Source organism: Desulfuromonas sp. (assembly GCF_002868845.1).
Lineage (GTDB): Bacteria > Desulfobacterota > Desulfuromonadia > Desulfuromonadales > BM501 > BM501.
Map to the genome: position 1 here is coordinate 56,324 of NZ_PKUB01000006.1, position 57,671 is coordinate 113,994.

At 63.6% G+C, this 57,671-nt stretch carries 49 protein-coding genes and 1 pseudogene (2 of these 50 running past the window's edge); 45 read left to right on the forward strand and 5 right to left on the reverse strand.

The features are described 5' to 3' along the window. The 34 genes and pseudogenes from C0617_RS01520 to C0617_RS01685 all read left to right on the forward strand — a co-directional run. Positions 1-1,515, forward strand: partial view of a DNA translocase FtsK gene (locus C0617_RS01520; RefSeq protein ID WP_291315254.1) — the 3' portion only. Its footprint begins 786 nt before the window's first position; 1,515 of the gene's 2,301 nt are visible here — the last part of the coding sequence; the start codon falls outside the window, past its left edge; the stop codon is at positions 1,513-1,515. 60 nt (positions 1,516-1,575) lie between these two features. Then, positions 1,576-3,267, forward strand: a complete 1,692-nt coding sequence (locus tag C0617_RS01525; protein ID WP_291315255.1) for an ABC-ATPase domain-containing protein — start codon at positions 1,576-1,578, stop codon at positions 3,265-3,267. A 180-nt stretch (positions 3,268-3,447) separates the two neighbouring features. Beyond that, the gene (locus tag C0617_RS01530) at positions 3,448-5,064 is read left to right on the forward strand and encodes a DUF748 domain-containing protein (RefSeq protein WP_291315256.1); all 1,617 of its coding nucleotides are present in this window, start codon (positions 3,448-3,450) and stop codon (positions 5,062-5,064) included. Positions 5,065-5,076: 12 nt separating this feature from the next. Next, the gene (locus tag C0617_RS01535; protein ID WP_291315317.1) at positions 5,077-6,990 is read left to right on the forward strand and encodes a DUF748 domain-containing protein; all 1,914 of its coding nucleotides are present in this window, start codon (positions 5,077-5,079) and stop codon (positions 6,988-6,990) included. Positions 6,991-7,050: 60 nt separating this feature from the next. Then, complete coding sequence (locus C0617_RS01540; protein ID WP_291315257.1) at positions 7,051-7,926, forward strand: polyphosphate kinase 2 family protein; 876 nt, start codon at positions 7,051-7,053, stop codon at positions 7,924-7,926. Between the two features lie 113 nt (positions 7,927-8,039). After that, entirely contained in the window at positions 8,040-9,224 is a 1,185-nt protein-coding gene (locus C0617_RS01545; protein ID WP_291315258.1) for a cation:proton antiporter, read from the forward strand. Between the two features lie 183 nt (positions 9,225-9,407). Continuing rightward, the gene (locus tag C0617_RS01550) at positions 9,408-9,824 is read left to right on the forward strand and encodes a DUF4389 domain-containing protein (RefSeq protein WP_291315259.1); all 417 of its coding nucleotides are present in this window, start codon (positions 9,408-9,410) and stop codon (positions 9,822-9,824) included. 170 nt (positions 9,825-9,994) lie between these two features. Then, entirely contained in the window at positions 9,995-10,483 is a 489-nt protein-coding gene (locus tag C0617_RS01555) for a hypothetical protein (protein WP_291315260.1), read from the forward strand. Between the two features lie 55 nt (positions 10,484-10,538). Then, positions 10,539-11,297 (forward strand): nickel pincer cofactor biosynthesis protein LarB, encoded by a 759-nt coding sequence (gene larB / locus C0617_RS01560; RefSeq protein ID WP_291315261.1) that lies wholly within the window; start codon positions 10,539-10,541, stop codon positions 11,295-11,297. Next, positions 11,294-12,475 carry a nickel pincer cofactor biosynthesis protein LarC gene (gene larC, locus C0617_RS01565; RefSeq protein WP_291315262.1) on the forward strand — a complete coding sequence of 394 codons (1,182 nt, stop codon included), beginning with the start codon at positions 11,294-11,296 and terminating at the stop codon, positions 12,473-12,475. The genes larB and larC overlap by 4 nt, the downstream gene beginning before the upstream one ends. Positions 12,476-12,552: 77 nt before the next feature. Next, entirely contained in the window at positions 12,553-13,005 is a 453-nt protein-coding gene (locus C0617_RS01570; RefSeq protein WP_291315263.1) for a phosphatidylglycerophosphatase A, read from the forward strand. Between the two features lie 43 nt (positions 13,006-13,048). Beyond that, on the forward strand, positions 13,049-14,302 hold the full coding sequence (locus tag C0617_RS01575; protein ID WP_291315264.1) for a CinA family nicotinamide mononucleotide deamidase-related protein: 1,254 nt from the start codon (positions 13,049-13,051) through the stop codon (positions 14,300-14,302). An 87-nt stretch (positions 14,303-14,389) separates the two neighbouring features. Then, positions 14,390-16,531, forward strand: coding sequence for an ATP-binding protein (locus C0617_RS01580; RefSeq protein ID WP_291315265.1), 2,142 nt, complete (start codon positions 14,390-14,392; stop codon positions 16,529-16,531). Then, positions 16,528-17,139 carry an RNA 2',3'-cyclic phosphodiesterase gene (gene thpR, locus C0617_RS01585; RefSeq protein ID WP_291315266.1) on the forward strand — a complete coding sequence of 204 codons (612 nt, stop codon included), beginning with the start codon at positions 16,528-16,530 and terminating at the stop codon, positions 17,137-17,139. The genes C0617_RS01580 and thpR overlap by 4 nt, the downstream gene beginning before the upstream one ends. Positions 17,140-17,197: 58 nt before the next feature. Next, entirely contained in the window at positions 17,198-18,211 is a 1,014-nt protein-coding gene (gene recA / locus C0617_RS01590; protein ID WP_291315267.1) for a recombinase RecA, read from the forward strand. Positions 18,212-18,304: 93 nt separating this feature from the next. Then, the gene (locus tag C0617_RS01595) at positions 18,305-19,483 is read left to right on the forward strand and encodes a type IV pilus twitching motility protein PilT (RefSeq protein ID WP_291315268.1); all 1,179 of its coding nucleotides are present in this window, start codon (positions 18,305-18,307) and stop codon (positions 19,481-19,483) included. Further along, the gene (locus C0617_RS01600) at positions 19,470-19,928 is read left to right on the forward strand and encodes a regulatory protein RecX (protein ID WP_291315269.1); all 459 of its coding nucleotides are present in this window, start codon (positions 19,470-19,472) and stop codon (positions 19,926-19,928) included. The genes C0617_RS01595 and C0617_RS01600 overlap by 14 nt, the downstream gene beginning before the upstream one ends. A 15-nt stretch (positions 19,929-19,943) precedes the next feature. Then, on the forward strand, positions 19,944-22,592 hold the full coding sequence (gene alaS, locus C0617_RS01605) for an alanine--tRNA ligase (protein WP_365888835.1): 2,649 nt from the start codon (positions 19,944-19,946) through the stop codon (positions 22,590-22,592). Positions 22,593-22,616: 24 nt separating this feature from the next. Next, a complete protein-coding gene (locus C0617_RS01610; RefSeq protein WP_291315271.1) occupies positions 22,617-23,741 on the forward strand; it encodes a hybrid sensor histidine kinase/response regulator in 1,125 nt (374 codons plus the stop codon). A gap of 108 nt (positions 23,742-23,849) precedes the next feature. After that, the gene (gene hslV / locus C0617_RS01615) at positions 23,850-24,380 is read left to right on the forward strand and encodes an ATP-dependent protease subunit HslV (protein ID WP_291315272.1); all 531 of its coding nucleotides are present in this window, start codon (positions 23,850-23,852) and stop codon (positions 24,378-24,380) included. Further along, the gene (gene hslU, locus C0617_RS01620; protein ID WP_291315273.1) at positions 24,377-25,693 is read left to right on the forward strand and encodes an ATP-dependent protease ATPase subunit HslU; all 1,317 of its coding nucleotides are present in this window, start codon (positions 24,377-24,379) and stop codon (positions 25,691-25,693) included. Before hslV ends, hslU begins: the two co-directional genes overlap by 4 nt. A gap of 92 nt (positions 25,694-25,785) precedes the next feature. Further along, positions 25,786-26,676, forward strand: coding sequence for an acetylglutamate kinase (argB, locus tag C0617_RS01625; RefSeq protein WP_291315274.1), 891 nt, complete (start codon positions 25,786-25,788; stop codon positions 26,674-26,676). Then, on the forward strand, positions 26,673-27,866 hold the full coding sequence (locus tag C0617_RS01630; RefSeq protein ID WP_291315275.1) for an acetylornithine transaminase: 1,194 nt from the start codon (positions 26,673-26,675) through the stop codon (positions 27,864-27,866). Before argB ends, C0617_RS01630 begins: the two co-directional genes overlap by 4 nt. Before the next feature lie 90 nt (positions 27,867-27,956). Then, positions 27,957-28,874 carry an ornithine carbamoyltransferase gene (argF, locus tag C0617_RS01635; RefSeq protein WP_291315276.1) on the forward strand — a complete coding sequence of 306 codons (918 nt, stop codon included), beginning with the start codon at positions 27,957-27,959 and terminating at the stop codon, positions 28,872-28,874. Between the two features lie 18 nt (positions 28,875-28,892). Continuing rightward, the gene (locus C0617_RS01640; protein ID WP_291315277.1) at positions 28,893-29,495 is read left to right on the forward strand and encodes an RDD family protein; all 603 of its coding nucleotides are present in this window, start codon (positions 28,893-28,895) and stop codon (positions 29,493-29,495) included. 85 nt (positions 29,496-29,580) lie between these two features. Continuing rightward, positions 29,581-30,780: an argininosuccinate synthase gene (locus tag C0617_RS01645; RefSeq protein WP_291315318.1), complete on the forward strand. Its 1,200-nt coding sequence runs from the start codon at positions 29,581-29,583 to the stop codon at positions 30,778-30,780. A gap of 169 nt (positions 30,781-30,949) precedes the next feature. Then, a complete protein-coding gene (locus C0617_RS01650) occupies positions 30,950-31,447 on the forward strand; it encodes an NUDIX hydrolase (RefSeq protein ID WP_291315278.1) in 498 nt (165 codons plus the stop codon). A gap of 4 nt (positions 31,448-31,451) precedes the next feature. Further along, positions 31,452-32,627, forward strand: a complete 1,176-nt coding sequence (locus C0617_RS01655) for a hypothetical protein (protein WP_291315279.1) — start codon at positions 31,452-31,454, stop codon at positions 32,625-32,627. A gap of 206 nt (positions 32,628-32,833) precedes the next feature. Further along, positions 32,834-33,929 (forward strand): argininosuccinate lyase (gene argH / locus C0617_RS01660; protein ID WP_291315280.1); only part of this gene is annotated, 1,096 nt, incomplete at its 3' end. A gap of 1 nt (position 33,930) precedes the next feature. Beyond that, a pseudogene (locus C0617_RS01665) lies at positions 33,931-34,222 on the forward strand (argininosuccinate lyase); the annotation flags it as partial. A gap of 45 nt (positions 34,223-34,267) precedes the next feature. Continuing rightward, complete coding sequence (locus tag C0617_RS01670) at positions 34,268-35,044, forward strand: lipoprotein (protein WP_291315281.1); 777 nt, start codon at positions 34,268-34,270, stop codon at positions 35,042-35,044. A 117-nt stretch (positions 35,045-35,161) separates the two neighbouring features. Further along, positions 35,162-36,037, forward strand: coding sequence for a 4-hydroxy-tetrahydrodipicolinate synthase (dapA, locus tag C0617_RS01675; RefSeq protein ID WP_291315282.1), 876 nt, complete (start codon positions 35,162-35,164; stop codon positions 36,035-36,037). Positions 36,038-36,215: 178 nt separating this feature from the next. Further along, on the forward strand, positions 36,216-37,019 hold the full coding sequence (gene dapB, locus C0617_RS01680; RefSeq protein ID WP_291315283.1) for a 4-hydroxy-tetrahydrodipicolinate reductase: 804 nt from the start codon (positions 36,216-36,218) through the stop codon (positions 37,017-37,019). Positions 37,020-37,174: 155 nt separating this feature from the next. Beyond that, a complete protein-coding gene (locus tag C0617_RS01685) occupies positions 37,175-38,410 on the forward strand; it encodes an LL-diaminopimelate aminotransferase (RefSeq protein WP_291315284.1) in 1,236 nt (411 codons plus the stop codon). An 82-nt stretch (positions 38,411-38,492) separates the two neighbouring features. Here the strand turns inward: C0617_RS01685 and C0617_RS01690 are convergent, their stop codons facing one another. Both C0617_RS01690 and C0617_RS01695 read right to left on the reverse strand, forming a co-directional pair. Further along, positions 38,493-42,494: a hypothetical protein gene (locus C0617_RS01690; RefSeq protein ID WP_291315285.1), complete on the reverse strand. Its 4,002-nt coding sequence runs from the start codon at positions 42,492-42,494 to the stop codon at positions 38,493-38,495. Between the two features lie 307 nt (positions 42,495-42,801). After that, positions 42,802-43,626: an XRE family transcriptional regulator gene (locus tag C0617_RS01695; RefSeq protein WP_291315286.1), complete on the reverse strand. Its 825-nt coding sequence runs from the start codon at positions 43,624-43,626 to the stop codon at positions 42,802-42,804. A gap of 313 nt (positions 43,627-43,939) precedes the next feature. On the opposite strand from C0617_RS01695, the gene C0617_RS01700 reads away from it, so the two are divergent. The 3 genes from C0617_RS01700 to C0617_RS01710 all read left to right on the forward strand — a co-directional run bounded on the left by C0617_RS01700 (position 43,940) and on the right by C0617_RS01710 (position 46,403). Next, positions 43,940-44,635, forward strand: a complete 696-nt coding sequence (locus C0617_RS01700; RefSeq protein ID WP_291315287.1) for a transposase — start codon at positions 43,940-43,942, stop codon at positions 44,633-44,635. A 30-nt stretch (positions 44,636-44,665) separates the two neighbouring features. After that, complete coding sequence (locus C0617_RS01705) at positions 44,666-45,304, forward strand: HAD family hydrolase (protein WP_291315288.1); 639 nt, start codon at positions 44,666-44,668, stop codon at positions 45,302-45,304. 136 nt (positions 45,305-45,440) lie between these two features. Then, a complete protein-coding gene (locus tag C0617_RS01710; protein WP_291315289.1) occupies positions 45,441-46,403 on the forward strand; it encodes a tRNA-dihydrouridine synthase family protein in 963 nt (320 codons plus the stop codon). 217 nt (positions 46,404-46,620) lie between these two features. On the opposite strand, the gene C0617_RS01715 is transcribed toward C0617_RS01710, so the two are convergent. Both C0617_RS01715 and C0617_RS01720 read right to left on the reverse strand, forming a co-directional pair. Then, the gene (locus C0617_RS01715; RefSeq protein ID WP_291315290.1) at positions 46,621-48,114 is read right to left on the reverse strand and encodes a cache domain-containing protein; all 1,494 of its coding nucleotides are present in this window, start codon (positions 48,112-48,114) and stop codon (positions 46,621-46,623) included. Between the two features lie 262 nt (positions 48,115-48,376). Beyond that, positions 48,377-48,838 carry a hypothetical protein gene (locus C0617_RS01720; RefSeq protein ID WP_291315291.1) on the reverse strand — a complete coding sequence of 154 codons (462 nt, stop codon included), beginning with the start codon at positions 48,836-48,838 and terminating at the stop codon, positions 48,377-48,379. Between the two features lie 508 nt (positions 48,839-49,346). On the opposite strand from C0617_RS01720, the gene C0617_RS01725 reads away from it, so the two are divergent. Both C0617_RS01725 and C0617_RS01730 read left to right on the forward strand, forming a co-directional pair. Next, positions 49,347-50,336, forward strand: coding sequence for a phosphotransferase (locus C0617_RS01725; RefSeq protein WP_291315292.1), 990 nt, complete (start codon positions 49,347-49,349; stop codon positions 50,334-50,336). 455 nt (positions 50,337-50,791) lie between these two features. After that, a complete protein-coding gene (locus C0617_RS01730; RefSeq protein ID WP_291315293.1) occupies positions 50,792-51,034 on the forward strand; it encodes a DUF6868 family protein in 243 nt (80 codons plus the stop codon). Between the two features lie 109 nt (positions 51,035-51,143). On the opposite strand, the gene C0617_RS01735 is transcribed toward C0617_RS01730, so the two are convergent. After that, the gene (locus C0617_RS01735) at positions 51,144-51,494 is read right to left on the reverse strand and encodes a hypothetical protein (RefSeq protein WP_291315294.1); all 351 of its coding nucleotides are present in this window, start codon (positions 51,492-51,494) and stop codon (positions 51,144-51,146) included. A gap of 851 nt (positions 51,495-52,345) precedes the next feature. On the opposite strand from C0617_RS01735, the gene C0617_RS01740 reads away from it, so the two are divergent. The 6 genes from C0617_RS01740 to rsgA form a co-directional block, all read left to right on the forward strand. Further along, entirely contained in the window at positions 52,346-52,621 is a 276-nt protein-coding gene (locus C0617_RS01740; RefSeq protein WP_291315295.1) for an OadG family transporter subunit, read from the forward strand. Between the two features lie 106 nt (positions 52,622-52,727). Further along, entirely contained in the window at positions 52,728-53,810 is a 1,083-nt protein-coding gene (locus tag C0617_RS01745) for a sodium ion-translocating decarboxylase subunit beta (RefSeq protein ID WP_363324408.1), read from the forward strand. 63 nt (positions 53,811-53,873) lie between these two features. Beyond that, the gene (locus C0617_RS01750; protein WP_291315297.1) at positions 53,874-55,682 is read left to right on the forward strand and encodes a biotin/lipoyl-containing protein; all 1,809 of its coding nucleotides are present in this window, start codon (positions 53,874-53,876) and stop codon (positions 55,680-55,682) included. Between the two features lie 158 nt (positions 55,683-55,840). Continuing rightward, complete coding sequence (locus C0617_RS01755; protein ID WP_291315298.1) at positions 55,841-56,713, forward strand: hypothetical protein; 873 nt, start codon at positions 55,841-55,843, stop codon at positions 56,711-56,713. A gap of 212 nt (positions 56,714-56,925) precedes the next feature. Continuing rightward, positions 56,926-57,171, forward strand: a complete 246-nt coding sequence (locus tag C0617_RS01760; protein WP_291315299.1) for a VF530 family protein — start codon at positions 56,926-56,928, stop codon at positions 57,169-57,171. Between the two features lie 52 nt (positions 57,172-57,223). Next, a protein-coding gene (gene rsgA, locus C0617_RS01765) for a ribosome small subunit-dependent GTPase A (RefSeq protein ID WP_291315300.1) crosses the window boundary here: on the forward strand, positions 57,224-57,671 show its 5' end (the start). 512 nt of this gene lie beyond the right edge of the window; 448 of the gene's 960 nt are visible here — the first part of the coding sequence; it begins with the start codon at positions 57,224-57,226; its stop codon lies off the right edge, out of view.

Consider the following 57,671-nt stretch of genomic DNA (forward strand, 5'->3'; position numbering starts at 1 on the left):
CTCTCCCTGCTCGACCACGATGGGGAACCGCCCGTGCCGGTGGACCGGGACGCCCTGACCATGAATGCCCGCATCCTCAGCAAGAAACTGGAGGACTTCGGGGTGCGGGGCGAGGTGGTGGAGGTCAAGCCGGGGCCGGTGGTCACCATGTACGAGTTCTCCCCGGCCCCCGGGGTCAAGGTGAACAAGATCGCCGGCCTCTCCGACGACTTGTCCATGGCGCTGAAGGCCCTCTCCATCCGCATCGTCGCCCCCATCCCCGGGCGCGGGGGGGTCGGCATCGAGATCCCCAACCGCGACCGGCAGACCGTCTACCTCAAGGAGATCTTCGAAACCGGCGAATTCCAGAAGTCGGGTGGCCGGCTGCCCATGGCCCTGGGCAAGGACATCTTCGGCCACACCGTCGTCTCCGACCTGGCGAAGATGCCGCACCTTCTGGTGGCCGGGTCGACCGGCAGCGGCAAGTCGGTCTCCATCAACACCATGGTCCTCTCCCTCCTCTACCGCGCCACCCCCCGGGACGTGCGCGTCATCATGGTCGATCCCAAGATGCTCGAACTCTCCATCTACGAGGGCATCCCCCACCTCCTGCTGCCGGTTGTCACCAACCCCAAGAAGGCGGCCCTGGCCATGGCCTGGGCGGTCCGCGAGATGGAGCGGCGCTACAAGCTGATGGCCGACAAGGGGGTGCGCAACATCGACGGCTACAACAAGAAGGTCGCCAAGGAGGAAAAGGAGAAGGAAAAACTCCGGGCCAAGGGGAAGATGGTGGTCGAAGCGGTTCCGGAACCGATGGAGGACGCGGAGGAACTGCCGCCGGTCCAGATCGAAGAGGGCGAGGAACTCGAGCACGGCCACCTGCCCTACATCGTGGTCATCGTCGACGAACTGGCCGACCTGATGATGGTCGCCGGCCGCGAAATCGAGGAGTCGATCGCCCGCCTCGCGCAGATGGCCCGGGCCGCCGGCATCCATCTCATCCTCGCCACTCAGCGCCCCAGCGTCGACGTCATCACCGGCCTGATCAAGGCCAACTTCCCGACCCGCATCTCCTTCAAGGTCTTCTCGCGCACCGACTCGCGCACCATCCTCGACCAGATGGGTGCCGAAGCCCTGCTCGGCATGGGGGACATGCTCTTTCTGCCGCCGGGCACCGGCGCCCTGACGCGGGTCCACGGCGCCTTCGTCTCCGCGCTCGAGGTGCAGAGGGTCGTCGAGTTCCTCAAAAAGCAGGGCGATCCCGAGTACGACAAGTCGATCCTCGATGCGCCTCCCTCCGGCGAGGGCGTCCCCGGCGACGACGAGGACGGCTACGACGAGAAGTGGGACGAAGCCGTGGCCCTGGTCGCCGACAGGCGCCAGGCCTCCATCTCCATGCTGCAGCGCCACCTGCGCCTCGGCTACAACCGCGCCGCGCGAATGATCGAGAAAATGGAACAGGAGGGCATCGTCGGCCCCTCCGACGGAACCAGCCGGCCCCGCGAGGTGTTCGTCAACCCCGCCCCCCCGCCGTAACAAGGCGCATCGGGAAACTCTCGGGCCAGCCATAACCCTTTCGCCACAAAGGACCGATCGATGGACAGACTCCGCTCCCTCCTCCAGCGCGTCGACGGCCGCGGCTACAAGGCCTACAAGGACCTTCAGGGGACCTACCGCTTCCCACTCTTTTCCCTCAGCATCGACCACGTCCAGGGCGACCCCTTCGCCGCCCCTTCGCGGCTTTCTATCCATGTCCCCGCCGCGACGGCCCTCTTCCCTCCTGAGCTATGGAACTCCGACACCCGCAGGATCGCCCTCGAGGACTATCTCGGCCGGGCGACGGCCGCAGCCATCGGACGACACGTGCGCGGCCGGCGGGGCATCGGCAAGAGCGGCGAGTTCGCCATCTCGACCAGCGGGCAACAGGTCCTGAGGCGCAACGCCGTCCTCGTCTCCGCAGCCGGTGTGGAGGCGCGCCTCACCGTCGGCCTGCCCGCCGCCGGCCGCACCATCCGCGGCCGGGACGCCGAAGAGATGCTGCTGCAAGAGCTTCCGGAGGTGGTGCAGGCCGCCCTCCTCTGGCAAAGCCTCGATGCGGCGGAACTGGAACGACAGGTGAAAAGCGCCGAGGACCAGGACTTCCTGCGGAGCTGGCTCGCCGGGCAAAACCTGGTCGCCTTTGTCGCCGACGGCTCGGCGCTGCCGCGCCGTTCGGGCATCGACGACCGGCCCCTGCCCGACGGCGCCGTTCCCTTTCGCGCCCCCGAGAGCCTGGCCCGCACCGCCGTCCTGCCCAACGGGGGAGCGGTCCGCGGCATGGGCGTCCCTCGGGGGGTCACCCTGATCGTCGGCGGCGGATTCCACGGCAAGTCGACCCTGCTCCACGCCCTGGAGCGGGGGGTTTACAACCACCTCCCCGGCGACGGCCGCGAACGGGTCGCCACCGACCCCACGGCGGTGAAGATCCGCGCCGAGGACGGCCGCGCCATCCACCAGGTCAACATCGGCCCCTTTATCAGCAACCTCCCCTTCGGCCGCGACACAGAGCGTTTCAGCACCGAAAACGCCAGCGGCTCCACCTCCCAGGCCGCGAACATCATGGAGGCCCTGGAGTCGGGCGCCAGGGTGCTGCTCATCGACGAGGACACCTCGGCCACCAACTTCATGATCCGGGACGGGCGCATGCAGCGCCTCGTCACCAAGGACAAGGAGCCGATCACCCCCCTGCTGCACCGGGTGCGCGAACTCAGCGATGCCCACGACGTCTCGACGGTCATCGTCATGGGCGGCTCGGGGGACTACCTCGAGGTCGCCGACACGGTGATCATGCTCGACAGCTACGAGGCCCGGGACGTCACCGCAGAGGCCCGCGAGGTCGCCGGCGAGAAGCGAGTCGTTCGCGAGGTCGAGGGGCTCTCCCCCCTCGACGTCTTCGCCCCCCGCACCCCCGCTCCACGCTCCCTCGACCCCTCCCGGGGGCGACGCGATGTCAAGATCGACGCCCGGGGCCGCGACACCATCCTCTTCGGCGAGCACGTCATCGACCTCTCCGGGGTCGAGCAGCTCGTCGACAGCGGCCAGACCCGCGCCATCGGCCTGCTCATCCACCATTACGCCCGCCATTTCGCCCGGCAGGCCCCCGACCTCGTCGCCGGCCTGCGACTGGCCCTGCATGACGTGGAGACGAAGGGCCTCGACGTCCTCCCCCCCTGGAAGAGCGGCGACCTCGCCCTGCCCCGCCTGCACGAAGTCGCGGCCGCGATCAACCGGATTCGGACCCGCAGGTAGGCGGACGAAGACCTGGCCGGTGGCGCGCCCGCCTCCTCCCCGGGGCCATTTCGGCAGCGCCCTCCCTCACCCTCGAAGTCCGCTCCCGGCCTCACGCAACAATTTACCGCCCCTCCCCCATTGCATCCCCTCCCTTCTGAGGTAACTTTTTAATAAGAACCCGTCGCCTCGGGAGGATCCATGAAAATCGTGAAATGGTTCGGGGGTGGGCTGCTGATACTGGCGGTCCTGGTCCTCGGCTTTGCCGCCTTCGGGCTCCCATCCCTGGTCAAGACCCAGGCTTCCGCCTGGGTCAAGGAGAACACCGGCCGCGAACTGGTCATCGAGCGGCTCGCCGTCAACCCCCTGCGCCTGTCCGTCGAGGCGGACGGGGTGCGCCTTTCCGAAGCCCAGAGCGAGGAGGTCTTCGTCTCCCTGGAGCACCTGCGGGTCAACCTCAGCGCCAAGTCCCTCCTTCAACGCGCCCTGATCCTCAGCGAAGTCCTCCTCGACGGCCCCTCCGTACAGGTCGTCCGCCTGCGGGAAAAGGTCTTCAATTTTTCCGACCTCCTCCCCCCGCCCGGCCCGGAGGAGGACCAGACGGCGAAGGAAGCCGGAGAGCCCTTCCGCTTCTCGGTCAACAACCTGCAGGTCACTGGCGGTGCCGTCACCTACCTCGACCGCACCCTTTCTCCGGAAAAGCGCCACACCGTGCGCAGGCTCAGCCTGGCCGTCCCGTTCTTCGGCAATGTCCCCTATCTCGCCGAGCGATACATCACCCCGGCCTTCAGCGCGATGATCAACGATTCCCCCGTCGCCTTCGGGGGGCGCATGAAGCCCTTTGCGCAAAAGGTGGAAGTCGCGGTGAACGTCGACCTGCAGGACCTCAACCTCCCCTTCTACCTGGCCCACCTCCCGGTGGAATTGCCGGTGAAGCTCAAATCGGGGCGACTGGCCACGGATTTTGAAGTGGTCTACCGGGTCACCGAAACCGAGAGGCCGGAGTTGGAAATCGAGGGAACGGCGACCTTCACCGGCCTGTCGGCTCTCGACCGCACCGGCCAGAAACTGGTTTTCCTGCCCTTTATCCAGATTCCCGTCAAACCCTCCCGGGTGCTGGAAAGGGAACTGCACATGGGAGAGGTGGCCGTCTACGACCTGGAGGTCTACGTCGCCCGCGACGACGCCGGCTCTTGGAACTTCGCCCGTCTGACCGTCCCGGAACAGGACGCGGCGGCCGTCGCCGACAAAGGGGAAGCCCCCCCGCCTTTCCTGGCCACCATGAAAGGGCTGCGCCTTCGCGAGGGCCGACTCTTCTTCGCAGACGCCCAGCCTTCGGGCGGATTCGCCACCAAAGCCCGGGAACTGACCCTGGACGTGGGCCCCCTCGCCACCGCCGGCGGGGAGAAGACACCCTTCGCCCTCTCCCTGGAAACCGAGCGGGGAGAGTCGGCCAAGGCCACCGGGGACTTCTCGCTGCAGCCCGTGTCCCTGACCGCCTCGACCGAGATCCGGGGCGTGCCCCTGGCCGCCTACTACCCCTACATGGAGGCCCTCCTTTCCGCACCGGTGGCAGGGACGGCCGAGGTCCGGGCGAACCTGGCCTTTGACGGCGAAAGCGGGCTAAGGGTGTCGGCCGGGCAACTGGAGGCACGGAACGTCTCGGTCCCCTTCGGCCCGGATGAGGGTTTCGCCCTGGCGCGCCTCGCCGTCGACGGCGCCGCCATCGCCGCCGCGGACAACCGTGTAGCGGTGGAGACCGTCTCCCTGGAAGGAGGGGACCTGCGCTTCTCCCGCAGCCCCGAAGGAGAACTCTAGCCCCTGAGCCTGCTGCGGGAAGAGCGCAAAGGGGAAAAACCGGCGGTTCAAGAGACCGGGGGCGGCCAGCCCTGGGACTACCGGGTCGGCCGGATCGCAGGAGGCGGCTGGCAGATCGCCTTTCGCGACGAGCTCCCCGGGGGGAAACCGGCCTTCAACCTCTCCGGCCTCGAGTTCGCCCTGGAAAACCTTGCCGGGCCACGGCCGGCCGAAAGCCCCTTCCGCTTGGCAGCGACCTACGGCCGCCGCGGGGGCGTCGAACTTTCCGGCCAGGCCGTCCTTGCCGAACCGAAGGTCAAGGGAACGATCCGGCTGAAGGGCCTCCCCCTGCCGGACTTTGCCCCCTATCTGCCGGAGAAGGTGCGGGCCGAGCTGGCCGGAGGCCTGCTCTACGCGACCCTGGAGCTCGACGTCCTGGCCGGCGGGAAGGAACTGCAGGCGACCTTCGGGGGGGATCTTATGGTCCGCGACTTCCTCCTCCTCGACGGCCGCAGGAGGGCCGACCTGCTGCGTTTCGGCACCCTGCAGATCGACGGCGTCCGGGGCACAGCGGCCCCCTTCTCCCTGGAGGTCGCCACCGTAGCCCTCAGCGACTACGCCGCCAAGGTCGCCATCGACGAGGAGGGGCGCGTCAACCTGCAGGACATCGTCGCCGCCGGGGAAGAGCCTGCGCAGGAGACGCCGCCAGGCGAAGAGGCGGCGGCCGGGCCGCCGCCCGAGATCAGCATCGGGGCGATCACCCTGCAGGGAGGCACCGTCGACTTCTCCGACCGCCAGGTTCGCCCCTCCTTCGCCACCACCATGGTCAACCTCGGCGGGAGGGTCAGCGGCCTCAGTTCTGCCCCGGGCACCCTGGCCGAGGTCGACCTGCGTGGCAACTTGGAGAACCAGGCCCCCCTGAGCATCACCGGCCGGATCCACCCCCTCGGAGAGCCGTTCTTCCTCGACCTGAAAGTGAGCTTTCACGGCATCGAACTCACCCCGACGACCCCCTACTCGGGGACCTTCCTCGGCTACACCATCGACAAGGGCAAACTGGACCTGGACCTCGCCTACCGGGTCGAGGAGAAAAACCTCGAGGCGCGCAACAAGGTTTTCCTCGACCAGTTCACCCTCGGAGGGCGGGTGAAGAGCGAGAAGGCAACGGGCCTGCCGGTGAAACTGGCCGTGGCCCTGCTCAAGGACCGCAGGGGAGAGATCCGCCTCGACCTGCCGGTGACCGGGCGCACCGACGACCCCAAATTCAGCATCTTCTCAGTGGTGCTGAAAATCCTCAAAAACCTGCTCGTCAAGGCCGCTACGTCTCCACTCGCCCTGCTGCAGGTCGCTTTCGGCGGCGGGGACTCGGACTTCAGTTCGGTCGTCTTTCCCCCCGGGAGTTCCAACCTCACGCCGCCCGAGGAGGAAAAGCTGCGCCGGTTGGCCACCGCCTTTCAGGACCGTCCAGCCCTGCGCCTGGAGGTCAAGGGTTTCTTCGACCCCGAACGCGACCCCGAAGGATACCGGCGCAACCTCCTGGAGCAGAAAATGCGGCAGGAAAAATTCCTGCACCTGGTGAAGGAGAAGCAGAACCTGCCCGGGCAGACCGCCGCCGACCTCGAGATCGCGCCGGAGGAGCGCTCCGGCTACCTGGAGGCGGTCTACAAGAAGGCCGACTTTCCCAAGCCGCGCGGCTTTTTCGGCATCGCCAAAAAACTCCCCGACGCCGAGATGGAGAAGCTGATCCTCGCCAGCACTCCCGTCGGCCCGGACGAAATGGCCCAGGTTGCCCGCTCCCGGGCGGTGCGGGTGATGAACTTTCTCGTCGCCGAGGGGGGGCTGCCGAAAGAGAGACTGTTCCTGACCCGCCCCCCTGACGCCGCCGCGCCGCCGAAGACGAAGGGTGCCGACCGCAGCCGGGTGGAGCTCGGGGTGTCGGCGAAGTAGGCGGCAAGCCGACCGCCAAGTCGGTTTCCGTGATCATGAAGCGAGCACGAGGAGGCAGTCATGTTCGAGGCCGTGTCCAGTCCCTACCTGGTTCCCTTCGACGGCGCCTTTCGGATCAAAAAGGCTCCCACCGCGCCGCCGCCCAAGGCTCCGGGCAAAAAAGCCTGCAAGGAAGGCCTGCAGGACCTCGTTGATCAACTGGACGAACTGCAGCGCCTCCTCTACGCCCACGACAACCACGCCCTGCTCCTCGTCTTCCAGGCCATGGACGCCGCCGGCAAGGACAGCACCATCCGCGCGGTGATGAGCGGGGTCAACCCGGCCGGGTGCCAGGTCTTCTCCTTCAAGCAGCCCTCGACGGAGGAACTGGACCACGACTTTCTCTGGCGAACGGTTCGCTGCCTGCCCGAAAGGGGCCGCATCGGCATCTTCAACCGCAGTTATTACGAAGAGGTGCTGGTCGTCCGCGTCCACCCCGAGTACCTCGGGGCCCAGAAGCTGCCCGACCGGAACCCCACCGAGACCTTCTGGCAGGAGCGCTGCGCCTCGATCGGCGACCACGAACGACACCTGGCCCTCAACGGCACGGTGGTGGTCAAGTTCTGGCTCAACGTCTCGGAAGAAGAGCAGCGACGACGCTTCCTCTCCCGCCTCGATGAACCCCACAAGCACTGGAAGTTCGCCCCCGCCGACGTGGAGGAGCGCCGTCACTGGAAGGCCTACATGGATGCGTATGAGGCTGTCCTCAACGCCACATCCCGTCCCTGGGCCCCCTGGTACGCCATTCCCGCCGACGACAAGCCCTTTATGCGCCTGTGCGTCGCCGAGATCGTGGTGCAAACCCTCAAGAGTCTGGGCCTCGCCTACCCGAAGATCGGCAAGAGGCAAAGGGACCGCTTCGAGACGATGCGCCTGGAGCTGGAGAAGGAGGGGTAGGAAGGAGCGTCTTCATAGCGCCGTGCCTGTCCGAGCGGGGCCGCTGGCTTTATCGAAGCCCCCTCCCGTCCTTCGCCCCAGCCCAATGGCCCTTCAACGCGCGCGGAATATCCATGAGCACCCCGGCGACCATCCTCACATCAATCGGCCTCATCCTGCTCCTCGGCCTGGCCACCGACGCCCTGGGCAGGTTCAGCCGCCTGCCGCGGGTCACCCTGCTTCTCGTCCTCGGCTTTATCATCGGCCCGGGCGGCTTCGACGTGATCCCCGGCATGGGACAGGTCTGGTTCCCGGTCGTGACCGACATGGCCCTGGTCATGGTCGGATTCCTCCTCGGGGGTCAACTGACCATGCCCTCCCTGAGAGAGCACGGCCGGGAGGTCATGTGGCTCTCGGTGGCCGCCCTCGTAGGGACCTCCGTGTTCATGTCCCTCGGCATGCTTCTGGCGGGGGTCCCGATGGAGATCGCCCTGCTGCTGGCCGGAATCGCCACCGCAACCGCCCCGGCAGCGACAGCCGACGTGGTCCGCGAGACCCGGGCCGACGGCCCCTTCACCCGGGTGCTCCTCGGCATCGTCGCCATCGACGACGCCTGGGGACTCATCCTCTTCAGCCTCATGCTGGCCGCGGCCGGACTTGTCACCGGGCAGGGCGATGTCTTTTCGGCCCTGGGGAGCGGGGCCCTCGATGTCGGCGGCGCTTTGCTTCTCGGACTGGCCCTGGGCATCCCGAGCGCCTACCTCTCGGGACGCATCCGGCCGGGGGAGCCGACCCTGCTGGAGGCGCTTGGAGCGGTCCTGCTCTGCGGCGGGCTGGCCCTGTGGCTGGAGGTCTCCTACCTCCTTGCCGCCCTGGTTTTCGGCGCCACCGTCGCCAACCTGGCGCGGCATCACGAGCGCCCCTTTCACGCCATCGAGGGAATCGAGCAGCCCTTCCTGGTCCTCTTCTTCATCCTCGCCGGCGCCTCCTTCCACCTGGAAAGTCTCCGGGGAATCGGCTCCATCGGCGTCCTCTATATCGGGCTGCGCATCCTCGGCCGCTTCGCCGGCACCCGCGTGGGAGGACGACTGGGAAGGCTTCCGGGAGCCCAACGCCGCTGGATGGGGCTGGCCCTGATGCCCCAGGCCGGGGTCGCTCTCGGCATGGCCCTCGTGGCCGCGGAACGCTACCCGGAGATCGGCCACACCATCCTGCCGGTCGTCATCGGGACCACGGTCTTTTTCGAACTGTTCGGCCCGGTCTGCACCCGGGTCGCCCTCTGCAAGGTCGGCGAGGCCGGCCGGACCCCGTCGCCCTGAAGTTCGACCGACAGGCGCTATGCCGCCCTGGGGTCCGGAACATCCTGACCGCCTCGATCCGCGAGGCCTTCCGGCAGGGGGGAGCGGGGGAAACATTTTTGCGCCAAAGGCCGGGGTGCAAAACCCTCATTTTGCTGTTATCCTTCAATAAAACACCCTGAATACTGACCCAAGGAGGGACCCATGACGGCCGACAATGAAACACCCGAGACTCCAGAAGCCCCCGAACAACAGGACACGACCGGAACGGAAGAGGCCCCCGCGGCCGAAGAGAGCGTCTCGGAAGAGCGCATGGAAGGCGGGGAGGATGGATTGCCGACACGCATGAAAATCTTGTTGCGCCTGCTCTACACGGTGCTCTTTCTGGTGGTCTTCGAAATCCTGCGACTCGTGGTGCAGATCGTGGTCGTGGTCCAGTACGTCATCCTCTTCATTACCCGCAAGCCGAGCGAACCGCTCCGGGGGTTCGGCAACAAGGTGGCGGCCTACACCTACCGCCTGCTGCGCTACATCACACTGAGCGAGAGCGTCCCTCCCTACCCCCTTTCCGCCTTCCCGACCGAGCCCGACCCCCTCGAGGAGGAAGCCCGCTTCGAGTAAGGTCGTCACCGATTGCGAAACCAGGAAGGCCGCCTCAAGGGGTGGCCTTCCCCCCCTTCCTTGGGGCCGCCGAACCGCATCTACCCCCGTTTGACCGGCGCCGGCACCCACCCTGAGGCCAATCGTGCTATAAACATCCTGAAAGACGTCCCCCGTTTCCCGGAGACTCCGTGAACCATCTGCTCGCCGTCGACATGGGCCTGCGCACCGGACTCGCCCTTTACGGCCGCGACGGCCGCCTGATCTGGTACCGTTCCCAGAATTTCGGCAGCGCTCCGCGCCTGCGCCGCGCCGTCCCGGGGATTCTCCGCGACATCCCTGCGCTGACCTGCCTCGTCGTGGAGGGGAGCGGTCCCCTGGCGGAGATCTGGAAGAAGGAAGCGCAACGCTTCGGGATCAGGACCCTGCAACTCGGCGCCGAGGCCTGGCGAAAAGTCTTCCTCCTGCCCCGGGAGCAGCGCACGGGGGCCGAGGCCAAGCGCCATGCCGACGAAGCGGCCCGCCAGGTCATCGCCTGGTCCGGGGCCCCGCGCCCCACCTCCCTGCGCCACGACGCGGCCGAAGCGGTTCTCGTCGGCCTGTGGGGCGTCCTGAAGCTAGGCTGGCTGGAGGAGCCGCCCGACGCCCTGCGCAGCGGGCGGGGCCAAATTAATCTTTGAAAATACCCCGATAATTGATACTCTCTAAAACTCTTTCCTCTTCCCCTGGGACTCCATGGATCCGACCGAGCTGAAAAAACTGCTTTCCGCCCTCCGCGAGGGTCAGCTCTCCGTGGAGGAGGGTGTGGAGAGGCTGCGCACCCTGCCCTTCGAGGACGTCGGGGTGGCCCTCATCGACCACCACCGCGAACTGCGCCAGGGGATTCCCGAAGTGATCCTGGGCCAGGGAAAAACCCTCGGGCAGATTCTGACCATCGTGACCAAAATGGCCGAGCAGGGCAGCAACATCCTGATCACCCGCCTCGACCGCGAGAAGGGCGATGCCCTTCTCGCGCGGTTCCCGGCAGGGGAGTACCACCCCGAGGCGCGCGCCTTCGCCCTGGCGCAGAAGCCGGTGAAGGTCCGCGGCAAGGGCAAGGTGGTCGTGGTCTGCGCCGGCACCTCGGACCTGCCGGTGGCCCGCGAGGCGGCGGTCACAGCAAAGATACTCGGAAACGATGTGGAGGAGATCGTGGACGTCGGCGTGGCCGGCATCCACCGACTGCTGGCCCGGGCCGAGCGACTGCGGGAGGCCGCGGTGGTCATCGTCGTCGCAGGGATGGAAGGGGCCCTGCCCTCGGTGGTCGGGGGGATGGTGGCCGTGCCGGTCATCGCCGTGCCCACCTCGGTAGGCTACGGCGCCGCCTTCGGCGGGGTGGCGGCCCTGCTCGGGATGCTCAACTCCTGCGCCAGCGGAGTCACCGTGGTCAACATCGACAACGGCTTCGGCGCCGCCTTCGCCGCCACCCGCATCAACCGCCTGGGGGAGCGATGAACCTCCTCTACCTCGACACCTTCTCCGGCATCTCCGGGGACATGGTCCTCGGCCTGCTGGTCGATCTCGGAGCGGACCTCTCCGCCATCGAGGCACAGCTGCGGAAGCTGCCGGTCTCCGGCTACCGCATCGACTGCCGGCGCGAGCTGCGCACCGGCATCACGGGAAGCCGGGTAGAGGTCCTCTGCGAGGAGCAGGAGCACCACCGCACCTGGGCGGACATCGACGCCATGCTCGCCGGCAGCGCCCTGGCCCCCCCCGAAAGGGAGCTGGCCCGGCGCATCTTCCGCCGCATCGGCGAGGCCGAGGCAAAAGTTCACGGCGTCCCCCTGGAACGGGTGCACTTCCACGAGGTGGGGGCGCTCGACTCCATCGTCGACGTGGTAGGAGCGGCCGTCGGCCTGTACCTGCTCGGCGCGCCGAAGGTGGTCTGTTCTCCCCTGCCCCTCTCCCGGGGCCGGGTGCGCACCGCCCACGGAGAGTTCCCCCTGCCCGCCCCGGCAACGGTGGAGATCCTGCGGGGCTGCCCGGTCGTGGACGGGGATTCGAATTTCGAGCTTGTCACCCCCACGGGCGCGGCCATCGCCGCCGAGTTCGCCTCCTTCGGACCGATCCCCGCGATGACCGTCGAGCGTGTCGGCTACGGGGTCGGCGGCCGCCACCTGGAGGACCGCCCCAACCTGCTGAGGGGCATACTCGCCGCGGAGACGGACTGGCCGGAAGCGGAACGAGACCGGGTGGCGGTTCTGGAGAGCCACCTCGACGACGCCAACCCCGAATGGCTCGGCGACCTCCTGGAGCGCCTGCTGGGCGCCGGGGCCCTCGATGCCGGCTTCACGGCCCTGCAGATGAAGAAAAACCGGCCCGGGGTGAAGGTCACGGTGGTCGCCCCGCCGGAAAAGGCCGCCCGCCTTTCCCGGCTGCTGCTGAGGGAAAGCAGCGCCAGCGGAGTGCGTGTCCACGAGAGCGCAAGGTTCAAGCTCGGACGCAAGGCGGCGACGGTCGCCACCGCCCTGGGTCAGGCGTCGGTCAAGCTCCTCTACGACGGGGAAGAACTGTTGCGCATCACCCCCGAGTACGAGGACTGCCGCCGTCTCGCCGAGGGGAGCGGCCGCCCCCTGCCGGAGGTCTACCGCCTGGTGGAGCGGGCGGCGCAGGACCTCTTTCAAAACGGCTGACGCGCATCCGGTAGTGGCTGCCTGACGAGGCATGAAAAGCCTTTCCCCTTCACCTTTTTCCGGTTACGGACTTGCATATGCGCCGCTTCGCCCTTTTTCTGTCCAGCAACGCCGGGCTCGGCTACTTCCCCAAAGCCCCGGGAACCGTCGGCACCCTCGCGGGGATTCCCGCCTTCTACCTGCTGGCCGCCTTTCCCGCCCCCCTCTATGCCCTGACCTGGATCGCCCTGCTGTTCCTGGCCGTCTGGGCCGCAGGCGAGGCGGGAAGAGCCTACGGTGTGGTGGACGACGGGCGCATCGTCATCGACGAGTTGGTGGGATACCTGGCGACGGTGGCCTTCCTCCCCTTCTCCTGGCCGGCGGCCCTGCTCGGGTTCGCTTTTTTCCGCTTTTTCGACATCACCAAGATCCCCCCGGCTGCCTGGTTCGACCGAAACCTCAAGAACGGCTTCGGGGTGGTCCTCGACGACGTGGTGGCCGGGGTTTACGGGGCCGTCGCCCTGCGGCTGTGCCTGGCCTTCTTGAACTGACCCTCGGCGCCCCTGCGACCGAGGCTTATCCGGAGTTCTGATCGTGGATGTCAAAATCGCCGTCCTCGCCATCGGGGACGAACTGCTCAGCGGTGAGATGGACGACACCAACACCGCCCGCATCGCCCGGCTCCTCGGAGCCCGAGGTCTGGCCCTGCGCGAATCGCGCACCGTGGGGGACGCCGAGGAAGACATCGCCGAAGCCATGCGACACCTTGCGGAGCGGCACCAGGCGGTGATCGTCACCGGCGGACTCGGCCCCACCGCCGACGACCTGACCGCCCGGGCCGCGGCGCGCGCCTTCGGCCGACGCCTGGCCCTGCACGACGAAGCGCTGCGCCAGATCCGCGAGCACTTCCGGCGCAAAGGACGCCCCATGCACCCCGGCAACGAAAAACAGGCCCTGCTGCCGCAGAAGGTGGCGGCCCTGGTCAACACCCGGGGAACCGCACCCGGTTTCGTGCTCCGTCACGGAGCGACGGACCTCTTCTTCCTTCCCGGCGTCCCTTCGGAAATGACCGTCATGCTGGAGGCCTCGGTCCTGCCCCGCCTGCAGGCTCGCAGCGGAGAAGCCTTCCCCAGGGAGGAGCGAATCCTCCAGGTCTTCGGCATCTCCGAACCGAAGACCGAGGAACTGCTGACAGGGGCCGACCTGCCCGAGGGGGTCAGCATCGCCTTCGGGGTCGAATTCCCCCTCGTCCTGGTCAAGCTTCGGGCGGGTGGGCAGAAGGCCCTCAGCCTGCTGGACCGGGCCGAACTGGAGGCCCGCCAGGCCCTGGGAGACCATGTGGTGGGACCTGGCGGCGAAAGCCTGGCGAAGACCGTCGCCCGCCTCTTTACCGCCCGCAGCCTGACCCTGGCTCTGGCCGAATCGTGCACCGGCGGCCTGGTCGCCAAGCTCCTCACCGACATCCCCGGGGCTTCGACCTTTCTGGAACGGGGTGCTGTCACCTACGCCAACAGCGCCAAACGTGACTGGCTCCAGGTCCCCGAGACCGTCCTCCTCCAACCGGGAGCGGTCAGCGAGGCCTGTGCCCTGGCCATGGCCCGCGGCATCCGAGAAGCCGCCGGCACCGACCTGGGTCTGGCCATCACCGGCATCGCCGGTCCCGGCGGAGGCATGCCGCAGAAACCGGTAGGCACCGTTTTCATCGCCCTGAGTACGGCCCGGGGCGAACAGGCGCGGAGGCATCATTTCGCCGGGAACCGGGAGCAGGTGCGCATCCTGGCAGCCTACACCGCTCTCGACTGGCTGCGCCGCCACCTCGGGGCCCTGCCGGCCGAGCCGAACCCGTAGCGCCCGGCGCGAAAGCTGCCCCGGAAGGATCGAGTTCGCCCCAGCAACGTTCCCGGAGAACCTCGCCGCCGGGAGATAAGGTCGTCGATGGATTGGAACCGATCAAGCAATCGCATCACGAACATGGCGATCCTCGCCGGACTGGGCCTGGCCCTCGTCCTGCTCTTCCTGGCCGCTCTCTACGTTCGCCTGCAGGGGCAAGCCCCCCTCCCCGTCCCTCTCGGTTCTTTCGTTCAGCCCGCTCTCCTGCTCGTCCTCCTCTTCGCGGGGGTCCTGGCGGTCTGTTCCCTGCGCCTGCTGCGCGCGGGGCACCGCCTGGCCGCCGACAAGGACGGCCTGCTGGGAGAGGTCACCCGCCTGCGCGTTGCCCACGCCCGATCCGCACGGCGCTGCCAGCAACTTCTGGACAACGCCGGCGACGCCATCTTCTTTATCGACCCCCAGAGCGGGTCCCTGGATGAAATGAACCGGCAGGCCGAGCAATTGCTCGGTTACGCTGCCGAGGAAATCCGGAACCTGTCACTCTCAGCCCTCTTCCCCGGCCGCCAGAAACGCCGCTACCTGGCCCTGGTGAACAAGGTTCTCGAAGAGGGCTACGGCCAGGCGGGGGACCTCTCTTTCCGGCGCAAGGACGGCCAGGTTTTCATCGGCGCAGTGCACGCCCGCCTTGGGGACCTGGGCGACGCCAAGGTGGTCCACGCGGTCCTGCGGGACGTGACCGCGATAAAACGCACCGAGCAGGAACTGCGCAAAAGGAACCGCGACCTCACCCTGCTCAACCAGATCGCTCACAGCGCCACGGCCGACCGGAGCCTCAAGGGGATGCTCCAGCTAATCCTCGACGAGACGACGGCCAATTTCGAGGCCACCGGCGGGGGCATCTTCCTGTTGCGCCACGAAGGCAACGAACTGGAACTGGCAGTACATACGGGCATCGAGCCCGAGGTCCTTCAGGACCTGCACCAAGCCGTTCCGGGGGAGGGTTTGGTCGGCCGTGTGGTCACCACGGGCCGGCCCCGCTCCTCCACCGATCTGCGCAAAGACAGCCGGGTCCGCTCCACGGTCGCCTGCGCCGCGGGATGGAGGGGGTTCCAGGCCGTCCCCCTGAAGGCCAAGGAGAAACCCGTGGGGGCCCTGTTCCTCTTTACCCGCTCCAAGCGCCTCTTCGTCCGCGAGGACGTCCGCCTCCTGCTGGCCATCGGCAACCAGGTGGGCACCGCCATCGAGGGCGCTCAACTGTTCGACGCCCTCCAGTGGCAGTTCCGCCTCACCCAGGCCAGCAACCGGGAGCTGGAACAGTCGCGTCAGCAGATGAAGAAGAACCTGCAGGTGATGGAGGAGTCCAACCGGGCCCTGGCGCAGTTGGACCGGATGAAAACCAACTTCCTGTCCCTGGCCTCCCACGAACTGCGCACCCCCCTGACCCAGATCCTCTCCGGGACCCAGCTGCTCCAGGAGACCCTCACCCAGGACCTGGGCGACCAGGAACAGAGAGTGCTGGAGGCGATCTCCCAGGGAGGCAAACGCCTGGAAGGAATCATCCAGGACCTGCTCGAGGCGGCCCGCGTCGAGTCCCAGAGCCTCTACCTTGCATACGAGGCAATCACCCTGCCCGCCATCATCGATGAGATCCGCACCGAGTTCCGGCCGGCCCTCGAGCAGCGCAACATCACCTTCAGCCTGGGCGGTTTCCCGTCCCCCATGAAGCTCTTCGGGGATCCCCACCATCTTAAAAAGACCTTTCGGCGCCTGCTCGAAAATGCCGTCAAGTTCACCCCCGAGGGAGGCCGTATCGAAATCGAGGCGGGCCTCAGAAGCCAGGCCGAAGTCTGGCGCAGAGAAGAACAACTGAGGTCCTTTTCCCACTCCTTCTTCAACAGCCCATCCTCCACTCGCTACCTGCAGGTGACGGTCCGCGACACCGGGGTCGGAATCGCCCCCGACGAGCGGCTCAGGGTCTTCGACAAGTTTTACGAGATCGGCGACATCAATCGCCACTCCTCCTCCCAGTCGCGGTTCGAGGGGACCGGCGTCGGTCTGGGCCTGACCCTGGTAAAGGGGATGGTGGAGGCCCACGGAGGCATGGTCTGGGTCGACGGCCCCGGCGGCGGCCAGGCCGAGGACGGAAGCGCCTTTCACGTGCTGCTTCCCCTCGCCCCCGGGCCTCCGGCCGCAATGGCCGTGGAGACGCCCCCCGCCGGCAGCCCCCAGCCGGGAGCACGGGCATGAACCGGGGGGACAAAAGGAGCCCGAAAGGACCCGAGACGACGGCGGAGCAGCGCCGGGTCCGGGCCTTTCTGGCTGTTCCCATTCCGGACGAGGTCCTGCAGGCGACCCAGAGGGTGCGCGCCGAACTCGCCGGAGAACTGCCGGGAGTGCGCTGGGTGCGCCCCGAGGGCATTCACCTGACCCTCAAGTTTTTCGGCAGCATCCCCGAAGAGGAGCTTGATAAGATAGGGGAAATTATGCTATCGGTAGGTACTTTGCACTCCCCCTTCCGGGTCCGGGCGGCCGGGCTTGGCACCTTCCCCTCTCCCGGCCGCCCACGGGTGATCTGGGTGGGCATCGCCGACGGGGAAAGCCTCCCCGCCCTGCACCGGGATCTTGAGGAGGGCCTGGAGCAGATCGGCATCCCCGCAGAGGGGCGCCCTTTCCACCCCCACCTGACCCTCGGGCGGGCCCGGGAGAGGCTGCCGCCCATCGGGGAGATCATCGCGGCGCACCGGCAACTCGCCTGCTGCACGATCCCGGTGGACGAACTGGTCCTGTACGAAAGCCGCCTCGGTTCGGGCGGGGCCCGTTACATTCCCCGCAAAAGATTCGCCCTGGGCGGCTAGCGGGCAAGGAAGCACGAACGTTCATTCACCCATTTATTCCTTCGGGAGGTTAGATATTATGGCGGACAACAACCGCGATCGGGCCATCGACCTGGCCATGAGCCAAATCGAAAAACAGTTAGGCAAGGGCAGCATCATGCGCCTGGGCAAAGACACGGTGCTTCAGGGAATTCAGGCGATCTCCACCGGCGCCCTGAGCCTCGACATCGCTCTCGGCGTCGGGGGCGTCCCCCAGGGCCGCATCATCGAGATCTTCGGCCCCGAGTCCTCGGGCAAGACCACCCTGGCCCTGCACATCGTCGCCGAGGCCCAGAAGACCGGGGGCATTGCCGCCTTCGTCGATGCCGAGCACGCCCTGGATATCAACTACGCCAGGAACCTGGGGGTCAAGACCGACGACCTGCTGGTCTCCCAGCCCGACACCGGGGAGCAAGCCCTGGAGATCGCCGAAACCCTCGTGCGCAGCGGCGCCATCAACGTGCTGGTCGTCGACTCGGTTGCCGCCCTCGTGCCCCGGGCCGAGATCGAGGGGGAGATGGGGGATTCGCACATGGGCCTGCAGGCACGACTCATGTCCCAAGCCCTGCGCAAGCTGACCGCCACCATCAGCAAATCCAACACCGTGGTCATCTTCATCAACCAGATCCGCATGAAGATCGGGGTGATGTTCGGCAACCCGGAAACGACCACCGGCGGCAATGCCCTCAAGTTCTACGCCTCGGTGCGCATGGACATCCGCCGCATCGCCTCCCTCAAGCAGGGTCAGGACGTGATCGGAAACCGCACCCGGGTCAAGGTGGTGAAGAACAAGGTTGCCCCCCCCTTCAAGGAGGCCGAATTCGACATCATGTACGGCGCCGGCATCTCCCGGGAGGGGGACATCCTCGACCTGGGCGCCGGCTCTGAAATCGTGGAGAAGAGCGGTGCCTGGTACTCCTACGAAGGCGAACGCATCGGCCAGGGCCGGGAAAACGCCAAGCAGTTCCTCGCCGAGCACCCCGAAACCGCCCGTTCCATCGAAGAGAAGATCCTCGCCCAGTTCGGCCTCGCGGAGCCGTCCCCAGCCGCCTAGCAGGCGGATGAAAAACAGCCTGTGGACTCACAGGAGGGAATGGTTGAAAAATTCCCGGATGGACTTTTTCAACACCCTGCCAGAGGAAACGACATGGAAATGAGCGACATCCTGGCCCTGGCCCTGAAAGCCCGGGCCTCGGACATCCACCTGAAGGCGGGCCTGCCCCCCATCTACCGCATCGACGGAACCCTGCGCCCGCTGCCCAAGGCCCCGCGGGTCAGTCCGGAGACGACCCGCAACGTCGCCTACTCCATCATGAACGACAAGCAGCGCGCCCGCTTCGAGGATGTCCACGAGGTCGACCTCTCCTACGGCGTGCCCGGGCTGGGCCGCTTCAGGGTCAACGTCTTCTCCCAGCGCGGCTCGGTTTCGCTGGTATTCCGCGCCATCCCCGTCGACACCAAGGACCTGGACGAGCTGAACATCCCTCCGATCCTCAAGAAGCTATCCGTCGAGCCCCGCGGCCTGATCCTGGTCACCGGGGCCACCGGCTCGGGCAAATCGACCACCCTCGCCGCGATGATCGACTACATCAACTCCCACCGCACCGCCCACGTGGTCACCATCGAGGATCCCATCGAGTTTCTCCACCGGGACAAGATGTGCATCATCAATCAGCGTGAAGTCGGCTTCGACACGGAGAGCTTCGACGTGGCGCTGAGGGCCGCCCTGCGCCAGGATCCCGACGTCATCCTGGTGGGCGAAATGCGCGATTTCGAGACCATCGAAACCGCCCTGACCGCCGCCGAGACAGGCCACCTCGTCCTCTCGACCCTGCACACCGTCGACGCCCCCGAGACCATCAACCGCATCGTCTCGGCCTTCCCCCCCTACCAGCAGAGACAGGTGCGCATGCAGCTCGCCTCTGTGCTCAAAGGGATCGTCTCCCAGCGCCTGGTGCCCCGCGCCGACGGCAAGGGCCGGGTGCCGGCAGTGGAGGTGCTGATCTCCACCGCCCGGACCCGGGAGATGATCGACGACAAGGATAAGACCAAGCAGCTGCGCGACACCATCCAGCAGGGGTACGTCTCATACGGCATGCAGACCTTCGACCAGTCCCTGATGGGCCTGCTGAAAAAGAAACTCATCACATTCGAAGAAGCCCTGCGCCAGTGCTCCAACCCCGACGACTTCAAGCTCAAGGTCTCGGGGATCTCCTCCACCTCCGACCTGACCTGGGAAGATTTCGAAAAAGATGGGGAGGGAGAAGGCGAGGCGGAGGCCAAGAAGGACAAGCCCCCGGGCGCGATGGACATTGAACGGTTCTGAAGCCTACGCCTCCGCCCTGCGCCTGCTGACGGGCCGCGGGTACAGCGAGGCGGGTCTCGCCGAACGGCTGCGCCGCAAAGGGTGCGGCGAGGCGGAGATCGCCGCGGCCCTCGAGCGCTGCCGGGAGCTGGGCTACCTGGACGACGCCCGCTACGGCCGGGACCTGGCCGCCAGCCTGCTTCGCGCAGGCCGCGCCGTCGGCCCGCGGCTTCTGGCCGAGCTCAAGCGCCGGGGGCTGCCCGAGGAGACCGCCCGCGCCGCTCTCGAGGAGGCCAGCGGGGAGGTGAACGAAGAGGCCCTTCTGTCCGAGCAGCTAGAGAGGCGCTTTTCCGGCTTTTCCTACCTGGAAGCGGACGAGCGGCAGCGCAGGCGAGTCGTTAATTTTTTCCTGCGCCGGTGCTTTCCCCTGGCGCTGATCCTGTCCACGATAAAGCAAGAGAGGTAGACAAAACAGCTCATGATGACCGGCAACGAAATCCGCGCACGCTTCCTGCGTTTCTTCGAAGAGCGGGGCCACACCGCGGTCCCCTCCTCCTCGCTGATCCCCCACAACGACCCGACCCTTCTCTTCACCAACGCGGGGATGAACCAGTTCAAGGACTGTTTTCTCGGCGCCGAGAAACGCCCTTACGTCCGCGCCACCTCGTCCCAGAAGTGCGTGCGGGCCGGCGGCAAGCACAACGACCTGGAGAACGTCGGCCGCACCGCCCGGCACCACACCTTCTTCGAAATGCTCGGCAACTTCTCCTTCGGCGACTATTTCAAAAGGGAAGCCATCGCCTACGCCTGGGAATTCCTCACCAAGGACATGGGCCTCGACACCGACCGCCTCTACGTTTCGGTCTATACCGATGACGACGAGGCCGCCGACATCTGGCACGAGCAGGAGGGGGTGCCGCGCGAGCGGATTTTCCGCTTCGAAGAGGACAACTTCTGGTCAATGGGCGACACCGGTCCCTGCGGACCCTGCTCGGAGATCTTCTACGACAACGGACCCGAAGTCGGCTGCGACAGCCCCGACTGCACCGTCGGCTGCGACTGCGACCGCTACATGGAGGTCTGGAACAACGTCTTCATGCAGTTCGACCGTCAGCCGGACGGCGAGCTGGTCCCGCTGCCGAAACCGGCGGTCGATACCGGCATGGGCCTCGAGCGGCTGGCCACGGTCATGCAGAAGGTTCAGTCGAACTACGACACCGATCTGATCCGCGACATCATCACTCATATCGAAAAACTCTCGGGCAAAACCTACGGCGACAACGAACACAACGACGTCTCCATGCGGGTCATGGCCGACCACAGCCGGGCCACGGCCTACCTCATCGCCGACGGCGTTCTTCCGAGCAACGAGGGCCGCGGATACGTTTTGCGGCGGATCATGCGCCGCGCGATGCGCCATGCCAAAATGCTCGGCTTCGAAGATCCCGTTCTTCACAAAACGGCCGTCTTCGTTCTCGAATTCATGGCCTCGGCCTACCCGGCGGAGTCCGCTCGAAAGGACTTCGTCGCCAAGGTCGTGGAGAACGAGGAGGAGCGCTTCATCCAGACCCTCGGCAACGGCCTGCGCATCCTCGAGGACGAAGTCGCCAAGCTCAAAAAGGCGGAGCAGACCCTTCTCCCCGGCGATGTGGTCTTCCGCCTCTACGACACCTTCGGCTTCCCCGTCGACCTGACCGCCGACATCGTCGAGGGCGACGGTTTCTCCCTCGACGAGGAAGGCTTCGGGGCCTGCATGGAGGAGCAGCGCCGCAAAGCCCGGCAGCACTGGAAGGGCTCGGGCGAGGAGGCGGTATCCGCCGTCTACCGGAAGCTTCTCGAGGAGGGCCTGCGCAGCGAGTTCACCGGCTACACCTCCCTTTCCGGCGAGGCTCCGGTCGTGGCCCTGCTGCGCGGCGGCGAGAGGGCCTCCATTGCCGGCGAAGGCGAGGACGTGGAGATCATCACCTCCGCCACCCCCTTCTACGGCGAATCGGGGGGCCAGAGCGGCGACCGGGGCGAGATCCGCACCGACGGCGCCGCCGTCGCGGTGAGAGACACCCTCCGGCCCCTGCCGGGAATCGTCGTCCACCGCGGCAAGGTCCTCTCCGGCACCCTCCATGCCGGCCAGAACGCCCGGCTGACCGTTGACGGCGAGGCCCGCCAGGCCACGGCCCTCAACCACACCGCCACCCACGTGCTGCAGGCCGTCCTCGTGGAGGTCCTCGGCGACCACGTCAAGCAGGCGGGCTCCCTGGTCAGCCCCGAGCGACTGCGCTTCGACTTCACCCACTTCTCGGCCCTCTCCCCCGAGGAGCTCGCCACCGTGGAGCGGGAAGTCAACCGCCGCATCCGCGAGAACCGTTCCGTGGAGACCGAGGAGATGGACGCCGAAGCGGCCATCTCCGCCGGTGCCACCGCCCTGTTCGGAGAAAAATACGGCGAGCGGGTGCGGGTGGTCAGGCTCGGAGAGTTCAGCATGGAACTGTGCGGCGGCACCCACGCCGAGGCAGCCGGCGACATCGGCCTGTTCAAAATCATCCAGGAGACCGGCATCGCCGCCGGGGTGCGCCGCATCGAGGCCATCACCGGAGCCCGGGCCATGGAGTTCGTCCAGCGCCAGGAACAGGACATGGACCGCCTCGCCGCCCTGGTCAAGAGCGACCGGGGCCAGATCGGAAGCCGCCTCCAGAAGATCCTGGAACGCCAGAAAGAGCTGGAGCGGGAGGTGGAGACCCTGCAGGCCCGTCTCAACGTCGGGCGCTCCCAGCAGCTGGTGGAGCAAGCCCGCGAGGTGGAGGGAGTCAAGCTCCTCGCCGCCAAGATCGACGGCAGCGACGCCAAGGGTCTGCGGGAGCTGGCCGACCAGCTCCGCGACGGCCTGGGCTCAGGGGTGGTGGTGCTCGGCTGCGAGAGCGACGGCAAGGCGAGCCTTCTGGTGGCCGTCACCAAGGACTTGGCCGGGCGCCTCCACGCCGGCCGGATCATCAAGCCCCTGGCCGAGCAGGTGGGCGGCCGGGGAGGCGGACGCCCCGACCTGGCCCAGGCCGGGGGCAGCCGCCCCGACCAGCTCGCTATGGCCCTGGAAGGGGCCGACGGGGTTGTCGCCGAGGCCCTGAAACAGGCATCCTAGACGCCACGACCCAAGGGGGGAACCTTGCGCCTGGAATTCAAGGACGAACTGCAGCTGACCCAGGAGCAGGAGCAACCATGCATCCTGCTGGTCGACGACGAACCGATCATTCGGGAGCTGTGTTCAAAGGTTCTGGACGGTTACCGGGTCATCCAGGCCGGCAGCGGCGAAGAAGCGCTCCAGATCATCGGGCGCGAGCCCGTCGACGTGGTCCTCACCGACGTCATGATGCCCGTCATGAGCGGTCTGGACCTGCTTCAGGCCGTCAAGGAGAGAAAGCCCACCCAGGCGGTGGTCGTCATGACCGGCTTCGCCGACAAGGAAACCATTCTCCAGGCTCTCAAGGCCGACGCCGACGACTTCATCACCAAGCCCATCAACCTGCTTCAGCTCAGGACCACCATCGCCAAGGTCCTGGAACGCAAGGCCCTGAAGGAGGAGCTGGTCCAGCTGCGGCGCATGGACCGGCTCAAGTCGGACTTTCTCGGCCTCGTCTCCCACAAGCTCAAGACCCCCATCACGGCCATCTCCCTCTTCATTCAGAACCTCGCCTCGGGCATCGGGGACCCCCGGGACCCCTCTTTCGCCAAGACCCTCGACCTGATCCTCGGCGAGTCCAACTACCTCGGCTACCTCGTTCAGGACCTGCTTTACTACAGCGAGATCATCCTCCAGGAGGGTCCGCCCCGGCTAGCCCCGGTGTCCCTCAGGGACATGGTCATGGAAGTGGCGTCCGCGGTCAGGGAAACCGCCGACGCCAACGGGGTCGCTCTCGCCCTTGAGGTCGGGGAAGCGTCCCCCACCCTGCAGCTGGACCGCGAGCGCGTCGCCTTCGCCCTGCGGGCCCTGCTCGAAAACGCCGTCAAGTTCAGCCCCCCGGACCGCACAGTCTCCCTCGACGCCGAAGTCTCCGACGACGCCGTCACCCTGAGAGTGCGCGACCAGGGCCAGGGGATCCCCCGAGAGGAGCTGCCCAAGGTGTTCGAAAAATTCTACCAGGTCGACCCGAGCCACACCGGCCAGGTGCGGGGATTCGGCCTCGGCCTGTTCTACGCCAGGCAGTTCATTCAGAGCCACGGCGGCAGCCTGCACCTCGAGAGCACTCCGGGCACGGGCACCACCGCGACCCTGACCCTTCCCCGCCACTGACCCGCCCCCCCAGGTCGGACCGCATTTTTCTTTGTCTGCCCTGCCTGCTGTGCTATATTTTTTATTTTCCTAACCCGCCTCATCCAGCCTACGGGCAGGGGATAAGCCATGTTTCGAGGGACAACAATCGTCTGCGTGAGGAAAAACGGCGACGTCGCCCTGGCCGGCGACGGCCAGGTGACCCTGGGCAACACGGTCATGAAGCACACCGCCCGCAAGATCCGCCGCCTTCACAACGACCAGGTCCTGGCCGGCTTCGCCGGCAGCACCGCCGACGCCTTCACCCTCTTCGAGAAGTTCGACGCCAAGCTCCAGGAGTACCGCGGCAACCTTTCCCGCTCAGCCGTGGAACTGGCCAAGGACTGGCGCACCGACCGCATCCTGCGCCGCCTCGAAGCCCTGCTTATCGTCGCCGATCGGCAGACCACCCTCGTCATTTCCGGGGCCGGCGATGTCATCGAGCCCGACGACGGCATCGCCGCCATCGGCTCGGGCGGCTCCTTCGCCCTGGCGGCTGCCCGTGCCCTGCAGTCCCACTCGGAGCTACCCCCCGCCGAAATCTGCGAGGAGGCGATGAAGATCGCCGCGGGCATCTGCATCTACACCAACGACCAGATTCTCGTGGAGGCCCTGTCATGACCAATTTCACCCCCCGCGAGATCGTCTCCGAACTGGACCGCTACATCATCGGCCAGAAGGAGGGAAAGCGGGCCGTTGCAGTGGCCCTGCGCAACCGCTGGCGTCGCCAGCAGGTCCCCCCTGAACTGCGCGACGAGATCGCCCCAAAAAACATCATCATGATCGGCCCCACCGGGGTCGGCAAGACCGAGATCGCCCGGCGCCTGGCCAAGCTCGCACAGGCCCCCTTCATCAAGGTGGAAGCGAGCAAGTTCACCGAGGTCGGTTACGTCGGCCGGGATGTGGAGAGCATGGTCCGCGACCTGCTCGAACTGGCCATCATCATGGTCAAGGAGGAGGAGGCCCAGAAGGTCCGGGTCAAGGCCGAGGACCATGCCGAGGAGCGCCTGCTCGACCTGTTGCTGCCGGGGGAGGCCTCCAGCGGAGAGGGCCGCGAGGCGACCCGCGACAAGCTGCGCAAGCTGCTGCGCCTTGGCTCCCTTGACGACCGCTATGTCGAGGTGGAGACCGAGGAGAGCGTAGCCCCGCCGATGCAGATCTTCGGCCCCCAGGGCGGCGAGGACATGGGCTCCGGGATCAAGGAGATGTTCGGCAACCTCTTTCCCAAGAAGACCAAGCGGCGGCGCATGAAGGTGGCCGACGCCCGCCTGATGCTCGTCGAGACCGAGGCCGAAAAGCTGGTGGACATGGACAAGGTCCACACCCTGGCCCGGGAGCGCACCGAGCAGAGCGGCATCATCTTCATCGACGAGATCGACAAGATCGCCAGCCGCGAGGGGGGCCGCGGCCCCGAGGTCTCCCGCGAGGGGGTGCAGCGGGACATCCTGCCCATCGTCGAGGGGAGCACCGTCAACACCAAGTACGGGCCGGTCAAGACCGACCACATCCTGTTCATCGCCGCCGGGGCCTTCCACGTCGCCAAGCCGAGCGACCTGATCCCCGAACTGCAGGGGCGCTTCCCGATCCGGGTGGAACTCAAGAGCCTGGGCGAAGAGGAGTTCGTGCGCATCCTCACCGAGCCGAAAAACGCCCTGCTCCGCCAGTACACCGCCCTGCTGGAGACCGAGGAGATCGATCTGGTCTTCCGCGACGACGCGGTGCGCGAGATCGCCCGCACCGCCACCTCCGTCAACGACCGCACCGAGAACATCGGGGCGCGGCGCCTGCACACCATCATGGAGAAGCTCCTCGAGGACCTCTCCTTCGAAGCCCCGGAGATCCGGGAGCAGAGCATCGACATCGACGCCGATTACGTGCGCGAACGCCTCTCGGAAATCGTCCAGGACGAGGATCTGTCGCGGTACATCCTTTAACTGCCGTGACGCGTAACGGGTGACGCGTGACGAGAGGTCACCTCTGTTTTACGCGTCACTTGTCACACGTCACGCGTTACGGATATTAAGCCATGAAAGAACTGATCGAAAAAGCCAACGTCCTGATGGAGGCGCTGCCCTACATCAAGCGCTTCTCCAACAAGACCATCGTCATCAAGTACGGCGGCAACGCCATGGTCGAAGAACGCCTCAAGGAGGGCTTCGCCCAGGACATCATCCTCATGAAATACATCGGCCTCAACCCGGTGGTGGTCCACGGCGGCGGCCCCCAGATCGGCAGGGTGCTGGAGGCGATGGGCAAGGAGACCCGCTTTATCCAGGGGATGCGGGTCACCGACAGGGAGACCATGGACGTGGTGGAGATGGTCCTCGGCGGCAAGGTCAACAAGGAGATCGTCGGCAACATCAACCGCCACGGCGGCAAGGCCGTCGGCCTCTCGGGCAAGGACGGAAACCTGATCCAGGCCCGCAAGCTGGCGATGACCGCGGTCAACCCCGACACCCTCACCCCCGAAATTATCGACATCGGCATGGTCGGCGAGGTCGAGCGGGTTCAGCCGACCATTATCGAGGCCCTTGAGCAAAGCAACTTCATCCCGGTCATCGCCCCGATCGGGGTCGGCCTCGAGGGGGAAACCTACAACATCAACGCCGACCTGGTCGCCGGGCGGGTCGCCGGGGCCCTGCGGGCCGAAAAACTGATCCTGCTCACCGACGTGGAGGGGGTCAAGGACGGCAACGGCCGGCTGATCTCCACCATCGACGTCGCCCGGGTGCCCGACCTGATCAACGACGGCACCATCTCCGGAGGCATGATTCCCAAGGTCAACTGCTGCGTCGACGCCGTGGAGGAGGGGGTCCACAAGACCCACATCATCGACGGCCGCATGGAGCACGCCGTGCTCCTGGAGATCTTCACCGACAAGGGGATCGGCACCGCCATCGCGAGGTTCGACCAATGAGCCTGTCCGAAGAGTGGATCGCCCGGGGCGACAGGCACGTCGCCAAGACCTACGGCCGCTACCCCCTGGTGGCGACCCGCGGCGATGGCTGCCGCCTGTGGGACGCCGACGGCAAGGAGTACCTCGACTTCCTGGCCGGGGTGGCGGTGAACAACCTCGGCCACTGCCCCCCGAAGGTGGTGACGGCGCTGCAGGAGCAGGCCGCGAAGCTGCTGCACTGCTCTAACTACTTCCACATCCCGGCACAGATCGAGCTGGCCGAGCTGCTCTGCGCCCACTCCTTCGGCGACCGGGTCTTCTTCTGCAACTCGGGGGCCGAGGCCAACGAGGCGGCCATGAAGCTGGCGCGCAAGCACAGCAGGGAGGCCTCCGGACAGGACCGCTTCGAGGTCATCACCGCGCTCGCATCCTTCCACGGCCGCACCATCGGCACCATCAGCGCCACCGGCCAGGAGAAGGTCCGCAGCGGCTTCGAACCGGTCGTTCCCGGCTTCAAGTTCGTCCCCTTCGGCGACCTCCAGGCGCTGCGCGCCGCGGTCGGCCCCAACACCTGCGCCGTCATGCTCGAGCCGCTCCAGGGAGAAGGCGGGGTCAACGTCCCGCCGCCGGGATACCTGGCCGAGGTGCGCCGGATCTGCGACGAGTTCGGACTGCTGCTGATCTTCGACGAGGTGCAGGTGGGCTGCGGGAGGACCGGTCGGCTCTTCGCCTACCAGTACGAAGGTGTGGAACCCGACATCATGACCCTGGCCAAGGCCCTCGCCGGCGGCCCCCCCATCGGGGCCATGGTAGCCCGGGAGAAGATCGCCGAGAGCCTCGGCCCCGGCACCCACGGCTCCACCTTCGGCGGCAACCCGCTGATGGCCGCCGCCGGGGTCGCCGCCTTCCGGACCATTCTCGAGGACGGCGTCATCGAGAACTGCGTCGCCATGGGAGACTACCTGCGCGAACGTCTCGAAGAGTTCAAAGGGCGCTACCCCATTGTCACCGAGATCCGCGGCCGGGGGCTGATCCTCGGCATGCAGCTCTCCGTTGAGGGGGGCGAGATGGTCAAGGAGGCGCTGCGCCGCGGCCTGCTCATCAACTGCACCGTCGGCAACGTGCTGCGCTTCCTGCCGCCGCTGATCGTGACCCGGCAGGAGATCGACGAGGCGGTCGACATCCTCGACGGCATCCTCGCAGAACAATAATTTCAGGAGAAAGGGAAAAGGTTAAAGGAGAAAGGGTTCCGGAACCTTTTTCCGACCGCCTTTTTCCTTACCCCTACTCAGGAGCCTGACGTGAAAAAAGACTTCCTTTGCCTTTCCGACTGGAGCCGCGCCGAACTCGACGGCATCTTCGCCCTGACCCGCGAGCTGAAGGAGAAGCAGAAGCGCGGCGAGCCGCACCGCCTGCTCGAGGGCCAGACCCTGGGGATGCTCTTCGAGAAGAGCTCCACCCGCACCCGGGTCTCCTTCGAGGTGGGGATGTTCCAGCTCGGCGGCCACGCCCTGTTCCTCTCCTCGAGCACCACCCAGATGGGCCGCGGCGAGCCGGTCAAGGACACCGGCCGGGTCATGTCCCGCTACGTGGACGGCATCATGATCCGCACCTTCTCCCAGGAAGCGGTCGAGGAACTGGGGCGCTGGTCCGACATCCCGATCATCAACGGCCTCACCGACATGTACCACCCCTGCCAGGTCATGGCCGACCTCTTCACCGTCATCGAGCACAAGGGCGCCATCGAGGGGCTCAAGTACTGCTGGATCGGCGACGGCAACAACATGGCCAACAGCTGGATCAACGCCGCCGCGGTCTTCGGCTTCGAGCTGCGGGTGGCCACCCCGAAGGGCTACGAGCCCCACCCCGAGGTGGTCGCGCGGGCGAAGGCGGCCGGGGCCAGCATCCTCTACACCGACGACCCGGCGCAGGCCGCCGCCGGGGCCGACGTGCTCAACACCGACGTCTGGGCCAGCATGGGCCAGGAGCAGGAGCAGAAGGAGCGGGAGAAGGCCTTCGCCGGATTCCAGATCGACGGCGGGATCGTGTCCGCCGCCGCCCCCGGCTGCATCGTGCTGCACTGCCTGCCCGCCCACCGCGGCGAGGAGATCTCCAACGAGGTCATCGAAGGGCCCCACTCGGTCGTCTTCGACGAGGCGGAGAACCGGCTCCACGTGCAGAAGGCGATCATGGCGACGTTGATGGGGAGCCGGCTTTAAGCTGGAAGCGGCGATCCGATGACCCTTTCCTGCCCCCATTGCGGGTTTTCCCGGGACCTCGCCCCGGGGACCGTCCCCCCCGGAACGAACCGGGTGACCTGCCCCAGGTGCCGGCAGGCCTTTCCCTTTGCCGGGCCGGCGCAGCCGCTGCCCGCCCCCACGCCGGCTCCGCCCCCCCTCTCCGCCGAGGAGCAGCCCAAGGCCGGCTTCTGGGTCCGGGCGGTGGGAGCCGTCGTCGACTCGGTGATCGTGACCGCCGTCACCCTGGTCACGGCGATCTTGCTGGGCGCGATCCCCACGCTCACCGGGGTCCATCTCTCCACCGACGGGCAGGGGATGTTCGCCTTCGTGGTCTGGATCTTCGGGATGGTCCTGGACGTCGCCTACTTCGTCTTCTTCACCGGATACTGCGGCCAGACCCCGGGCAAGATGGCGGTCCGGATCCGGGTCATCCGCACCGACGGCGCCGATATCGGCTACGGACGAGCCTTCCTGCGCGAGGTGCCGGGCAAGTTCCTCTCCGGCATCCTGCTCGGCATCGGCTATCTGGTGGTGGCCTTCGACTCCCAGAAACAGGGCCTGCACGACAAGATCGCAGACACCTATGTGGTTAAGCTGTAAGCTGTAAGCTGTAAACAATAAGCTGCATGACAGAACATATCATCCGAATTTTTTCAAGGAGCCACCCATGAGCAAAAAAGGTTAGATCAAAAAAGCGGTTCTCGCCTATTCGGGCGGACTCGACACCTCCATCATCCTCAAATGGCTGGTCGAGGAGTACGGATGCGAAGTCATCGCCTTCAGCGCCGATCTCGGCCAGGGCGAGGAACTCGACCACATCCCCGAGAAGGCGAAGAAGACCGGCGCCAGCAAGTGCTATATCGAAGACCTCCGCGAGGAGTTCGTGCGCGACTTCGTCTTCCCCATGTTCCGCGCCAACGCCATCTACGAGGGGCGCTACTTCCTCGGCACCAGCATCGCCCGGCCGCTGATCGCCAAGAAGCAGATGGAGATCGCCGCCGCCGAAGGGGCCGACGCCGTCAGCCACGGGGCCACCGGCAAGGGCAACGACCAGGTGCGCTTCGAACTCGGTTACTACCACTTCGACCCGGCGGTCAAGGTCATCGCCCCCTGGCGCGAGTGGGATCTGAACAGCCGCACCGCCCTGGAGGAGTACGCCAAGAAGCACGGCATCCCGGTGCCGACCAGCAAAAAGAACCCCTGGAGCTCCGACCGCAACCTGCTGCATATCAGCTTCGAGGGAGACGTGCTGGAAGATCCTTGGGCCGAGGCCCCCGAGCACATGTACGTACTCAGCGTCGCCCCGGAAGAGGCGCCCGACACCCCCGAGTACGTGGAGATCGAGTTCAAGAACGGCGACCCGATCGCCGTCAACGGCGAGCAGCTCTCCCCGGCAGACCTGCTGTTCAAGCTGAACGAGTTGGGCGGCAAGCACGGCATCGGCCGCGTCGACCTGATGGAGAACCGCTACGTCGGCATGAAGAGCCGCGGCGTCTACGAGACCCCCGGCGGCACAATCCTCGAGGAGGCCCACCGCGGCGTCGAGTCGATCACCATGGACCGCGAGGTCATGCACCTGCGCGACTCCCTGATCCCCCGCTACGCCGAGATGGTCTACAACGGCTACTGGTTCGCTCCCGAGCGCGAAGCCCTTCAGGCACTGATCGACGACACCCAGAAGACCGTCAACGGCAAGGCCCGGGTCAAGCTGTACAAAGGGCATTGCCGGGTCGTCGGTCGCCAGAGCGAGACCGACAGCCTGTTCAACGTCGAATTCGCCACCTTCGAGGCGGACGAGGTCTACAACCAGGCCGACGCCGAGGGCTTCATCAAAATCAACTCCCTGCGACTGCGCATCCGCAGCATGATGCAAAAAAACAGGTAAGGCAGCTGTAAGCTTTAAGGATTGAACCCCGAGGGGAAAAGAAACGCGCCATTTTTTGCAAGGTCAAGGAAGACAAGGGATGATCCTCGAGGCGTACCCGGGTACGTCGAGAGTGTCATCCCGCAGTCTGACGCCGAGATTGCAGAAAAGGGCCGTTTCCGCGCCGGCCATGGACTTCAAGAAACAACCCCACATCAAGACCTCGGTGGTCGCCTGCATCGTCGACGCGCAGGAGCGCATCGTCCTCACCCGGCGCTGCATCCACCCCTTCTGCGGCCAGTGGGTCATGCCGGGGGGCCGGATCGACCCGGGCGAGCCGATTCTGCAGGCCCTCCACCGCGAGGTGCTCGAGGAGGTGGGGATCGAGGTCCACGTCGAGGGGTTCATCGACGTCTTCGAGCACGTCAGCGTCGGGGCCGACAACGACCACTTCATCATCCTCTACTACCGCGCCTCCCCCCTGAGCCGGGACCTCGTCCCCGACGGGCAGGAGTGCACCGAGGCCCGATGGGTGCCCAAGGACCGGCTCCTCTCCTACGACCTGCCCGCCGGCACCCGCCACATCCTCTCCAAGGTCTTTCCCGACCTGGGCTGGAGCAACGGCGCGCCGCCGGCGCGCAGCGCCGAGGGCGAAGTGCCGGGCGGCTTCGACTCGTCCCGGGTCTGAGGCCATGGTCCGCGTCGTCGAGAAAGACATCCACCTCGAATTCCCCTCGGGCCACCACCTGCACAGCCTGGTTTGCCAGATCCCCAACCGCCTGCGCCTGTCGGACTTCGCCTACAGGGTGGCCGACCCCGAGCAGAAATGGGGCCAGGTGCGCTCCATCCTGGAAATGGTGGCCGAGGGCGAGGGGAACCTGAAAAAACTCCATTTCCTCCTCTTCCCCGAAAGCACCCTGCCGGCGGACCGGGTCGAGGAGGCCATCGCCCTCGTCGGCGAGCGCTTCCGCCCCAACACGGTGACCGTCTTCGGAGTCGAGCATGTGCGACTGTCCGAGTACCGCCAGGTCCTGGAGCGCTACCGGGAAGACAACGCCGAGGCCCTCGCCTCGGTGGAGGAGGACCTCGACGCAGGCGACGTGGAACAGGTGCCGGTCAACTGGTGCGTGGTGGCGGCCAAAGAAGCCGACGGCCGGCTGCGGGTCTTCCTCGAAGCCAAGAGCCACCCCTTTGTCGGGGAGGAGAACCTCGACGCCTTCCACGACCTCTACCGGGGCAAGATCTTCCCTCTGTTCCGCTGCCACCCGAGCTGCTTCAACTTCATGGCCCTGATCTGCCTCGACTACGTCTACCGCGACCTTTACCAGTCGAACATCAGCGTCATCATCAAGAAAGCCGACGAACTCTTTTTCGAGACCCGGCAGCGCCTCGACCTGCTGATGGTCATCGAGTGCAACCCCAAGCCCGAACACCACGCCTTCCGCGACGTGATCAACGGCTTCTACGGGGAGTACCTGGAATACACCCCCGGGGTGCGCGATACCACCACCGTCTTCTGCAACGCCTCCGCCGAGACCGAATGCGACGGCATCGAGGGCGAGGGCACCTTCGGGCACTCCTCGGTGATCATTCACAAGCACCACAAGCTGGAGCAGGTCCGGCTCGCCGAGTTCGCCACCGACGACTTCGACGGCCTGCCGGTGTGCCGGCTGCGCTTCGGCCTCGAAACAAGGCTCTACTACTTCAACCTTCCCCTGTTCCACGAGCTCGACCCCCGCACAACCCGGGTCCCCCTGAAGATCCACGCCGTCTTCCGGCCGTCCCGGGAACACGGCTGGATCCGCATGGCAGGCGAGGAGCTGGTGCGGGGCGTGGCCGAGGCCGGGGGCGAGGGAAAGATTCTCTGATCGTTGTTGGTCTTCATCTGCAGGTTTCATGTTCCATGTTTTCGGTTTTAGGAAAAAACCACAGCCCCAAGAAATGAGCAATTTTTCGCAAGATCAAGGAAGCCGAGTGAGCGCGCGGAGCCGTACCGAGGTACGCCGCACAAGCAGCGAATGAAGGCCGACGACGAGATTGCGAAAAAGGGCCGTTTCCACAGGAGAAGAAAAATATGAGCGACAAACCCTGGGCAGGCCGCTTCACCCAGCCCACCGACAAGTTCGTCGAGGAGTTCACCGCCTCCATCGACTTCGACCAGCGCATGTACCGCTACGACATCCAGGGCTCGATCGCCCACGCGCGGATGCTAGCCCGGCAGGGGATCATCGAGACCGCCGAGGCCGACACCATCGTCGAAGGCCTCGGGGCGATCCTCGCCGAGATCGAGGCGGGCAGCTTCGAATTCTCCGTCAGCCTCGAAGACATCCACATGAACATCGAGGCGCGCCTCATCGAGCGCATCGGCACGGTCGGGGGCAAGCTGCACACAGCCCGCTCCCGCAATGACCAGGTCGCCCTCGACGTGCGCCTCTACCTGCGCGACGAGCTGGCCGAGATCCTCGAATACCTCGACAAGCTGCAGGGCTCCCTCCTCGCACAGGCCGAGGGGAACCTCGCGGTGATCATGCCCGGCTACACCCACCTGCAGACCGCCCAGCCGATCCTCTTCGCCCACCACATGCTCGCCTACTACGAGATGGTGAAAAGGGACGCCGGGCGCATGGCCGACGTGCTGAAGCGCCTCAACGTCCTGCCCCTCGGGGCCGGGGCCCTGGCCGGCACCACCTTCCCCATCGACCGGGAATGGGTCGCCGCCGAGCTCGGCTTCGACGGGGTCACGCGCAACAGCCTCGACTCGGTCTCCGACCGCGACTTCGCCCTCGAGTTCTGCGCCGCCTCCTCCATCCTCATGATGCACCTCTCGCGCCTCTCCGAAGAGCTCATCCTGTGGTCGAGCGCCGACTTCGCCTTCGTCGAACTGACCGACGCCTTCTGCACCGGCAGCTCCATCATGCCTCAGAAGAAGAACCCCGACGTGCCGGAGCTGGTGCGGGGCAAGACCGGCCGGGTCTACGGCAACCTGATCAGCCTTCTGACCCTGATGAAGGCCCTGCCGCTTGCCTACAACAAGGACATGCAGGAAGACAAGGAGCCGCTCTTCGACACGGTCGACACGGTCAAGGGCTCGCTCAAGATCTTCGCCGACATGATCGCCGAGATGAAGGTCCAGGCTGAGAACATGCGGGTGGCCGCCGCCCGCGGCTTCTNCTCCACCGCCACCGACGTGGCCGACTACTGCGTGCGCAAGGGAATCCCCTTCCGCAACGCCCACGAGATCGTCGGCAAGACGGTGCGCTACTGCCTCGAAACGGGCAAGGACATCCCCGAACTGAGCCTCGAGGAGTTCCGCCAGTTCTCCGAGAGCATCGGCGAGGACATCTACGATTTCGTGACCCTCGACGCCTCGGTCAACGCCCGCCGCGCCACCGGCGGCACCGCCCGCGAGGCTGTCGAGCGAGAGATCGCCAGGGCGCGCCGGGAGCGGGCCGGGGAACAATAAAACCTCCTCCGAACTCGAACGGTCAAAGAACGCAGGAAAACCCGGATGCCAAAGCACTTTACAAAGAGCCTGATCCTCGTCGCCCTCCTGCTCCTTCTCGCCACCCTGTCCGGCTGCGGGCGCAAGGGGCCCCTGCGCCCGCTCGGCAAGCCCATGCCTGCGGCTCCCCCAGACCTGGTGCTGCACCAGCAGGGGGGACGCATGCTCATCGAGTGGACCATTCCCACCCGCAACCAGGACGGCTCCGAACTCAAGAACCTGGAGGGGTTCCGGGTCTACCGCATGGACTACGACCCGGCCGAGGACTGCCCCGAGTGCCGCGACACCTCGATCCTGCTGCAGATCGTCGACCTCGACTACCTGCTCGAGGCCGACCGCTCCGACGACCGGCTGAGCATCGTCGACTATGAAGTGGAGCCGGCCACCGGCTACCGCTACCGGGTCGCGCCCTACACCGGCTCGGGCCGTGTCGGGGCCTCGGCCTCGGCCCGCCGCCCCTTTCTTCCCCCGCCCCCCGCCCCGGGCCGGGTCGCGGGCGAGGGCCTCGACCGCCTGGTTCGTCTCTCCTGGGAAAAACCGCTGCCGGGTCCGCCCCTGGCCGAGCTGGTCGGCTACCACGTCTACCGGCGCGCACCAGGCGCCCCCTTCCCCCCCCGGCCCATCAACATCGAGCCCGCGGCCGAACCCCGCTACGAGGACTTCGAGGTCCAAAACGATCAACCCTACCGCTACGGGGTGCGGGCCCTCTATTCCATCGGGGGGTTGCGGGTCGAAAGCATCGCCGTCGAAATCGGCGAAATCGTCCCTCGCGAGGGCCAGTAGAACGGTCTTTGACATTGCCCAAAAGGTGTGCTAGGAATACCTGTTTAGCCCGTCCAACAGCCCCACATCGGTCATCCAGGACGCTTTTTCACAAAGATTTTTGAGGAGGAGGTTGTTATGTTCAAGGGGTCCATGGTCGCCATCGTCACCCCCTTCGACGCAGAGGGGCGCTTCGACGAAGAAGGATACCGCCAGCTCGTCGAGTTCCAGATCGAAAACGGTACCGACGTCATCGTGCCCTGCGGCACCACCGGCGAGTCCGCCACCCTCGGCTTCGAGGAGCACGCCCGGGTCATCCACGTCTGCATCGACCAGGTGGCGGGGCGCGGCCCCGTGATCGCCGGCACCGGCGCCAACAACACCGCCGAGGCCATCCACCTCTCCGAGGGAGCCAAGGAGATGGGGGCCGACGGCCTGCTCCTGGTCTGTCCCTACTACAACAAACCCTCCCAGGAGGGAATCTACCAGCACTACAAGGCGATCGCCGAAGCCGTCGCCCTGCCCCAGGTCCTGTACAACGTCCCCGGGCGCACCGGCATCAACATGACCTCCGACACCACCGCCCGCCTCGCCGAGATCGACAATATCGTCGCCATCAAGGAGGCCTCCGGCAGCCTGACCCAGGTCAGCGAGATTCTCGCCAAGGCCGGCGACAAGATCGACGTCATCAGCGGCGACGACTTCCTCACCTTCCCGATGATGGCCTGCGGGGCCGTCGGGGTCATCTCCGTCTCGTCAAACGCCATCCCGGCCCGGGTCAAGGCGATGGTGACCGCCGCCGAAGAGGGGGACTACGCCACCGCCCGCAAACTGCACCTGGAGCTCCTCGAGTTCCACACCGCGATGTTCATCGAAGCCAACCCGGTCCCGGTGAAGACCACCCTGGGCCTGATGGGCAAGATCAGCGCCGACGTGCGGCTGCCCCTGGTCGGCATGCAGCCGGCCAGCCTGGAGAAGCTCAAGGCGATTTTGATGAAATACGATGTGATTTGAAGGCCGTGACGGGTGACGCGTGACACGTGACGCGTCTCAAGCCAGGCCAAAGCACACTACCATTGCCACAGAACCACGGAAGAGTGACCACAAACCGGAAGAGGGATTAGGGATTTTCCCCAAGCCGGATTTTCCCTGTGTCTCAGTCCCTCCGTGGTGAAACCAAAAGGATTCACGCATGATCAAGGTTGCCGTTACCGGCGCCGCCGGCCGCATGGGCGGGCGCATCATCACCCTCGTCACCGAGGCCGAGGGGCTGCAGGTCGCCGGGGCCGTCGAGGCGCCCGGCAATCCGAAGCTCGGCGAGGACGCAGGCCTCGTGGCCGGCTGCGGCCAGCTCGGCGTCGCCATCACCGACTCCCTGGAGCAGGCCCTCTCCGGCGCCGACGTTCTGATCGACTTCACCTGGCCCGAGGTCACCCTGGCCAACCTGGGAGTCTGCAAAAAGCTCGGCAAGACGATGGTGGTCGGCACCACCGGCCTCACCCCCGAGCAGCGCGCCGTGGTGGAGGATGCCGCCGGGACCATCCCCGTCGTCTTCGCCCCCAACATGAGCGTCGGGGTCAACCTCTGCTTCAAGCTCCTCAAGGACATGGCCGCCACCCTCGGCGAGGCCTTCGACGTGGAGATCGTCGAGCTGCATCACAACAAGAAGAAGGACTCCCCGAGCGGCACCGCCGTGCGCATGGGCGAGATCGTCGCCGACGCCCTCGACCGCGACTACAACAAGGTCGCCAACTATCACCGCGAGGGGATGTGCGGCGAGCGGACCAAGGAAGAGATCGGCATGCAGACCGTGCGCGGCGGCGACATCATCGGCGAGCACACCGTCTACTTCGTCGGCATGGGCGAGCGCATCGAGCTCACCCACCGCGCCATGAGCCGCGACATGTTCGCCCGCGGGGCGGTGCGCGCCGCCGGCTGGCTGGCCGGCAAAGAACCGGGCCTTTACGACATGCAGGACGTTCTTGGCCTGAAATAAGTTTTCACACCCTTTTTCTCACGCCCGTCCGCTGCGCTCACTCAAGACGCAAAGCCGCAAGGGAAGACCAAAATCAAGGTCTTGATTTTCTTGGCGTCTTTGCGGCTTTGCGTGAGACAGAATCTGATTTAAAAAGTTTTTTCCGGAGGAAATTCATGGCACGTCTCAACGACAATTACCTGAAACTGAAGGCCGGCTACCTCTTCCCCGAGATCGGCCGCCGGGTCAGCGAATTCACCACCGCCCACCCCGACGCCAAGGTCATCCGCCTCGGCATCGGCGACGTCACCAAGCCGCTGGTGCCGGCCGTGCTCAAGGCCTTCCACGACGGCGTGGACGACATGGCCAAGGGGGAGACCTTCCACGGCTACGGTCCCGAGCAGGGCTACGGGTGGCTCATCGAGACCATCATCGACAAGGCCTACAAGCCCCTCGGCGTGTCGCTGAAAACGAGCGAGGTCTTCATCAGCGACGGCAGCAAGTGCGACTGCGCCAACATCCTCGACATCTTCGACCTCTCCTGCAAGGTCGCCATCGGCGACCCGGTCTACCCGGTCTACAACGACACCAACGTCATGGTCGGCCGCACCGGCGAGGCGGACGAGCAGGGCTACTACGAGAACATCGTCTACATGCCCTACACCGCGGAGAACAACTTCGCCCCCGCCTACCCCGAAGAGAAGGTCGACATCATCTACCTCTGCTTCCCCAACAACCCCACCGGCACCGTCGCCACACGGGAGCAGCTTCAGGGCTGGGTCGACTACGCGATCAAGAACGACGCCGTCATCTTCTACGACGCCGCCTACGAGGCCTTCATCCCCGAGCCGGGCATCCCCCACTCCATCTACGAGATCGCGGGTGCCGAGAAGTGCGCCATCGAGTTCCGCTCCTTTTCCAAGACCGCCGGCTTCACCGGGGTGCGCTGCGGCCTGACCGTCGTCCCCGAGGAGCTGATGGGGACGACAAAGGACGGCGAGAAGGTCTCCCTGAACAAGCTGTGGAACCGCCGCCAGAGCACCAAGTTCAACGGCGTCAGCTACCCGGTCCAGAAAGCCGCCCAGGCCGTCTACTCCGACGAGGGGTGGGCCCAGGTCAAGGAGGTCATCGACTACTACATGGAGAACGCCCGCATCATCCGCGAAGGCCTCACCGAAGCGGGAATTCAGTGCTACGGCGGCGTCAACGCCCCCTACATCTGGCTGAAAACGCCGGAAGGGATGAGCAGCTGGGACTTCTTCGACAAGCTCCTCAACGAGTGCTTCGTCGTCGGAACCCCCGGCAGCGGCTTCGGCCCCAGCGGCGAAGGCTACTTCCGGCTCTCGGCCTTCGGGGATCGGGAGAATGTCGAGACCGCGGTGGCGCGGATTCGGGAGAAGTGGGGGAAGTAGATCTTTTCCACCTATCGACACGAAAAAGGGCGACCTGCTGGTCGCCCTTTTTCTTTGGCCTCACTCAACGCAAGACCACCAATTAAGTATGCTGTCCCCGTAACTCGCGCCGTACCAGATAGGGGGGGATTGGTATGAAGTGCCCTATGCACCACTGTGCCATACTGTACTGGAAACGCATCAGGCTTGACTCGGACAGCAGGCCGAAGCAGTGGGCACCCACCATAAACTTGGCCAAGGCATTCACACCAAGGGGAATTTTGTTTCCCCCGTGCCGGAAGAGTTGGTTCAGCACCGCGTAGGTGATTTTTTCCTTCTTGCCATGGAAGAGTTGGCGCTGCCAGAGGATGAGCAGGAAATCGACCGCAACGCGATGTGAGGTCACCGGGTCGACATTTCGATCCCCAAGGCGGGCCAAAGCTTTCTCGAGGTCGGGGGCGATGCTCCACCCGAAAGCCTCGCCGAGGTGTTCAAGGTATCGCGCATTGATGCTCAAGAAGGAAAAATTCCCCCGGATGAGGCCCGTCGTAGCTTCGCGAAGATCCTGCTCGGCGATCTGCCCCTCCTCGGCCCCGTAGTTCAGTAGGATTTGGGTCCAGGCCCCCTCGACCCCCAAGGCGCCCTTCCCATAGGCACGCAGCCGGAGGTCGTCCGACAAAATCATCCGTCCCGACCCACTGGCCGCTAACAGGGTGTCCACGAAAGCTACATCCATGAGGGAGTCAAACTCCCGCAGCCGACCTTCGGCATCAGCCGCGCCGACGGCGGGCAGAAGATCACAGTTGTATTCCGCCCAGGCGATCACCCCCTCGACAAACTGGACGGATCTCCTTTTTCCCTCCTCTGTGTGTTCTGCAAAGTGGATCGCTTTACCTTCCGCACGGAGGGTTCCTGACCCAGAGAACAATCGCCTCTCTTCCGCCAAGCGCAAAAGCAGGTTCAGTCCAGACTGGGTGACCCCGAGGCGGCCTGCCGCTGCGAGGACTTGGCCCTGGATCTCAAGGGCATGCAGGCAATAGAGGGTCACTGGGTCGACAACAAAACCAGCTTCGCTTTGCGCGAGGGCTCTCAGAGTGCTGTCCCGCTCCTCCGGGGTCCCCTCACAGCACAAGACCGGATGCCCGGGCATGTTCATCATCCCCAGGCAGAGATCGACAGGGTGGGTACCGAACCTTTTTGCCACCACCCCTATAGGAATGGGGTGCTGTCGGTACAGAGCATCCAAATAGAGGGCGGCCTGTTTTCTCCGGCCAAGAGAATCGATGATGGGTTGGAGGTCGAGAGTCCCGTTCTGGTTTTTTTGAAGAGAGAGGCTGAAAAGGCTTTGCTGGCCGGGGAAGCGAACTTCGAAGCCATCGCGGATATTCTCAAGGGCGTGAAGGTACTTGTGCCTGATCTGCGTGATTCGAGCCATCTCTGTTTTGAATGGGTCCTCGATCAGGGCGAATTTCTCCCCAACCTTCAAGCCCATAGCCCGAACGGCGAGCTGGTGGCTAGGGGGAAAGCTTTCCCCGAATGGGTTTGAACCAGGCGTATCCTCAATGATGTAGGTTGTCGTCCGTCCGTCCTGGGCCTCAATCGTAAAGGCAGTATCCAGGCAGACACAACTCGGGCTAAGAGAGGTTTTGAATTCCGGCGACCAGTTGTTTCCCTGAATCAAGAAAAGGTTTATGTACCCCATATGGGTTGTCTCGGCGGGGCGCCCGTCCCGCACGGTGCGATAAGCTAGCCCACAAGCCCTTTCAAAGAGACCGTGGCGTGCCGCTATCTGGAAGAGAGCGACCTGGGCCTCGGAATCAGCTTCGGGATCGTGAGAAACACCCTTCAGGAACGTGACTACCTTCTCTCTCTGCCCCTTCTTGGCAAGGAGATGCAACCAGTTCAGCCGGCTGCGCAGGTCCTTCGGGGAGGCATCGAGGTAAAGTTCCAGTAGCCTCAGTGCCTCGCCCTCGTTGCCGACGCGAAGGTGGATATGTGCGGAGATCTTGCTGTAAAAAGGATTCTGCAGAAATTCCACAGGAAGACTCTGAATCCGACTCAGGGCCTCCCTTGTCATATCTTCCTCCACCAAACAGATCAGCAGGCGTTGCAGGGCCTTCGAGTTGTGCGGAGGGGTGGCCAGATCCCGGTACAGTGGCAGCGCTTGGCCGTACTCCCCGAGCTCGAAATACCCTTCTGCGACAACCACCCGGTCAAAGTAGGGGGAACCCTCCTGCAGCAGGTCCCTTGCCTTATCGACACACCTCAGCGCCTCCGCCGCCTCGCCGTTGACTTGGTGGGCGTTGGCGAGTACGACCAGGAGCCGGACATTCCCCGAGTGCTCTCGGGAGGCCGCTTCGGCCGATGCGATACAAGCTTCGGGCCCCTCAATCCTCTGTAGAGTTTGAACCCGCAGCGCCTTGGCGACCGCCACGGCCTCCTCTGATTCAGACCCGGCCAAAAAAGACTCTATTCGGGTTTGGGCCTCTTCATATCGCCCGGTTGCGACTAGGGCATCCGCCTCGAACAGGGCCTGCCCCGGGAAACTCCCCTCGGGCAGTTTCTGCAGGATCTGAGCGGCGGAACTGGGTTCGTTCCGTTCCATGGCGAGGATGGCCTGCTGCCGGAACAGCAGGGGATCCTTGGCCCCTCTGGCTGCTGTCTCGTCCAGAATCCGCCTGGCTTCGTTCGGGTCGCCGAGCAAACCGAAAGTGGCGCCAAGGTTTATTCCGATGGAGGAAATCAGGTCCGGTGCTTCGGCTTTCTGCAGGTCTTCCCATAAGGTGGAGAATAGGTCCCGGGCCTCGAGCAGCAGCGCTTCCTGCTCGGGGAGGAGATTCTTTTCGTAAAGGACCGATTGATCTTCCAATACCTCCTCGAGGAGGGTCTGGGCGAGGTGGTTTCGGATGTCGCAGGAGGTTGGATCCAGATCGTAGGCGCGCCTGATCCAGTCGCGGCAACAGATCATGTTTCCCCGCTTGCGGTAGAATTCGGCGATATGAAAGGCGACTTCGGGCCGGCCCTGAAGGTCTTGGGGAACCAGCCTGAGTGGATCGGTATCGTCTCCGCTCTCGGCCGTTGCGGCCACCACCAGCGAGTGGGCCTGCCCACTATCGGGGTGACAGGCAGCTGCCTCCCGGGATATTTGAAGAGCCTTTTCGGGATCTCCGAGGATAAGGTGAGCTAGGGCGGCGTTGCAGAGAGCTTTTTCGGCCTTGGGGTCAAAAGCCTCTGCCTCGAGAAACAGGCGAGCCGCCTCGTCCCGGGTGCCAAGTGCAAGGTGCGCGGCGCCGATATTGGTAAGGACCCGGAAACGAACGGCGGGGCTACATTTGTCCCAAGTGTTCGCCCGGAACCCTTCGAGGAGCCCGAGGGCCGTGGTGGGCTGATGGGCCTGAAGGAGGTCTCGATATTGGTCGAGTTGCTGGTGATAGGCTTCCATGAGGGTGTCGGTATCGGCAGGTGCGCGATCGGCGCAGTGGGAGCTCGAGCCCAGACCGCGACATTCTGGTAGCGAGTTTGCCCTGACGAGAGCACGGATTTCCTTCATTTCGTCACGAAGCCCCTCAACCCCATCATGGACAAGGTCCAAGGTAGAGTGGTCGACGCCCTTTTCTAGGGTGGTTTGAATCTCAACGAGTCTTTGATTTGACTGGTTCTGCCCGGCGAGAATTTCCTGGGTTAGCGCCAAACCATGCCCCTCTTCGAGGAAGTGGCGCTTCTGTGCGAAAATCTGGTCGAGAATCGGGATCTTGCGCACTTCCTCGTAAAGAGCTTTCAGGAAGAAGATGAGGGCTTCCCGGGTGGCTGGGGGGGACCCATCGTATCCTTCCGGATTTAGTTCGTCGGTATCCCAATCCCCGGCGCTGAAATGCAACGACTGGATGACGTAATCGCGGTTTTCCGCACGGGCAAGGAAATAATCCTTTGGTTTCCCGAAGTGATCTCCATACTCGGCGAAGAACGTTTGGACCGCCCTTTCGAACGCCCGCGAGAGTTCCCGCTCGGCCTTCTTGTCAATGGGCCCTTCGCTGAGTACACTCCCGAGGACCCTAACCGCAAGGCTGCTGCTGATCTTGCCAACAACTCCGGAAATGGCAACCATAAGTTCCCTTCAATAAGACTGCGGATCAACCATGGCTCGGATATACGATCACAGCGACCAGCAAGCCCATAACCTAAGTAGCAAGTGCCGGTGTTGCCCCGAGGAATCTGCCCCACAAAGCTAACTCATATCAGGCTTAAGCTCTGGCGCCGAAAACATATCTTATAAGGCAACGCTTAGGCTGGAAGATTGAACTGGATAAAGTTTCTCCGAAAGGCCTCAATATAGAGGAAACTTAAGGAGCGTACCTGCTTCGGGGGACACATTACCAATTTTAATCTTGGAAGTTCCGCGAGGCATCCACCCCCTAACATTCCACACCCATACTTTCTTCTTCAGCCAGCTCTTCCTCAGTCAGAATGTCTGGGTCAATTATCCATAATGGGACTTCAACCATTGCGACATCCATTGCTCTAAAGAATGCACGTTCACCATCCTCATCTATAAATGAAATCATATAGTTTTCTTCAACATTCGTTTCCAACATGAATAACATATCTCCAATCTGTCCGTCATCTTCTTCATCCTCTGGATTGTCTTCATCGGCGTCTACACGAAAACTAAGTCCATGTTTCGAGTCATTTAAGTAGACATTTAAACCATAGAACTCCTCCTCATTCGCCTCATAGCATGGAGAATCCCAAAGAAAGTGACAATACAACAAGTGCCTTCTATTTAAAGCAACCATTTTATTGTAGGCGCTGAAAACTACAAACGGAGTTGACATGTCATCGCTTTGAATTTTTTTCCAAAGAAAACTGTTTTCCTTGGCTGACAAAGGGAGCTCACCCTCGGCACCACCACGCAGCCGATACTTAAAGCGAAAAACACGTGGATCCATCTCTATCCCCGCTTTTCCCATATCCTCGCCCAAGCCCTCATCCATCATGAGCCTTTCAAAAGGGTCTATTGCACTAAGCACCTTGGCAATCGGCCTCTTTGACTCCGGAAAAACTTTCACCATTTCTCGACCAAGTGCTTCGCAAATCTTTACAGCAAGCTCAAATCGAACAGATTGCTTCCCTGTTTCAATACGTTGGATTTGCTGCTGACTGGTCCCAACTGCACCTGCGAGCTGTGCCTGCGTGAAACCCTTCTCTTTGCGGAATTCCCTAATTTTGTTTGCAACCATAGCGAACCTCCAAAACCCGCTTTAGTGTTTTACACAAATTTAGGTTATACACGGTTATTTGTCAACATCGATAGTGGCGGGAGGGGGGGGACACATTACCGATTTTAATCTCGGAAGGGCCGCGAGGCCTTCGAGTCAGGCTTGACAAACAGACATAGTCCAAAAAGACATCAGCAAAAAGGACACAAAAAGGACACAAAAAGGACACAAAAAGGACACAAAAAGGGCACAAAAAGCACAAAAAGGGGACAGCACAAAAAGGGGACAGATTTATTTTCTTGTCCCCACTATCCCGCCATGCTAGCCTCCCCCCATGCCAAGAACAGCCCGCATCCTCCTCCCCGAATATCCGCACCACATCATTCAGCGCGGCCACAACCGCCAGACGGTGTTCGCCGACGGGGACGATTACCGCTATTACCTCGACAATCTGGGCGAATGGAAAGAGCGCTTCGGGTGTAAGGTCTACGCCTTCTGCCTCATGACCAACCATCTCCACCTGATCGTCGAACCGGGAGAGGACGCCGAGAGCCTCAGCCGCCTGATGAAGAGACTGGCGGGACGGCAGACCCGGTTCGTCAACCGCCTGGAGGGGCGCAGCGGCACCTTGTGGGAGGGGCGCTTCAAGTCCAGCCCCATCGAAAGCAATGCCTATCTGCTGGCCTGCTGCCGCTACGTGGAGATGAACCCGGTGTTCGCCGGGATGTGCGACGATCCTGCCGCCTATCCGTGGTCCAGTTGCAGTTCCAAGGTCTCACATAAAAGGTACGCCTGGCTCGACGACGACCCCCTCTACCTGGGCCTGGGAGCGACGGACGAGGGGCGCCGGCAGAACTACGACGAGTTTATGCGGCAGAGCATCTCCGACGAGGAGAAGGAGGTTATCCTCGGCGCGGTCCGGCGCGGCCAACTGACCGGAGGGAAGGCTTTCGTGGACGAAATCGAGTCCCGCCTGAACCGCCGCGTCGAGCTGCGGGGCAGGGGGCGGCCGCGAAAGGACGGCAAGTAACTCCGTCTCCTGTTTGGAAGGGATTGAACGATGTTCGACGGGATCTTCTGGGACAACGACGGGGTGCTGATGGCGACGGAACACCTCTACTACCAGGCCAACGCCGAGGCGCTCTCGACGGCGGGGGTGGAACTGACCCTGGAGGATTTCCGCCGCATCTCCCTGCGTCTGGGGGAGAGCGTGCTCGGCCTCGTCGCCGACGCCGCCGAGAGACAGGAGCTGCGCCGGCTGCGGGACCGGATCTACCGGCGGCTCCTGGGGGAGGAGTCGCGGGTCATCCCGGGAGTGCGGGAGACCCTGGAGGAACTCCACGGCCGGATGCCGATGGCCGTCGTCACCAGCTGCCGCCGGGAGAACTTTTTGCGGATGCACCGCGACAGCGGCCTGCTCGGCTTCTTCGACTTCGTCCTCACCCGCGAGGACTACGGGGCCTCGAAGCCCGACCCGGAGCCGTACCGCGCCGCCTGCGACCGCGCCGGCCTCGATCCCGCCCGCTGCCTGGCCGTGGAGGACTCGCAGCGGGGGGTCACCTCCGCCGCCCGCGCGGGCCTGAGCGTCGCAGCCATCCCCGACAAGATGAACCGGGGGGGCGATTTTGCCGCGGCCCGCTGGCTCCTGGAGGGCGTCCACCAGCTGCCGGCTCTCCTGCAGAGCAAGGACGGAAAATAGATCCGTTGTCGTCCCCTTCCCCTTCACCGACCGCAGCGCCTCCAAGAGGCGCCCGGCCCTGATCCTCAGCTCCCCCGCGTTCAACCGCGCAGAGCACACGGTCCTGGCCTTTACGCAATCCGCCGACACGCCATATATGAATCCGAATTCCAGCGAAAACCTCTTTGACCACCGCCCGCTCCTGATGCTGGCCCCGATGCAGGGGCTGACCAACCGCTTGCTGCGCCAGTGGTTTATCGACCATGTGGCGCCGGACCTGGTCTTTACCGAGTTCGTCCGCGTGCAGCCACGCAGTCGCAAGCGGGTCACGCGCAGCGACCTGTCCGAGGTCGGCAGCCACGGCGCGGAGACGCCGCTGGTGGTGCAGCTCATCGGTCACGGTGAAAGGCCGCTGTGCGAGGCGGCCGAAGCCCTGCAATCAGCCGGCGCCCGGCATCTCAACCTCAATCTCGGCTGCCCCTACGGGCGGATGTCGAGCGGCGTGACCGGCGGCGAACTGCTGCGTGACCCCCTCAAGCTCGCGGCATTGCTGGGCAAGCTGCGGGGGCAGATCAAGGTCGATTTTTCGATCAAGTGCCGGGCCGGTTACGACGATCCCCGCCAGATCTTCGAGCTGCTGCCGATCTTCGCCGACTGCGGTATCGACTGGCTGATTCTCCATCCGCGCACCGTCGAACATGCCTACGCAGGCCGCGCCGACCACCGGCTGACCGCCGAGGTGGCGGCGGACTGTCCCCTGCCGCTGGTCGCCAACGGCGATATCAACGATGTCGCAACCGGCCTCGAGCTGCTCGAAATCCCCGGCCTCTCCGGCCTGATGCTGGGGCGCGGGGCGCTGGCGGACCCTTTTCTGTTCGAGCGCCTGCGAAGCCGCCAGGTTGAGCCGCCCAGCGACCGAGAGCGCAGCATGCAACTGCAAGGGTTTATCGGTGCCGTGCTGGCCGGCTATCAGGAGCAGTTCTGCGGTGAGCGCCAAGTGCTGATGAAGATCAAGAAACTGATCAATTTCATTCCTGATCCGTCACGGCAGAGGGTGCTGGGAAAGATGAAGCGGGCGCAGAGTCTGGAGAAATTTTCGAGGTTGCTGCAGGATTTGTAAAAGAGAAGGGCGAGACCCCACTATCCTGCCGCGGGGAATCAATGTCAAACTGTGAAAGCCTGCCCCTCCCTCCCGGAAAGAAAAAGCATAGAAATGCTCCGGCACATCTTTGGGCTTTTGACACGAGCCTTTTAATGGGTGTTCCCACCTCCCCCTCTTGGTCGCCAATTCCTGGCGTCTGCGGCGCCGCCCCCCCCAAAAGCGAATCCATCTCTTCTCATTTAGCGGCAACCAGCTGCTTCATCAGGTCCCCAAGGGTGGGGAGGTCGGCGAGGAGAGCTTCCCGTCCGCCGTTCCCCCCTACCAGCTCCCATTCTATAACCGTTTTGCCACTTTTATAGTCGTGGGAGATGTTGGCGTGGCGAGCCTGTGGGTTCAGCACCAGCTTGATCTGGGAGAGGAAGATCCCCCATTCGGTAAAGGCATCGACCACGTTGGTGGTATAATTCGGCTGCGGGCTGATTATGGCGACTTGCAGATGGCGCTTCTCTGTGCGAACCAGATCGAAGTCGTCAATCCGTTTCATCATGATCCCGATTAAATCCGTACTTTCCCCCCCGTATATGCGGTCGTTGGGACTGATGTGGGCCATATAGGAAAACCTGCCGGGGTAGGAAATGAGAACCGCCGTGCAGGTGCGGACCCCGTGGGTGTAGATCTCTCCCCCGGGGCCGGTCACCCTCCTGAATTCATCCATATCGACTTCAATTTCCCGTCCACCGTTGTGATTGATCGTGCGGTAGCTTCCCGGCTCCTGTTGGACCATTTTTTCCATGCGCAACAGGAGTTGATTGCTGTCGCGGCGGTAGCCGTTTGTGATCACTTCGTCTTCGTCGATCTTGGCGATGAGGAGCCATTGATGTCCCAGCACCTGGACCACCTTGAAGGAGGTAAGGGCGGGAAAGTTGCGGTAGTCAATAATCAGCTTGTGGCCTTCGCGCTCGGCAAACTTGGCCGAGATGTTCTCGGATGAAAGATGCTGGCGCAGGACGGTGCTGTCGGCGAAAAATCGGGAATCGGTGAGCATGGCCCGTTCACGGTTGACCAGAAAGACTTCGCCGGTACTCCCCAGTCCCTCCTCAAGGCTGAACATTTCGTTGATCTTATTGATGGAAAATTGCAGAACGAACCAGCCGCCGTTCTCACCCGAATTGTTAGTGGGGACCACGAAGAATGAGGACGGCTCTCCGGCTATACGGTAGTTTTCAAAATCAACGAATCCACCTTCTGGATGTTTGCGAAGCTGTCGGGAAAGGGCTGTTTCGGCAAGGTCACCATCAAAAATATTTTTATGGTAGTCAGATTTCTTCCTTACCGTATAAAAAATATCCCCCCCATGATCAATAAATAGAATGTCGTGAAAGGCAAGGTACTTCTCAATGTAAATATCTTCAATAGCGTTGCGGATGCGCAGGAGTTCCTGCTGCGCATTCACCGGTGGCGTTTGCCCGTGCCAGGACGAATAAATACGGTGCTTGTCTTCAAAGAGGTGAACCATTTTGCTGTCGGTTCCGATGGCATGGGCGTTCGCTTCAATCTTCGCCATGTAACGGTTCAGTTGCCCCTCTTTGCGGTCGCGAATTGCGTCGAGGCGGGCATAGGTTTCCTCGCGAATGGAAGTTTTCCGCGAAGTGCAGCCGGCGGGGATGAGGAGGAGCAGGAGCAAAAAGATGAGGGGACGCAGAGTTTGTGTCGGGATGTGGCGATACATTGGTTGAACTCCTGAAGATGGGTTGAGTTCTGCGCGTAAATACTAGCTCTCGCCGCACTAAAAAGTACAGGGCAATGGGGATATTCTTTTTTTTGCTCAACAATGAGCCTAACTTGGGGACACAATGCTCATTTCAAAAGGGGCTGTCCTGGACAACTTAAAAGTGTACAGGACAGCCCCTTTCAATATCAGCTCGCCGGGCATGTCGTGGGCACCCACATCAATTCAATCCCGAGTTAAGGAAGGGGTCCGGAACTCTTGATTACCAGTAGAGATTGAAGAGCAGTGTGGTGTCGGTGACATATCGGTCAAATGAACTTTGGCGGCTGGATTCGAGGACCAAGCTGGTGTCGGCAGTCAGCTGGAAGTTCTGTTTGAGTGAGATGTCCATGCTGCGGTGTGGATCCCCTGCTTCGTACCAGACATTGCGACCGGTCAGGTGAACCTTCCAGGCCGGCAGAGGGTTGGCCAACAGTCCGACCGTCGCCCCGAGACCGAGCGCGAAGCTGTCACGGAAGCGGCCGCCGACCAGCAGGTAGGTCTCGACCAGGGCATAGACCATAGCCCGGTTGCCGCCCCACGTGAAGCCGCCGCCGGGATTCAATCGATAAACCAGGTGGTCGTCCCGGTCGTCGAAAAGGGTCTGCTGGAATCCGGTCGAGACTTTCCAGGAGACGGGATGGTAGAAGGCGTGTCGCGGTGAAATCGAGGCGATATTGATCAAGTCGAGGCGCTGCAGCTGTAGCTTGCGGCGATCAGGATAGAGACGCAGGGCCAGGTTGGCGAAGTCGATCTGCGAGCCGGGCAGGTATCCCTGGTCGGCATCGAGCAGGTTGTGGTAGGCGGGGCGGATCCGTAATTCCTGATACCAGTCGTCGTCCCGCAGGCCGACCCCGAGGGCGAGACGGTTGGAGCCATGCCCCTGGATGTGTACCTCCTTGGAATGTGAGTGTGCAAGCTTTAACCTGACAGGAGTCGCACATTAACCGAAAGAAGGCATTGGGGTCAAGGCCAGAAAGCGTTGGGGGTCCAGCCTTGCCTTGCCGCCTTTTTGAAGGATTCGCATCCGAAAACCCGCAAGAGCGGTCATCAAACTCGGCGGGTGGCCCCCATTCCCCCGGACGGGCTTGACCCCCGGCCCCATATCGTGTACACCAGAGATCCCCCGCCCCCCCCCCGCGCCGTCCCCCTGCGACACGACAATCACCAACGGAAAGCGCCTCCCTGAAACGATGCATGAAGACTTCCCGACATTAATCCGGCAGGCGACCGGCGCCAGAGCCGTCCGCCCCATCGAGACGATCCAGGAGCTTTGGAGCGGCTACGGCGCCATCCTCCGCTACGGCTTGACCGGCTCGGAGAGAGAGCGGGTCGTGGTCAAGCATGTCCGCTTCCCCGACCGGATCCGCCATCCCCGGGGCTGGAACACCGATCGATCGCACCGCAGGAAACTGCGCTCCTACGAGGTGGAAAGGACCTGGTATGCCCGCTGGAGCGCCCGATGCGGCGGCGCCTGCCGCATTCCGCACTGCCTGGCGCTCGAAACCCGCGGGGACGAGGCGCTCATGGTCCTCGAGGACCTCGACGAGGCGGGCTTCCCGCAGCGCCGGGAGGCCGTCAGCGAGGCGGAGCTCCTCGCCTGCCTGGGCTGGCTTGCGAACTTCCACGCCACGTTTCTGGGGTGCGATCCCGACGGGCTTTGGGAGCAGGGGACCTACTGGCACCTGGAGACCCGCCCCGACGAGCTCGAGGCCCTCGCCGATCTCCCCCTGAAGCGGGCCGCTTCGGCCATCGACCGGATGCTGCGGGAGAGCCCCTACCAGACCATCGTCCACGGCGACGCCAAGCTGGAGAACTTCTGCTTTTCCCCCGACGGCGGAGAGGTGGCGGCGGTCGATTTTCAGTACGTTGGCGGCGGCTGCGGAATGAAGGATCTCGCCTACTATATCGGCAGCTGCCTTGATGAAGAGGCGTGCGAGCGGCTCGAGCCGTGGCTGCTCGAGTCCTACTTCGCGTCGCTCCGGAAGGCCCTGGCCCGTCTCCAGCCGTCGATCGACGCCGGAGAACTGGAAAAGGACTGGCGCGCCCTTTACCCGGTGGCCTGGACCGATTTCCACCGGTTCCTGAAGGGATGGAGCCCCGGCCACTGGAAACTGACCGACTACAGCGAGCGCATGGCGCGCGCGGTGGTCCGCCGATTGGAGCAGGAGGGAGAGGTTTGAATCAAGGGGGACGGTGGCTGCACCGGCCCCCTTTTCAGTGGACCGGTCGATTCGTCGCCATGCTCCTCAATCCACCCTGCGCAGGAAAATCGACGGGTCAACAACGCGGCAAGACCGAGGGGGACGCTGTTTCATAGAGCCCTGATGTCACAAGGCCCTTTTTGCTGTCGGAGGATTAGACTGGAAGGAGTATCCGCTCTTGCCAACCCGGCTGTTCTGCAAGTCCAGGCCGGGTTCCATCTTCCATTCTCCATAAGGGATGATTTCGCTGCTCGGGCGACCAGGGTCCGGTTCTGCCTTGCCGCCCTGTTGACAATCCGCAGCGAGGAAGCCGGTCGCAGGAACAGGAGAGTTTCGGGATATACTATTGATATTCCTAGAGGGCGCGGGACCGGACGAGAGGCAACCAAACGATCCCTGGCCCGGCGGCGTCAAAAAACAACAGGAGAGACATGATGGACATCCAGACACTCACAGCGTTCTTCATGTGGTGCTCAATCCTGAATGGCGGCCTGTTGGCTCTGTGGACAGTCTTCTGCGTGTTCGCCCCGGACCTGGTGTATCGCACACAGCGCAGATGGTTCCCCATCCCCCGGGAGACCTGGGACGTGGTTATTTATTACTTCCTCGGGATGTTCAAAATCGTCTTCCTGGTCTTCAATCTCGTTCCCTACGTGGCCCTTCGGATCATCGGATGACACAGGAAAACATTGGGAGGGAGTCCTGCAAAGGCCAACAGGTGAACTGATCCGGCAGATGCGTGGTCTCCACACCACTGCTGCCTGCTGAGCCCTGGAGCAACTGACTTCAACGCCTGGAGAGGCTTATAACAAGATCCACATCGCCATGTCGGCCGAGAATCCGCAGCGCCTCCATGGCGCTGTCTGCGTATTCCTTGGCATCTCCCGTGAGGTACGCAAAGACAAAGGCGGCCAGTTCGGCCTGCGCTGCGGCGCGTCTTTCTTCGGGCGATCTTTTCTTCCCCGCCCGGAGCCAAAGGGCTTCGGAGCGGCCCTGATGAAACGCGATGGCTTCACCAATGAGGGCAAGGCGCTTAGCCAAGGACGGTTTTTCGTTGGACCGAAAGGCGTCCACAAGTTTTTCGGGAAAATCTTCCTGGATGATTTCCGCAAGACGTCTAAGCTTATTTTTCACCATTACCTCATGCTGCAGTTTCTAGAGACGGGGATCGCCAGCGATATTACCACGAATGGCCCTTGCAGAAGTAGGGCAAGCAGGCTCCACTCCCATCAGAAACAAAAAAGAGCGGCCAATCGGTCGCCTTTTTTTGTTTGCGGGGCCTGACAGATAAACATATCAGACCTTGCCGTAATACCTTTGTGGTAAAAACTCCCCAGAACGGTGGATCTATTCTCCTATTTAGGCAGTTTCGATGACCCAATGGCGCCGTCACCAATACACCCCACAGACGGGCTAAGCAGCGCGCCACGGATGAAGCTGGCTTGAGTAAAATTTTGACCTGCCAAAGTTCCAGACAAGCAACCCATTGCTCACACCCCCCCTCATATGCCAACACCCAGTGCATATTGACAAGACTTTCACATTTTACAGGTGTACTCGGAATTCGCGCAGAAACTCCTGAGAGCACGCCAACAAAAGAACAGCGTTTCTGCATATCCGCCTAAACCTATCCGCTCATTTAATTTTCGTCAAAAAGCCAGACACCATTCGCAGTTTTGACTTCGAGATTATTCAAAAACCATTTATTTCTTTTGTTTTTAACATTTACAATCAACAGGCCAAAACAAACGCAAACTTTTTTGTGTTATTCGTATATAAATTTTAGCTATATCAATATCTGGATATTTGTTTTTCAGTTTCGATAAAATTCTAAAAAGCATGCCCGTTTCGGTCCATACAGACTCAAGGCGCAAAAACAAAAGATATGTCATAGGCAAGGTCTATTTTTTCTTGACGATTGCCAAAGGGATTGATACTGTTCCCACCTTCTTTTTATCTGAAACACTGCCAAAAAACTGGGGAAGATCATGAATAATCTCACTATGGGTTTTGAGAACATTATTAACGCAAACGGGGTCACGATTGCCGTCACGGGAATAATCATCGTTTTTTCAGCGCTGACAATTATCTCCCTCTTCATCGCCCTGCTGCCCAAGCTCTTACCCCTGCTCGGGAGGCTGCTCCCCGAAGAACAACACCCTCACGCCCCCTCGCCCAGCCAGTCCTCAGACCACGAAGAAATATTGGCGGCCATCGCCCACGCGCTCTTCCGCAAACAAGCGGGATCGCTGCCGACGAAATAAGGGACCAGCAGCGGAAAAACCACCCCACCCCCCGAACGAGAAGAGAGACTGAGGACATCAGGTGAATATTCTTCTGGACTTTTTATCGACGACCGCGTTTTCCACGATGACCGCGGGAAACCTCATAATGATCATCATCGGCATCGTCTTCATTACCCTGGCGATCCGCAAGGACTACGAGCCGCTGCTGCTGATTCCCATCGGGTTCGGGGTGATCGTCGGCAACATTCCCCCCATTGAGGGAATGGCGCTGAGCGTCTACGACGAGGGCAGCGTGCTGAGCATGATCTATTACGGGGTCAGCCAGGGGGTCTTCCCGCCCCTGATCTTCCTCGGCATCGGCGCCATGACCGACTTCTCCACCATGCTGTCCAACCCGAAGCTGATACTGCTCGGCGCCGCCGCGCAGGTCGGTATCTTCCTGACCTTTATCGGGGCCATGTACCTCGGTTTCAGCCCTGCGGAATCGGGCGCCATCGGGATTATCGGCGGCGCCGACGGGCCGACGGCCATCTTCCTGTCTGCCAAGCTGGCACCCCACCTGCTCGGGTCGATCGCCATCGCCGCCTACTCCTACATGGCGCTGGTGCCGGTCATCCAGCCGCCGATCATGAAGCTGCTGACCACCCGCGAAGAGCGGCTGATCCGGATGAAGGCGCCGCGGCACGTCTCTCAGCGGGAAAAGATCATCTTCCCCATCGCCGGCTTTTTGATTGCCTGCCTGATCGCGCCCGGCGCGATCGTCCTCGTCGGGATGCTCTTCTTCGGCAACCTCCTGAAAGAGAGCACCAGGACCGAGCGCCTGGCCAATACGGCCAGAAACGCCATGATCGACATCGTGACCATCCTGCTCGGATTTTCCGTGGGCGCGAGCACCCAGGCGCAGACCTTCCTCAATCCCCAGTCCCTCCTGATCTTCGGCCTGGGCGCCCTCTCCTTCTGCATTGCCACGGCGGGCGGCCTGCTCTTCGCCAAGTTCATGAACCTTTTCCTCAAAGACAAGATCAACCCCCTGGTCGGCGCCGCGGGCGTTTCCGCCGTTCCCGACTCGGCGCGGGTGGTACAGATGGTCGGCCAGAAAGAGGACCCACACAATTTTCTACTGATGCACGCCATGGCCCCGAATGTGGCCGGCGTCCTCGGATCAGCCATTGCCGCCGGTATCCTCTGGTCGGTACTGGTCCTTTAGTCCTGTCGCCTTTTGGGGCCGATCAACTGAATTACAAGTCAACCTCGACATATAGGGGCAATTATGAGCAAAAAAGTCAAATTCATGTGTACCGCCTTCAGGGACGGTCTTCAGTCAGCCTACGGCGCCCGCGCCTACACCGAAGACTTCATGCCCGCCGTCGAAGCGGCCCGGAACGCGGGAATCACCTACCTCGAGGCCGGCGGCGGCGCCCGTTTCCAGTCGCTCTATTTCTACTGCAACGAAGACGCCTTCGACATGATGGACCGTTTCCGCGAAGTGGCCGGGCCCGATGCCAACCTGCAGACCCTCGCCCGCGGGACGAACGTCGTCGGGCTCGAATCCCAGTCGAGCGACGTCATCAGGATGCATGCCGAACTCTTCAAGAAGCACGGCATCAGCACCATCAGGAACTTCGACGCCCTCAACGACCTCGACAACCTGAACTTCAGCGGCAAGTGCATCGCCGAGGCCGGCCTCAAGCACCAGATCTGCGTCAGCATGATGCAGCTCCCCCCGGGGTGCACCGGGTCCCATGACCCCGATTACTACGAGTCGGTACTGAGGGGGATCGTGGACTCGGATATCCCCTACGACTCGGTCTGCTTCAAGGACGCCTCCGGAACCGCCACCCCCTCCAACGTCTACGAGTCGATCAAGCGGGCCCGCAAAATCCTCCCGGGAGACGTGGAGATTCATTTCCACACCCACGAGACGGCCGGGACCGGGGTCGCCGCCTACATGGCCGCCCTCAATGCGGGTGCAGACCTGATCGACCTCTCCCTGGCCCCCTGCTCGGGCGGGACCTGCCAGACCGACGTGCTGGTCATGTGGCACGCCCTGAGGGGCTCCGGCTTCGACCTCGACGTCGACATCGAAAAGGTGCGCGAGGCCTCGGAGGTCTACAAGGACTGCATGAAGGACTACTTCCTGCCGCCCGAAGCGATTGCCGTGGAGCCGCTCATCCCGTGGAGCCCGATGCCGGGCGGCGCCCTGACCGCCAACACCCAGATGCTGCGCGACAACGGCATCATGGACAAGTACCCCGAGATGATCAAAGCGATGAGCGAATGCGTCCGCAAGGGCGGCTTCGGCGCCTCGGTCACCCCGGTTTCCCAGTTCTATTTCCAGCAGGCCTTCAACAACGTCATGTTCGGCCCCTGGAAGCGGATCGCCGAGCCTTACGGCAAGATGATCCTCGGCTATTTCGGCAAGACCCCCCTTCCCGCCGATCCCGAAATCATGAAGATCGCCGAGGAGCAGCTGGGGATGCCGCCGACGACCCTCGCGCCCCTCGAGATCAACGACGCCGACCCCACCAAGAGCCTCTCGCATGCCATGGAGATGCTCCGCAAGGAGGGGCTCGAAGAGACCAAAGAAAACATCTTTATCGTCGCCACCTGCCGCGAAAAGGGGATCAAGTTCCTCAAGGGCGAGGGCGAGATCGGCGTCCGCAAGGTCGACAAGGAGAAAGAGCATGCCATCGGGGACACGGCCGATCACGGCGACTTCGTTGTCACCGTCGACGGAACCGACTACCAGATGTCCCTGAACGGGGAAACCGTCACCGTCAACGGCAAGGTCTTCGCCACGGGCATCCGGAGGGACGAGCACGGCTCCGGCAGCCCGCAAACCATTGAGGCTGCGGCGTCTGGCGGAACCTCGGTCAACGCCCAGATGCCGGGCGCCGTCTGGAAGATTCTGAAAAATCCGGGCGACCCCATCACGGAAGGGGAAACGATCCTGATTCTCGAGGCGATGAAAATGGAGGTGCCCGTTGTCGCACCGGTCTCCGGCAAGGTCACCCACATTGAAGTCAAGGACGCCGAACACGTTGTCAACGGACAGGAACTGGCCAGAATCGCCTGTTAACGAGCGAACCGGGACCCGGCTCCAGACAGAGATTCTCAAGACTCTACATCCATCATAAAGAAACAAAAACCGGCACCGGGAGTCTTCCCCGGTGCCGGTTTTTTTCGTACGCGCAAAGAGATTGGTCTTTCCAGCCCCATTTAGGGCATAATAGGACCATGTCGCCCCCCCCCTTCACGAGCTTCAGCAATTCGAACCGGCGCCTGATCCTCCTGCTGATCGCCTGCCACCTGTTGTGGAGCTGTGCCGTTTTCGGACTCTGGTCGGCCGGAAGCCTGATCGAGGCGGCCGCGCCCTGGGTCTCCGGCGGGTTCATCGCCCTGCAACTGTACGCCGCCGCCCAACTGCTCCTGCCGGCCCTGCTACTGCAACCCGAAGAGCGCACCCGCGGCTATTATCTCTTCTGGGGGACGACCCTGGCGCTGGGCATATGGCTGGCCAGCCAGCTGCCCTCCGCCGGTATCTGGCAGCCGCTGCTGACCGCGATCAAATCGGGCCTGCTCCTTTTGGTCGCGACGCTCACCGGGGCCGCGCTGGCCAGGCACATCCACCGCCTGTGGGAGATCGTGCCGGTCTGCATCGTGATGACCCTGGCCGACGTTGCAAGCTGGCTTCACGGGCCGACCGCCGGCTTTGCGCACCAGATCGAGCAGTACTACCTTGCACCCGAAGGCCCTCCCCCGCTTATCGACATGGTTCTGGTCAAGCTGGCTCTTCCCGGCCCTGCCGGGCTGGCGCCGGTCTTCGGCATCTCCGACTGGATCATGGTGGTCTTCTTCGCCATCGTGGCCCGTCGCCACGGGGTCAACGACAACCTGATCGGAACGCCCGGAGAGAGGCTGGCGCGACAGGGGCGGATCGGGCGCTACCTGCCGGTCTCGGTTGTCGCCCTCTTCGTCGCGACCGTGCTCGCGCAGGCGAGCGGTCTCTTTCTCCCTGCCTTGCCGCTGATAGCCCTCATCATGCTCTCCTGGTACGCTGCCCGCTGCCTGCTGCTGCGGCGTGCGCCTGACTCACAACGGCGCACCTGAGACCGGGGACTTGCCCGTTATTTTTGCGATTCAAAGAAAATGAACCCGGCTGCCGCTCCGGAAATCGACGGTTACCGGTTGCCATTGCCCATAATCGAAATGCCGCAAAACCGCAAACCTGGTGCCGCCGCCCATATCCGCTTGATTATCCCCCCCCCCCAACGTACACTTCCCCAGTCTCCGTATCTCAAAACAAGGACAGCGCCGAACCCATGAGTGAAAAACAAGCCAACAACCCGCTGCACGGCGTGACCCTGGAGCAGATCGTGAACAGCCTGGTGAAATTTTATGGCTGGGACACGTTGGGCAAACGCATCGACATCAAGTGTTTCAACAGCGACCCCTCGGTGAAGTCGAGCCTCAAATTTCTTCGCAAATCGCCCTGGGCAAGGAAGAAAGTCGAAAGCCTGTACCTCGCCACGAAAAAGCGAATGGCCAAACAAGGGCAAAAAGATTAAACCCTCGCTGGTTTCCGGGGAGGGTCCCGAATCTACGAAACAAGGATCGAACGTGGCTAAGTCGTCTTCAAAAGCTGCTGCCGCCGCCCAATCGAAGGCCCCGGCCGAGGACCTGCCGAACGGGGAGGGAGTCATCATCGCTCATCACGGCGTGACCGTCGAGGTTCGCTACACCGGCGGCGAGCGGTTCATGGCGCGGGTCAAGCGCCGCTCGGGGCATGTGGTCGGCGACGCCGTTCAGCTCAGGGACGGGGTTTTGAAACGGCTTCCCCGCCGTACGGAACTGCGCCGCCGTGACGCCATGGGCGGGGTCCACCTGGTCGGGGCCAACCTCGACGTGCTCGGCATCGTCGTCTCCCCCTCGCCCCCGCCTCCGGCCGGCTTTGTCGACCAGGCGATCGTGGCGGCCCGGTCCGCCGGCCTCGAACCGTTTGTCGTGGCCAACAAGTGCGATCTCGCCACCTCAGCAGAGCTTGTCACCGCACTGCGCGCCGCCTATG

What these genes read in the sequence shown, in the direction of transcription:
- C0617_RS01700 (WP_291315287.1), top strand. Translation starts at nt 43,940, where the DNA reads ATGCCAAGAACAGCCCGCATCCTCCTCCCCGAATATCCGCACCACATC.
- C0617_RS01750 (WP_291315297.1), top strand. Translation starts at nt 53,874, where the DNA reads ATGAGCAAAAAAGTCAAATTCATGTGTACCGCCTTCAGGGACGGTCTT.
- larB (WP_291315261.1), top strand. Translation starts at nt 10,539, where the DNA reads ATGGATCCGACCGAGCTGAAAAAACTGCTTTCCGCCCTCCGCGAGGGT.
- alaS (WP_365888835.1), top strand. Translation starts at nt 19,944, where the DNA reads ATGACCGGCAACGAAATCCGCGCACGCTTCCTGCGTTTCTTCGAAGAG.
- C0617_RS01670 (WP_291315281.1), top strand. Translation starts at nt 34,268, where the DNA reads ATGCCAAAGCACTTTACAAAGAGCCTGATCCTCGTCGCCCTCCTGCTC.
- C0617_RS01655 (WP_291315279.1), top strand. Translation starts at nt 31,452, where the DNA reads ATGGTCCGCGTCGTCGAGAAAGACATCCACCTCGAATTCCCCTCGGGC.
- C0617_RS01715 (WP_291315290.1), bottom strand. Translation starts at nt 48,114, where the DNA reads ATGTATCGCCACATCCCGACACAAACTCTGCGTCCCCTCATCTTTTTG.
- dapB (WP_291315283.1), top strand. Translation starts at nt 36,216, where the DNA reads ATGATCAAGGTTGCCGTTACCGGCGCCGCCGGCCGCATGGGCGGGCGC.
- C0617_RS01580 (WP_291315265.1), top strand. Translation starts at nt 14,390, where the DNA reads ATGGATTGGAACCGATCAAGCAATCGCATCACGAACATGGCGATCCTC.
- dapA (WP_291315282.1), top strand. Translation starts at nt 35,162, where the DNA reads ATGTTCAAGGGGTCCATGGTCGCCATCGTCACCCCCTTCGACGCAGAG.
- C0617_RS01760 (WP_291315299.1), top strand. Translation starts at nt 56,926, where the DNA reads ATGAGTGAAAAACAAGCCAACAACCCGCTGCACGGCGTGACCCTGGAG.
- argB (WP_291315274.1), top strand. Translation starts at nt 25,786, where the DNA reads ATGAAAGAACTGATCGAAAAAGCCAACGTCCTGATGGAGGCGCTGCCC.
- C0617_RS01685 (WP_291315284.1), top strand. Translation starts at nt 37,175, where the DNA reads ATGGCACGTCTCAACGACAATTACCTGAAACTGAAGGCCGGCTACCTC.
- C0617_RS01550 (WP_291315259.1), top strand. Translation starts at nt 9,408, where the DNA reads ATGACGGCCGACAATGAAACACCCGAGACTCCAGAAGCCCCCGAACAA.
- C0617_RS01740 (WP_291315295.1), top strand. Translation starts at nt 52,346, where the DNA reads ATGAATAATCTCACTATGGGTTTTGAGAACATTATTAACGCAAACGGG.
- C0617_RS01570 (WP_291315263.1), top strand. Translation starts at nt 12,553, where the DNA reads ATGCGCCGCTTCGCCCTTTTTCTGTCCAGCAACGCCGGGCTCGGCTAC.
- C0617_RS01650 (WP_291315278.1), top strand. Translation starts at nt 30,950, where the DNA reads ATGGACTTCAAGAAACAACCCCACATCAAGACCTCGGTGGTCGCCTGC.
- C0617_RS01630 (WP_291315275.1), top strand. Translation starts at nt 26,673, where the DNA reads ATGAGCCTGTCCGAAGAGTGGATCGCCCGGGGCGACAGGCACGTCGCC.
- C0617_RS01695 (WP_291315286.1), bottom strand. Translation starts at nt 43,626, where the DNA reads ATGGTTGCAAACAAAATTAGGGAATTCCGCAAAGAGAAGGGTTTCACG.
- C0617_RS01725 (WP_291315292.1), top strand. Translation starts at nt 49,347, where the DNA reads ATGCATGAAGACTTCCCGACATTAATCCGGCAGGCGACCGGCGCCAGA.
- C0617_RS01690 (WP_291315285.1), bottom strand. Translation starts at nt 42,494, where the DNA reads ATGGTTGCCATTTCCGGAGTTGTTGGCAAGATCAGCAGCAGCCTTGCG.
- C0617_RS01640 (WP_291315277.1), top strand. Translation starts at nt 28,893, where the DNA reads ATGACCCTTTCCTGCCCCCATTGCGGGTTTTCCCGGGACCTCGCCCCG.
- C0617_RS01705 (WP_291315288.1), top strand. Translation starts at nt 44,666, where the DNA reads ATGTTCGACGGGATCTTCTGGGACAACGACGGGGTGCTGATGGCGACG.
- C0617_RS01710 (WP_291315289.1), top strand. Translation starts at nt 45,441, where the DNA reads ATGAATCCGAATTCCAGCGAAAACCTCTTTGACCACCGCCCGCTCCTG.
- C0617_RS01595 (WP_291315268.1), top strand. Translation starts at nt 18,305, where the DNA reads ATGGAAATGAGCGACATCCTGGCCCTGGCCCTGAAAGCCCGGGCCTCG.
- C0617_RS01540 (WP_291315257.1), top strand. Translation starts at nt 7,051, where the DNA reads ATGTTCGAGGCCGTGTCCAGTCCCTACCTGGTTCCCTTCGACGGCGCC.
- C0617_RS01745 (WP_363324408.1), top strand. Translation starts at nt 52,728, where the DNA reads ATGACCGCGGGAAACCTCATAATGATCATCATCGGCATCGTCTTCATT.
- C0617_RS01735 (WP_291315294.1), bottom strand. Translation starts at nt 51,494, where the DNA reads ATGGTGAAAAATAAGCTTAGACGTCTTGCGGAAATCATCCAGGAAGAT.
- C0617_RS01525 (WP_291315255.1), top strand. Translation starts at nt 1,576, where the DNA reads ATGGACAGACTCCGCTCCCTCCTCCAGCGCGTCGACGGCCGCGGCTAC.
- C0617_RS01530 (WP_291315256.1), top strand. Translation starts at nt 3,448, where the DNA reads ATGAAAATCGTGAAATGGTTCGGGGGTGGGCTGCTGATACTGGCGGTC.
- C0617_RS01755 (WP_291315298.1), top strand. Translation starts at nt 55,841, where the DNA reads ATGTCGCCCCCCCCCTTCACGAGCTTCAGCAATTCGAACCGGCGCCTG.
- larC (WP_291315262.1), top strand. Translation starts at nt 11,294, where the DNA reads ATGAACCTCCTCTACCTCGACACCTTCTCCGGCATCTCCGGGGACATG.
- thpR (WP_291315266.1), top strand. Translation starts at nt 16,528, where the DNA reads ATGAACCGGGGGGACAAAAGGAGCCCGAAAGGACCCGAGACGACGGCG.
- C0617_RS01730 (WP_291315293.1), top strand. Translation starts at nt 50,792, where the DNA reads ATGGACATCCAGACACTCACAGCGTTCTTCATGTGGTGCTCAATCCTG.
- recA (WP_291315267.1), top strand. Translation starts at nt 17,198, where the DNA reads ATGGCGGACAACAACCGCGATCGGGCCATCGACCTGGCCATGAGCCAA.
- hslU (WP_291315273.1), top strand. Translation starts at nt 24,377, where the DNA reads ATGACCAATTTCACCCCCCGCGAGATCGTCTCCGAACTGGACCGCTAC.
- hslV (WP_291315272.1), top strand. Translation starts at nt 23,850, where the DNA reads ATGTTTCGAGGGACAACAATCGTCTGCGTGAGGAAAAACGGCGACGTC.
- C0617_RS01545 (WP_291315258.1), top strand. Translation starts at nt 8,040, where the DNA reads ATGAGCACCCCGGCGACCATCCTCACATCAATCGGCCTCATCCTGCTC.